Origin of the sequence: Burkholderia latens (genome assembly GCF_001718795.1) — a bacterium.
In the GTDB taxonomy this organism is placed as follows: domain Bacteria; phylum Pseudomonadota; class Gammaproteobacteria; order Burkholderiales; family Burkholderiaceae; genus Burkholderia; species Burkholderia latens_A.
In genome coordinates this window covers 284,323-341,993 of the sequence record NZ_CP013435.1, presented here as the reverse complement: position 1 = coordinate 341,993, position 57,671 = coordinate 284,323, and the positions used below count along the sequence as shown (strand labels likewise).

Annotated in this window: 53 protein-coding genes and 1 pseudogene (2 of these 54 only partly in view); 40 read left to right on the top strand and 14 right to left on the bottom strand. The window is 64.9% G+C overall.

What is annotated here, in order from left to right:
* From WK25_RS01645 to WK25_RS29750, 7 genes are all read left to right on the top strand, one after another.
* Positions 1–1,663 carry the 3' portion of a T6SS effector BTH_I2691 family protein gene (locus tag WK25_RS01645; RefSeq protein WP_156788993.1) on the top strand. The gene continues 1,199 nt to the left of window position 1, outside the view, so the window shows 1,663 of its 2,862 coding nt (coding positions 1,200–2,862); its start codon lies beyond the left edge, outside the window; its stop codon occupies positions 1,661–1,663.
* Between the two features lie 2 nt (positions 1,664–1,665).
* Entirely contained in the window at positions 1,666–2,409 is a 744-nt protein-coding gene (locus tag WK25_RS01640) for a putative type VI secretion system effector (RefSeq protein ID WP_069240866.1), read from the top strand.
* A gap of 50 nt (positions 2,410–2,459) precedes the next feature.
* Positions 2,460–3,203, top strand: a complete 744-nt coding sequence (locus tag WK25_RS01635) for a putative type VI secretion system effector (RefSeq protein WP_069240865.1) — start codon at positions 2,460–2,462, stop codon at positions 3,201–3,203.
* A 50-nt stretch (positions 3,204–3,253) separates the two neighbouring features.
* A complete protein-coding gene (locus tag WK25_RS01630) occupies positions 3,254–3,991 on the top strand; it encodes a putative type VI secretion system effector (protein ID WP_069241907.1) in 738 nt (245 codons plus the stop codon).
* A gap of 50 nt (positions 3,992–4,041) precedes the next feature.
* Positions 4,042–4,779 carry a putative type VI secretion system effector gene (locus WK25_RS01625; protein WP_069240864.1) on the top strand — a complete coding sequence of 246 codons (738 nt, stop codon included), beginning with the start codon at positions 4,042–4,044 and terminating at the stop codon, positions 4,777–4,779.
* A 50-nt stretch (positions 4,780–4,829) separates the two neighbouring features.
* Entirely contained in the window at positions 4,830–5,573 is a 744-nt protein-coding gene (locus WK25_RS29755) for a putative type VI secretion system effector (protein ID WP_083252943.1), read from the top strand.
* Positions 5,574–5,700: 127 nt separating this feature from the next.
* Positions 5,701–5,904: a PAAR domain-containing protein gene (locus WK25_RS29750; RefSeq protein ID WP_231748571.1), complete on the top strand. Its 204-nt coding sequence runs from the start codon at positions 5,701–5,703 to the stop codon at positions 5,902–5,904.
* 52 nt (positions 5,905–5,956) lie between these two features.
* Here WK25_RS29750 and WK25_RS01620 read toward each other — a convergent pair whose 3' ends face one another.
* Positions 5,957–6,484 carry a type VI secretion system baseplate subunit TssF gene (locus WK25_RS01620; RefSeq protein ID WP_069240863.1) on the bottom strand — a complete coding sequence of 176 codons (528 nt, stop codon included), beginning with the start codon at positions 6,482–6,484 and terminating at the stop codon, positions 5,957–5,959.
* Here WK25_RS01620 and WK25_RS01615 point away from each other — a divergent pair.
* The 3 genes from WK25_RS01615 to WK25_RS29745 are packed head-to-tail and all read left to right on the top strand — an operon-like array spanning position 6,443 to position 8,201.
* A complete protein-coding gene (locus WK25_RS01615; RefSeq protein ID WP_236857823.1) occupies positions 6,443–7,210 on the top strand; it encodes a hypothetical protein in 768 nt (255 codons plus the stop codon). The two genes, WK25_RS01620 and WK25_RS01615, sit on opposite strands and share 42 nt — an antisense overlap.
* Positions 7,207–7,938, top strand: a complete 732-nt coding sequence (locus tag WK25_RS01610) for a putative type VI secretion system effector (protein ID WP_069240861.1) — start codon at positions 7,207–7,209, stop codon at positions 7,936–7,938. Before WK25_RS01615 ends, WK25_RS01610 begins: the two co-directional genes overlap by 4 nt.
* An 11-nt stretch (positions 7,939–7,949) precedes the next feature.
* Entirely contained in the window at positions 7,950–8,201 is a 252-nt protein-coding gene (locus WK25_RS29745) for a PAAR domain-containing protein (RefSeq protein WP_083252942.1), read from the top strand.
* 51 nt (positions 8,202–8,252) lie between these two features.
* Here WK25_RS29745 and tssF read toward each other — a convergent pair whose 3' ends face one another.
* Positions 8,253–10,064, bottom strand: coding sequence for a type VI secretion system baseplate subunit TssF (gene tssF, locus WK25_RS01605; protein ID WP_069240860.1), 1,812 nt, complete (start codon positions 10,062–10,064; stop codon positions 8,253–8,255).
* Between the two features lie 241 nt (positions 10,065–10,305).
* On the opposite strand from tssF, the gene WK25_RS32000 reads away from it, so the two are divergent.
* Positions 10,306–10,557, top strand: coding sequence for a hypothetical protein (locus WK25_RS32000; protein WP_226209302.1), 252 nt, complete (start codon positions 10,306–10,308; stop codon positions 10,555–10,557).
* A 9-nt stretch (positions 10,558–10,566) separates the two neighbouring features.
* Positions 10,567–11,183: pseudogene (locus tag WK25_RS01600) on the top strand (IS256 family transposase); the annotation flags it as partial.
* A 13-nt stretch (positions 11,184–11,196) separates the two neighbouring features.
* Here WK25_RS01600 and WK25_RS01595 read toward each other — a convergent pair.
* Genes WK25_RS01595 through WK25_RS01570 form a run of 6 tightly spaced genes read right to left on the bottom strand, consistent with a single transcriptional unit; the run spans position 11,197 to position 18,820 of the window.
* The gene (locus tag WK25_RS01595) at positions 11,197–14,013 is read right to left on the bottom strand and encodes a glycosyltransferase family protein (protein WP_069240859.1); all 2,817 of its coding nucleotides are present in this window, start codon (positions 14,011–14,013) and stop codon (positions 11,197–11,199) included.
* On the bottom strand, positions 14,010–15,218 hold the full coding sequence (rffA, locus tag WK25_RS01590) for a dTDP-4-amino-4,6-dideoxygalactose transaminase (RefSeq protein WP_040142850.1): 1,209 nt from the start codon (positions 15,216–15,218) through the stop codon (positions 14,010–14,012). Before rffA ends, WK25_RS01595 begins: the two co-directional genes overlap by 4 nt.
* A 60-nt stretch (positions 15,219–15,278) precedes the next feature.
* Positions 15,279–15,929, bottom strand: coding sequence for a class I SAM-dependent methyltransferase (locus tag WK25_RS01585; protein ID WP_059548047.1), 651 nt, complete (start codon positions 15,927–15,929; stop codon positions 15,279–15,281).
* A 10-nt stretch (positions 15,930–15,939) separates the two neighbouring features.
* Positions 15,940–16,647 carry a WbqC family protein gene (locus WK25_RS01580; protein WP_069241906.1) on the bottom strand — a complete coding sequence of 236 codons (708 nt, stop codon included), beginning with the start codon at positions 16,645–16,647 and terminating at the stop codon, positions 15,940–15,942.
* A 5-nt stretch (positions 16,648–16,652) separates the two neighbouring features.
* Positions 16,653–18,038 (bottom strand): NAD(P)/FAD-dependent oxidoreductase, encoded by a 1,386-nt coding sequence (locus WK25_RS01575; RefSeq protein ID WP_069240858.1) that lies wholly within the window; start codon positions 18,036–18,038, stop codon positions 16,653–16,655.
* Positions 18,035–18,820 carry a class I SAM-dependent methyltransferase gene (locus tag WK25_RS01570; RefSeq protein WP_069240857.1) on the bottom strand — a complete coding sequence of 262 codons (786 nt, stop codon included), beginning with the start codon at positions 18,818–18,820 and terminating at the stop codon, positions 18,035–18,037. Before WK25_RS01570 ends, WK25_RS01575 begins: the two co-directional genes overlap by 4 nt.
* Positions 18,821–19,327: 507 nt before the next feature.
* Between WK25_RS01570 and WK25_RS01560 the strand changes: the two genes are divergently transcribed.
* From WK25_RS01560 to WK25_RS01535, 6 genes are read left to right on the top strand one after another with little or no spacing between them, the layout of a single operon-like run.
* A complete protein-coding gene (locus WK25_RS01560; RefSeq protein ID WP_069240855.1) occupies positions 19,328–21,124 on the top strand; it encodes a tetratricopeptide repeat protein in 1,797 nt (598 codons plus the stop codon).
* Positions 21,121–22,062 (top strand): UDP-glucuronic acid decarboxylase family protein, encoded by a 942-nt coding sequence (locus WK25_RS01555; protein ID WP_174554660.1) that lies wholly within the window; start codon positions 21,121–21,123, stop codon positions 22,060–22,062. Before WK25_RS01560 ends, WK25_RS01555 begins: the two co-directional genes overlap by 4 nt.
* Positions 22,059–23,264 (top strand): class I SAM-dependent methyltransferase, encoded by a 1,206-nt coding sequence (locus tag WK25_RS01550; RefSeq protein ID WP_069240854.1) that lies wholly within the window; start codon positions 22,059–22,061, stop codon positions 23,262–23,264. Before WK25_RS01555 ends, WK25_RS01550 begins: the two co-directional genes overlap by 4 nt.
* A 12-nt stretch (positions 23,265–23,276) precedes the next feature.
* On the top strand, positions 23,277–25,778 hold the full coding sequence (locus tag WK25_RS01545) for a tetratricopeptide repeat protein (RefSeq protein ID WP_069240853.1): 2,502 nt from the start codon (positions 23,277–23,279) through the stop codon (positions 25,776–25,778).
* Positions 25,775–28,261, top strand: coding sequence for a tetratricopeptide repeat protein (locus WK25_RS01540; RefSeq protein WP_059548039.1), 2,487 nt, complete (start codon positions 25,775–25,777; stop codon positions 28,259–28,261). The genes WK25_RS01545 and WK25_RS01540 overlap by 4 nt, the downstream gene beginning before the upstream one ends.
* Entirely contained in the window at positions 28,258–30,519 is a 2,262-nt protein-coding gene (locus tag WK25_RS01535) for a tetratricopeptide repeat protein (protein WP_069240852.1), read from the top strand. The genes WK25_RS01540 and WK25_RS01535 overlap by 4 nt, the downstream gene beginning before the upstream one ends.
* Before the next feature lie 187 nt (positions 30,520–30,706).
* Here the strand turns inward: WK25_RS01535 and WK25_RS01530 are convergent, their stop codons facing one another.
* From WK25_RS01530 to WK25_RS01520, 3 genes are all read right to left on the bottom strand, one after another.
* A complete protein-coding gene (locus WK25_RS01530) occupies positions 30,707–31,003 on the bottom strand; it encodes a flagellar protein FliT (protein WP_040142872.1) in 297 nt (98 codons plus the stop codon).
* Between the two features lie 35 nt (positions 31,004–31,038).
* Positions 31,039–32,466: a flagellar filament capping protein FliD gene (fliD, locus tag WK25_RS01525; protein WP_069240851.1), complete on the bottom strand. Its 1,428-nt coding sequence runs from the start codon at positions 32,464–32,466 to the stop codon at positions 31,039–31,041.
* A 187-nt stretch (positions 32,467–32,653) separates the two neighbouring features.
* Entirely contained in the window at positions 32,654–33,478 is an 825-nt protein-coding gene (locus WK25_RS01520) for a flagellin domain-containing protein (protein WP_040142876.1), read from the bottom strand.
* 541 nt (positions 33,479–34,019) lie between these two features.
* Between WK25_RS01520 and rpsU the strand changes: the two genes are divergently transcribed.
* Positions 34,020–34,232 (top strand): 30S ribosomal protein S21, encoded by a 213-nt coding sequence (gene rpsU / locus WK25_RS01515; protein ID WP_006401410.1) that lies wholly within the window; start codon positions 34,020–34,022, stop codon positions 34,230–34,232.
* A gap of 384 nt (positions 34,233–34,616) precedes the next feature.
* On the opposite strand, the gene WK25_RS01510 is transcribed toward rpsU, so the two are convergent.
* On the bottom strand, positions 34,617–35,219 hold the full coding sequence (locus tag WK25_RS01510) for a DNA-3-methyladenine glycosylase I (protein ID WP_040142878.1): 603 nt from the start codon (positions 35,217–35,219) through the stop codon (positions 34,617–34,619).
* 142 nt (positions 35,220–35,361) lie between these two features.
* On the opposite strand from WK25_RS01510, the gene WK25_RS01505 reads away from it, so the two are divergent.
* The gene (locus WK25_RS01505) at positions 35,362–36,243 is read left to right on the top strand and encodes a BadF/BadG/BcrA/BcrD ATPase family protein (protein WP_069240850.1); all 882 of its coding nucleotides are present in this window, start codon (positions 35,362–35,364) and stop codon (positions 36,241–36,243) included.
* Between the two features lie 93 nt (positions 36,244–36,336).
* Positions 36,337–37,170 carry a Cof-type HAD-IIB family hydrolase gene (locus WK25_RS01500; protein ID WP_069240849.1) on the top strand — a complete coding sequence of 278 codons (834 nt, stop codon included), beginning with the start codon at positions 36,337–36,339 and terminating at the stop codon, positions 37,168–37,170.
* 106 nt (positions 37,171–37,276) lie between these two features.
* Here WK25_RS01500 and aqpZ read toward each other — a convergent pair whose 3' ends face one another.
* Positions 37,277–38,014 carry an aquaporin Z gene (aqpZ, locus tag WK25_RS01495; RefSeq protein ID WP_069240848.1) on the bottom strand — a complete coding sequence of 246 codons (738 nt, stop codon included), beginning with the start codon at positions 38,012–38,014 and terminating at the stop codon, positions 37,277–37,279.
* A 299-nt stretch (positions 38,015–38,313) separates the two neighbouring features.
* Between aqpZ and WK25_RS01490 the strand changes: the two genes are divergently transcribed.
* On the top strand, positions 38,314–38,610 hold the full coding sequence (locus WK25_RS01490) for an H-NS histone family protein (RefSeq protein ID WP_040142885.1): 297 nt from the start codon (positions 38,314–38,316) through the stop codon (positions 38,608–38,610).
* Between the two features lie 99 nt (positions 38,611–38,709).
* On the opposite strand, the gene WK25_RS01485 is transcribed toward WK25_RS01490, so the two are convergent.
* Entirely contained in the window at positions 38,710–39,774 is a 1,065-nt protein-coding gene (locus tag WK25_RS01485) for a glycosyltransferase family 4 protein (protein WP_069240847.1), read from the bottom strand.
* A 661-nt stretch (positions 39,775–40,435) separates the two neighbouring features.
* Here WK25_RS01485 and flhD point away from each other — a divergent pair.
* From flhD to flhB, 18 genes are all read left to right on the top strand, one after another.
* Complete coding sequence (gene flhD, locus WK25_RS01480; protein WP_014895554.1) at positions 40,436–40,756, top strand: flagellar transcriptional regulator FlhD; 321 nt, start codon at positions 40,436–40,438, stop codon at positions 40,754–40,756.
* Positions 40,757–40,851: 95 nt separating this feature from the next.
* Entirely contained in the window at positions 40,852–41,406 is a 555-nt protein-coding gene (gene flhC, locus WK25_RS01475; RefSeq protein ID WP_034209584.1) for a flagellar transcriptional regulator FlhC, read from the top strand.
* Between the two features lie 192 nt (positions 41,407–41,598).
* On the top strand, positions 41,599–42,459 hold the full coding sequence (gene motA, locus WK25_RS01470) for a flagellar motor stator protein MotA (protein ID WP_040142890.1): 861 nt from the start codon (positions 41,599–41,601) through the stop codon (positions 42,457–42,459).
* A 13-nt stretch (positions 42,460–42,472) separates the two neighbouring features.
* Positions 42,473–43,492, top strand: coding sequence for a flagellar motor protein MotB (gene motB, locus WK25_RS01465; RefSeq protein ID WP_040142891.1), 1,020 nt, complete (start codon positions 42,473–42,475; stop codon positions 43,490–43,492).
* Positions 43,493–43,516: 24 nt separating this feature from the next.
* Positions 43,517–43,894, top strand: a complete 378-nt coding sequence (locus tag WK25_RS01460; protein ID WP_040142893.1) for a response regulator — start codon at positions 43,517–43,519, stop codon at positions 43,892–43,894.
* 33 nt (positions 43,895–43,927) lie between these two features.
* Positions 43,928–46,204: a chemotaxis protein CheA gene (cheA, locus tag WK25_RS01455; protein ID WP_069240846.1), complete on the top strand. Its 2,277-nt coding sequence runs from the start codon at positions 43,928–43,930 to the stop codon at positions 46,202–46,204.
* 48 nt (positions 46,205–46,252) lie between these two features.
* The gene (cheW, locus tag WK25_RS01450) at positions 46,253–46,768 is read left to right on the top strand and encodes a chemotaxis protein CheW (protein WP_035971390.1); all 516 of its coding nucleotides are present in this window, start codon (positions 46,253–46,255) and stop codon (positions 46,766–46,768) included.
* Between the two features lie 37 nt (positions 46,769–46,805).
* Entirely contained in the window at positions 46,806–48,758 is a 1,953-nt protein-coding gene (locus WK25_RS01445; RefSeq protein ID WP_069240845.1) for a methyl-accepting chemotaxis protein, read from the top strand.
* A gap of 3 nt (positions 48,759–48,761) precedes the next feature.
* Positions 48,762–49,748 carry a CheR family methyltransferase gene (locus WK25_RS01440; protein WP_040142898.1) on the top strand — a complete coding sequence of 329 codons (987 nt, stop codon included), beginning with the start codon at positions 48,762–48,764 and terminating at the stop codon, positions 49,746–49,748.
* Positions 49,745–50,491 (top strand): chemoreceptor glutamine deamidase CheD, encoded by a 747-nt coding sequence (gene cheD, locus WK25_RS01435; RefSeq protein WP_059548028.1) that lies wholly within the window; start codon positions 49,745–49,747, stop codon positions 50,489–50,491. Before WK25_RS01440 ends, cheD begins: the two co-directional genes overlap by 4 nt.
* Positions 50,488–51,579 (top strand): protein-glutamate methylesterase/protein-glutamine glutaminase, encoded by a 1,092-nt coding sequence (locus WK25_RS01430; protein WP_040142900.1) that lies wholly within the window; start codon positions 50,488–50,490, stop codon positions 51,577–51,579. The genes cheD and WK25_RS01430 overlap by 4 nt, the downstream gene beginning before the upstream one ends.
* Positions 51,580–51,646: 67 nt before the next feature.
* Entirely contained in the window at positions 51,647–52,042 is a 396-nt protein-coding gene (gene cheY / locus WK25_RS01425) for a chemotaxis response regulator CheY (RefSeq protein WP_006754880.1), read from the top strand.
* A 2-nt stretch (positions 52,043–52,044) separates the two neighbouring features.
* Positions 52,045–52,779 (top strand): protein phosphatase CheZ, encoded by a 735-nt coding sequence (gene cheZ, locus WK25_RS01420; RefSeq protein WP_059548026.1) that lies wholly within the window; start codon positions 52,045–52,047, stop codon positions 52,777–52,779.
* 274 nt (positions 52,780–53,053) lie between these two features.
* The gene (locus WK25_RS01415; RefSeq protein WP_040144856.1) at positions 53,054–53,557 is read left to right on the top strand and encodes a DUF2844 domain-containing protein; all 504 of its coding nucleotides are present in this window, start codon (positions 53,054–53,056) and stop codon (positions 53,555–53,557) included.
* A 16-nt stretch (positions 53,558–53,573) separates the two neighbouring features.
* On the top strand, positions 53,574–54,845 hold the full coding sequence (locus WK25_RS01410; RefSeq protein ID WP_069240844.1) for a DUF3443 family protein: 1,272 nt from the start codon (positions 53,574–53,576) through the stop codon (positions 54,843–54,845).
* A gap of 184 nt (positions 54,846–55,029) precedes the next feature.
* Positions 55,030–55,527: a VOC family protein gene (locus tag WK25_RS01405; protein ID WP_069240843.1), complete on the top strand. Its 498-nt coding sequence runs from the start codon at positions 55,030–55,032 to the stop codon at positions 55,525–55,527.
* Between the two features lie 378 nt (positions 55,528–55,905).
* On the top strand, positions 55,906–56,286 hold the full coding sequence (locus WK25_RS01400; RefSeq protein ID WP_040142906.1) for a DUF805 domain-containing protein: 381 nt from the start codon (positions 55,906–55,908) through the stop codon (positions 56,284–56,286).
* Between the two features lie 318 nt (positions 56,287–56,604).
* Positions 56,605–57,671: the 5' portion of a flagellar biosynthesis protein FlhB gene (gene flhB, locus WK25_RS01395; protein ID WP_069240842.1), read on the top strand. Its footprint extends 133 nt past the window's final position; only the first 1,067 of its 1,200 coding nucleotides appear in the window; the start codon lies at positions 56,605–56,607; its stop codon lies off the right edge, out of view.

Below are 57,671 nucleotides of genomic sequence, written 5' to 3'. Positions count from 1 at the left end.
CACCAGCAAGTGCGAGGAGTTGCAGAAGCAGCGCGTACCCGACCGCGATGCTTGGCTCGCTGCAGATACGTTTCGGCATGCACTCAACGACTATCATCCGGATGACCCGGCTGATGGCATGGCGTTTCACGGTGTGATCGATGAGGCGTATGCCGGATTGTCTGCGACGAGCACGGGGCTGCGTATTGTCGAAAAACTCATCAACAACATGGACCCCACCGATGAGCGCAGCTACTTCTGGAGGGCGTTTGCCTATAACCAGACGGATATTCGCGATGAACTGAAAACGTTCCTGATCAGGGTGCAGGCCACCAAGAGCGAATCGATCGTGGATCAGGCAGTGTCGTGGTACGAGCTGAAACAGGCGTCGATCGCCGCCGATCTTGGCTATCTGAAGTCGTTTGTGAAGTTTTACGAAAAGGTCGAAGACATCTTCAAGCATGAGCGCGCGGGGTCGGCGACCGAGCGACCGCTCAAGGCTCTGGGGATCGAGCGATTGACGCTGTGGTCGGGACGTGCGCTGATAAATGTCTTCGGGCCAATTTCTCGTTCCGTTGGCGGCATCCTGATCAAGGGAGCGCTGATGGTTCGTGGGGGGCTCGTACTGGAAGACGCGAAGCGAATCGTGGTGAAGCTGGCTGCTTGGGAGGGCCAAATGGATGCCGCGATGAGCAAGACGATATGGGAAATCAAGGCGAAGAATCCGAGCTTGAATCCCATGCAGATTCGGGCACAAGCATATGCAACGTTGGCGAATGATGATCGTGGCGCGCTCGTTCGCAAGCTGTATGCGGAGGCGCGGTTTACACCGAACGCCGCGCGAGACAAGGCCGCTGCGTCGGTCAAAATCTCTGGGGCGTTGTTCATCATCGAGATGATGAATTACTTCCTGCTCTGGACAAAGCCGAACAAGACGGCTACTGACGAATTGGCTATTGCCAGCGGAACCTTATCCCTGATTGGTGCAGGACTTAATACTTATAACAAATGGCTCAGCGGGTTCGGGAAGTCGGCGGCCACTGCGACACTGGCCAGCATGAAAGTTGCGGCGAGCTGTTTGGGGGGGATTTCATCGTTTATATCAGTGACGACCGATGGGATGAAAGTGAGCTCTGGATTGTCGTCCGGTAATTATAAGCAGGCGGCATTTTATTTTATTAAAGGAGGAATTGATCTTGGATCGGGTATTGCTACCGTTCTAACGGCTATCAGTTCCTCTGCGCCATTGCTTATGCGATCGACCAGCCTCTCTCCTGGAAAAATGCGGTTCCTTGGGCGGCTGTCGGCCGGCATGGCAGGTGCTCAGGCCCGCATCGAGGGCAAGGCTGCCGGTCTTGCTGCCGAAAAGCTGGAAGGATTTGTGAAGAGCACGGTGCTCAAAGGCGCTAGGACATATGCTGGCGAGACAGTTGCACTCGGACTTGCGACTGAAGTATCCGCAGGCGGATGGCTCATGCTCAGCGGACGTTTGATCCTGATCGCAACGGGCTGGGAAGTGGCGGTAATCTTGACGGTAATTACGCTGATCTACAATTACTTTACGCCGGACGATCTTGAAAACTGGCTGTCGAGTTCCCCTTTCGGAACCGCACCAGATAAAGCACTCACATTGGAAAAGCAGCAGGCCAGTTTTGAAGCGGCGCTTGCTGTAACGGGGAATTAACGATGGACAGTAAGCAGGCTAGTGCCCCGATGCTTCTGCGCGGAACCATTACGGAACTGACGAAACGTCGTGCAGCCTACGAGGCAGTTTTTACGGAAGCGGACAAGCAAGCGATGGAGCGAACCGCGGTCGTTGCGGCGCTGGCGGGCCTGAACGATATTGCGCTCAACCTCAGTACGTCCACCGAGTTCACGGATACGGTGGGGGATCTAGTGACGTTCAGACTGAACGGTGAGGAAGTCCGCGCATGGATCTGGCTATCTGTCTTTGAAAATGGCGATGAAGTCGAAGTCGTTGCGGAGCGGGCAGAATCTGGATGGATTGGATATGCGATCCGGCGGTGTAGTGATGGCATTTTGTCCGTTCACCCTCATTGTGAACGTGGCAGTCGAGCGCTGTTTAAATATTTCCTTAAATTGTCGACGCTATTCTGGGGAGGGTGTGCGTTGGCGATGATGTTGCTTGTAACGGCAATGACAATGCGTGATAGCTCCTTTGATAATTGGGAGTTGATGCTGGAGGTCTATCTGACTGGCGGGGTGGTGCTGGAGGGAATTGCTGTATTCGTGGCATTCAGAATATGGTTAAGATTTAAAAGGCAGTTGCCAATGGCAAACAAGATATTTGCGACATTTGGCTGGAAGGATCCGCCAAATGTTAACTTGTCGAAAACTTCGAAGAAGCTACGGCAGCCTGGAGATACCTGGCAGATGGGTAAGCTGATTTTCCGCTATGCCGAGTCCTGATTTTTCTTTGAATGAAGACGTAGGAGTGTCGGCTCCAACAGGATACACAGATGGACAGTAAGCAGGCTACTGCCGCGGTGCTTCTGCGTGGAACCATTATGGGACTCGAGAAACGTCGTGCAGCCTACGAGTCGGTTTTCACGGAACCGGACAAGCAAGCAATGGAGCGAACCGCGGTCGTGGCGGCGCTGGCGGGCTTGAACGATATTGCGCTCAACCTCAGTACGTCCACGGAGTTCACGGATACGGTGGGGGATCTAGTGACGTTCAGACTGAACGGTGAGGAAGTCCGCGCATGGATCTGGCTATCTGTCTTTGAAAACGGCGATGAAGTCGAAGTCGTTGCGGAGCGGGCAGAGTCTGGGTGGATTGGATATGCAATCAGGCGGTGTAGTGACGGCATTTTGTCCGTTCATCCTCATTGCGAGCGTGGGAGTAGGGCGCTATTTAAATTTTTCCTGAAATTTTCGGTGCTATTCTGGAGCGGGTGTGCATTGGCTGTGACGCTGCTGGTGGCGTCACTTATGCTTTACGGCGGCGTGCATAATCGATGGATATTTTTTATTAAAACTTTTATTGTTTCATGGGGTGTTATTGAGGCGATGGCGGTCTTTATTGCCTATAATGTTAGTCGAAGATTTAAGAGGCAATTGCCCATGGCAAACAAGATATTTGCGACATTTGGCTGGAAGGATCCGCCTAATGTTAACTTGCCGAAAACTTCGAAGAAGCTACGGCAACCTGGAGATACCTGGCAGATGGGTAAGCTGATTTTCCGCTATGCCGAGTTCTGATTTTTCGTTGAATGAAGACGCAGGAGTGTTGGCTCCAACAGGATACACAGATGGACAGTAAGCAGGCTACCGCCCCGGTGCTTCTGCGTGGAACCATTACAGGACTGACGAAGCGTCGTGCAGCCTACGAGGCTGTTTTCACCGAAGCGGACAAGCAAGCAATGGAGCGAACCGCGGTCGTGGCGGCGCTGGCGGGCCTGAACGATATCGCGCTCAACCTCAGTACGTCCACGGAGTTCACGGATACGGTGGGGGATCTGGTGACGTTCAGACTGAACGGTGAGGAAGTCCGTGCATGGATCTGGCTGTCTGTCTTTGAAAATGGTGATGAAGTCGAGGTCGTTGCGGAGCGGGCAGAGTCTGGATGGGTTGGATATGCAATCAGGCGGCGTAGTGATGGAATTTTGTCCGTTCATCCTCATTGTGAGCGTGGTAGCCGAGCGCTTTTCAGGAATATTCTAAAATGGTCGATGCTATTTTGGGGTGCGTGCGCGTCGATCATAACGTTAATTCAAATCGTGATGTTGGTTAATGATAGCGACGGCTGGCAAATTTTATTGAAGGCAGGGCTTCTCGCATGGCTGGTGATTGAGGTCATGGCTGTCTTTATTGCGTATAGGGTTTGGGGGAGGTTCAAGAGCCAATTGCCGATGGCTAATCGGATATTTGCGACATTTGGCTGGAAAAATCCGCCCAACGTAGACTTGCCGAAAGCATCGAAGAAACTACGGCAACCTGGAGATACCTGGCATATGGGTAAGCTGATTTTTCGCTATGCCGAGTCCTGATTTTTGCTTGAATGAATACGTAGGAGTGTTGGCTCCAACAGGATACATAGATGGACAGTAAGCAGGCTACTGCCCCGGTGCTTCTGCGTGGAACTATTACGGGACTAACGATACGCCGTGCAGCCTACGAGGCTGTTTTCACCGAAGCGGACAAGCAAGCAATGGAGCGAACCGCGGTCGTGGCGGCGCTGGCGGGCCTGAACGATATCGCGCTCAACCTCAGTACGTCCACGGAGTTCACGGATACGGTGGGGGATCTGGTGACGTTCAGACTGAACGGTGAGGAAGTCCGCGCATGGATCTGGCTGTCTGTCTTTGACAATGGTGATGAAGTCGAAGTCGTTGCGGAGCGGGCAGAGTCTGGATGGGTTGGATATGCAATCAGGCGGTGCAGTGATGGCATTTTGTCCGTTCATCCTCATTGTGAGCGTGGTAGTCGAGCGCTTACCAAATTTTTCATAAAATGGTCGGTGCTATTTTGGAGTGTGTGTGCATTGGTTTCGACATTTTTTTTAATGCAAACGCTGCCTCAGGACCGAGATCAATGGTTCTTTGTGGCGAAATCCCTGTTTGGTATCTGGCTGGCGGTGGAGATTTTGGCAGTTTTTGTTGCATTTAGAATTGGCCATAGATTCAAGAGGCAATTGCCGATGGCAAATAGGATTTTTTCGACATTTGGCTGGAAAAATCCGCCCAACGTAGACTTGCCGAAAGCATCGAAGAAACTACGGCAACCTGAAGATACCTGGCAGATGGGTAAGCTGATTTTTCGCTATGCCGAGTCCTGATTTTTGGTTGAATGAAGACGTAGGAGTGTTGGCTCCAACAGGATACATAGATGGACAGTAAGCAGGCTACTGCCCCGGTGCTTCTGCGTGGAACTATTACGGGACTAACGATACGCCGTGCAGCCTACGAGGCGGTTTTCACGGAATCGGACAAGCAAGCGATAGAGCGAACCGCGGTCGTGGCGGCGCTGGCGGGCCTGAACGATATTGCGCTCAACCTCAGCACGTCCACAGAGTTCACGGATACAGTGGGGGATCTAGTGACGTTCAGACTAAACGGTGAGGAAGTCCGCGCATGGATCTGGCTATCTGTCTTTGAAAACGGCGATGAAGTCGAAGTCGTTGCGGAGCGGGCAGAGTCTGGGTGGATTGGATATGCAATCAGGCGGTGTAGTGATGGCATTTTGTCCGTTCATCCTCATTGCGAGCGTGGGAGTAGGGCGGTTTTAAAATTTTTCCTTAAATGGTCTATATTGTTTTGGACTGGCTGTGGGTTGGTAGTTACACTACTCGTCGTAGTGTTCGCTATGTCTAACGGCATGCCGAATGGTTGGGGTGGGAGTGTCGGGGTGTTTGCCTCTGCATGGACGGTATGGGAAGTCACGGCTGTCTTGATTGCTTATAGAGTCAGCCGTAGATTTAAAAGGCAGTTGCCAATGGCAAACAAGATATTTGCGACATTTGGCTGGAAGGATCCGCCTAATGTTGACTTGCCGAAAGCATCGAAGAAGCTACGGCAACCTGAAGACACCTGGCAGATGGGTAAGCTGATTTTTCGTTATGCCGAGTCTTGAGTCCTCATCGATCGGTATCGAACTGCTACCGCCAGTCAATTGACGAGAGAGTATTGTGAGCAAGGCATTGGTATGTGATGGCGATTTGACTACGACAGGCGGCCACGTTATCGCGACCGCTTCGAGTATGTATGATGGCGACAGACGTATCGCCCTGGATCACGAAATGGCAACGTGCACCAAATGTCCTGGCGAGCATCCGATCCAAGGTAGCGGTACCGATATGCAAGAGGACGGTCGGTCATGCGTCTTGGATGGCGATCTGGTTCTGTGCCCGTGCGGAACGAACCACGTTAAGGCAGGCAGTGGATCGGGATGTTCGACGGTCTGAAGAAGAAATGCGCTCTATGCTGACAAGGCATGCGCCTATCTGTTTTTGCGGACTATGCCATAGCCTGCCAAGCGAGCGGAATTGTGCCAGGTCGCGGTGCACAGCGTCTAATTTCTCCACCAGTGTTGGCCGACATCACGACGAGTTGAACAAAGCTGATCGTCGGCGCGTGCACCGTGAAGCAGTGATCCATCACGCTGATGAACGCGTTCAAACTGACGGCGGCAAACGCTTGTTCGTCGACCGTCAACGTCACTTCCAAGCTCCAAACGAAACTCGGCATTGGTTTTCCTGGAAGCCAGAGCTGTTTGGCTCGATGGCTCAGGTTCGTCAGTCCGTCAACCCGTTTCGTGTGTACTTCGGAGTAAGCGGTGAACTGGCGGAACGGGCGGTTCACCTCCGCAAGCCCGGTGCGGGTCAATTCGATCGAGTGCGGGGAAAACTGTGTGATGAGTCGCCAAGCTGCGTCGCCTTCGCACGACAATCGCACGACTTCTGTTGGCGCATCCAGCATCACGATGCGAGAAACCATCGTTCCTTGCTCGTTGACCAGATCGCCATCCTCGGCGCCTGCTCGCATCGTTCTAGGGAAATTGCCATTCGAGCAGATGACGTCTGCAGTTTGATTGCTGCGCCATGTGGGTTGGTGAATTCCTGGCATCGGATGTCGGAAGCCAAGGACGAAGATACCAACGCCAAGTTGATCAAGTCTGGCGCATCACTCAGTGCGTCGATCATCACAATTACGATGACTCCGTATTACGGGACGCTGAAGAAGGCTGTTCGGACGATGAGTTGGAAGATGGTAGGTGGCTTTTTGTCGGGGGCTGGGGCATTTGCGGCGGCGTGGTTAGATGCTGGGGCAGGGAGTAAGAAGGAAAAGGCCGGCCAATATGATGTGATGGCAGTGTTATTCGTGAAGGCTGGGTTAGGGGTGGCCAGCGGCACAGCGTTCGTGATCGATGCCATTAGTACTGCAGCGCCACTGTTTAAGAAACTGGCAGCCCGTACTGGAAGCCGCGTCGTTATTATGGCGGTCGAGACAGTGGCGCCGCGAGTGGTAATGATTGCATCACTGCGAGCGGTGAGCATGCTAATCACGTGGGAAGCGACGATTGGATTGTTTGCATTGCAGGTACTTGCCGATACCCTAACCCCCGATGAGTTGGAGTCCTGGTGTTCTCGGTGTGCATTTGGTACCGGTAAAGAGGCTATCCTTCGAGTGAAAGATCATGGCGTCGAGAAATACACAGATATGGAGCAACAGGAAAAAGACTTTGATAAGGCAATGACGGAGATGGCATGAGTTCCGAGCGAGAATATGCAGTTCAGGTGCTGCGAGGCACGATCAGTAACCTTAAGTGCCGGCGTCGCCAGCAGGATTTCGTTTTAAGTGAAGCGCAGCATGCCTACATACAAGCGACGGCTGCTGGGGCAGCGTTGGCGGGCATGGGTGCATCTGCAATTGGGTTAATTCAATCTTCCGCGAATTCGGAGGAAGAAGCGGACTGGGTGGAATTTGAACTCGACGGCAAGCAGATCGAGGGATGGCTCTGGAAAATGCCGATGAAAGACGGTGATGAGGTCGAGATCGTTGCCGAACCGAGGCCGCGTGATCGGTACTTTACCTATTCAATCCGGAGAGTTCAGGACGATATGGTGGCGGTGTATCCACATGCGACGAGAGGGCGATCGGCACTTTATCGCTGGCTTATGAAATTCATGTTAATCGCCTGGGGGTTTTGCAGTGGTATTGTAACGGTCTTTATGTTCCGGAACCATGAGGGGATTGATTTAAGTACGCATATTCTGGTAATGACCGGTGCTTGGGGTTTTTCATTGATTGTTTTTTGGATATTATTCCACCGTGCTTATCTGAAGATGAAGCACTTCGCTAGATTGGCCGAGGTCGTTTTCTCGTGCTACGGCTGGAGTGACGTACGTAGGATTAATCTCGTACGTTCGTCGAAGCAGATGAGGCCGGAGAATCGAGATCTCGAATATGGTATTCACTATTTTCGCTATCGTTCGTAAGGTATTCTGCGATGATGAATCTCATCCGTGTCGGCGATGATACAGACCACGGCGGCAAAGTGATCACGGGTTCGTCGACGATGCGTTTCGACGGTCGTTTCGTTGCTCGCAAGAGGGATGAGGTAACTTGCCCCCAACACCCGGACGTCAAACCGAATTTTATCGAAGAGGGCGATGAATCGATGACAGATAACGGTGTTCCGATTGCCCGGCACGGTCACCGGGCGACCTGCGGTTGTCATCTGATTTCGAGCCTTACCTGATCGGCATGGGCTACAGAGTGACTTGATCTTCGCGGTTTAGAGGCAGGAAAATCAGGCGAGCATGGTTGTGCCAGGTCGTGGCGCGCAACGTCGAATTTCCGCGCCGGAGTTGGCCGACATCACGACAAGTTGGACAAAGCTGGTCGTCGGCGCGTGCACGGTGAAGAAGTGCTCCATCACGCTAATGAAAGAGTTCAAACTGACGGCGGCAAACGCTTGTTCGTCGACCGTCAACGTCACTTCCAAACCCCGAACGAAACTCGGCATTGGTTTTCCTGGAAGCCAGAGCTGTTTGGCTCGATGGCTCAGATTGGTCAGTCCGTCGAGGAGTTTCGCGTGTCCAGCGGATTGAGCGATGAACTGGCGGAACAGGCGTTTCAGCTCCGCAAGCCCGGTGCGGGTCAATTCGATCGAGTGCGGGGCAAACTGCGTGATGAGCCGCCAAGCTGCGTCGCCATCACCTGACAATCGCGCCACTTCTGTCGGCGCGTCCAGCATCACGATGCGAGAAACCATCGGTCCCTGCTCGTTTACCAGATCACCATCCTCGGCGCCGGCCCGCATCGTGCGAGGGAAATTGCCATTCGAGCAGGTGACATCTGCCGTTATCTGCTCGATTCCGGTGTCGGTCGCCGGTCGGCCGTCGAGTTCGACCAAGCTGAGCGCGGTTTCCTTCTTTCCCGATGGCAAGGCCGCGTTATGGTGCATGAGGACCCAATAGGGGCCCGCTGGTTTGCCGGAATCGCCGTGCATGAGCGACGTGAACGGATGAATGATATTCGCTCTTGAACTGCCTTTCGTGGCGCGGACCGACTCGACAGACCAAACTTCGACACCCGCAACACCCGTATTCTGGGATTGCACGGGATACGTGTTCGTGATCGGACTCCGCTTGAGTGGCAGCGACGTAAGCCGGAACAGGTTGACGATTGGCGTGCAAAAAAACCTCAGATTGTCCGCCGATAGATTCTTTAGTCGCTGTGCCGTCCACGAATCTGGATGAACGTCGCAAATGGCGAGATGCAAGGTGAGTTGCCGGCTGGAGCCCGCCGTATGTGCGAGCGCGGCGAGGTCGACGTCAACGAAATCGAATTTCTTCGGAAACGCAAAATATTCGCTGAGTAGCCGCAGGGCCGGCGGCCCGTCGTCTTCGTCGAGCAGCTTCTCGGCTTCATCGTAGCCGGCGGCGGCAAGCGGCGGCGTGGTCAGCGTTGACCAGCGATGTTCGGCGTTTTCGACGAAGGCGGCGGCCGTGTGCATTGTCATCGTATCCATTGCCGCGCCGACGACTTCGCGAGGGCCGTCGACATGGATGCGCAACGGACGGGGAACGGCGTCGATGCGAAAGTCGGGGCGGGCAACCTCAAAGGTGATGGAAAGCAGACCGGTTGTGCCGGCGGGCAGGACGACGTCGGCGGGAACGGCAGTTGTCGGAGCGTAGCGTGCAGTCGAAATCCGCACGGGAGCTAACGTTACGTCATATACGGTTCGGAAAAGGCAGTCTTCCGTTTTGCTCGCCAGTTCCGTGCCGAGGGCAACGAGCGAGGGCTCAGTCAGCTTTTCGAACATGTCTGAGACATCGAACTGCGCGATTGCACACGCAGGAACCGTTCGGAGATACTGGGGATACAGCATGCCAAGGAGGGCCTCGGCGAATTCCGGATAGTTGTCGTCGAGCCGGCTTCCTATATCCGCAGCAAGGAGAGCGAACGACTGCAGCATCCGTTCGACGTGGGGATCTTCGGAGCGGTCGCCGGAAATCCCGAGACGAACGGCAATTTTGGGATAGCGTGTCGCAAAGATCGCAACTGACCGGCGCAGCAGTGAAAGTTCTCTTTCGTAGTGCGGAAGCAGATGATCCATTGCGTGAAATAATGAACCGGCCGGACAGTAAAATGCCGAGTCTTCCTCTGGCGCGGTTGCGCTGAATGTGTCGGGCACGCCAACGTTTGACGTTGCTATGATAACCGCTTAGCCTGACGGGTCTGCACGTCAATCGTCGCGGAGGCCCGCTGGATTCCGCGATCAGCGGGAACGGAACGCCACGAGCCTGTCGGATTTTTAGTGTGCCGAGGTCATGAGACGATAACGGAGCTAACGTCCTATGACAGATGCAACAGTGAGCAAAAAGAGCAAGAATCCGAAGGCACCAAATCTGTTTCCCGATGAGCTGATCGGTCAGTTGCTTGCCCAGGTTCAGGGCAAGGATGCCGAGTCGATCCTGGGCGAATCGGGACTGGCCGGTCAGCTCAAGAAGCAACTGGCCGAGCGCATGCTCGCGGCCGAGTTGAGCCACCATCTGGACGCCGAGACCGAGCAAGGCAGGGGTAACCACCGCAACGGCACCAAGCCGTAAGACGGTCCTGACGCCCAACGGCCCGACGTCGAACAGTGGCAGCAGCGCCCGCTCGAGGCCATGTATCCGATCTTCGACGCGCTGCGGCTGAAGATCCGCGACGAAGGCACGGTCAAAACAAGGCGGTCTATTTGGCGCTGGGCATCGGCGCCGACGGCCGCAAGGAAGTACTGGGTTTGTGGATCGAGCAAACCGAAGGCGCCAAGTTCTGGCTGAAGGTCTTCAACGAGCTGAAGAACCGCGGCTTGCACGACATCCTGATCGCGGTGGTCGATGGGTTGCGCGGCTTCCCCGAAGCGATCGAGGCGGTCTATCCGGCCGCCCAAATCCAGACCTGCATCGTGCATCTGATCCGAAATTCGCTGAACCTGGCTAGCTGGAAGGACCGCAAGCCGCTGGCTGCCGGGATCAAGCCGATCTACATGGCCGCCACGGCCGAGGCGGAGGCGGCAGCGCTCGACGCCTTTGCGCAAAGCGAGTGGGGCCGCGAATTCCCGACCGTCGCGGCCATGTGGCAGCGCCAATGGGAACAGGTGATTCCCTTGTTTGCCTATCCGCCCGAGGTGCGTCGAATCGTATATACGACGGATGAAATGCACGAGTCCCGCACCGCGAACCTGCACCGACCCGCGCACAGCGTCAGTCGATCACCGCGTCCGCAGCCACCGCTTCCAGCGAAGCGTTACCCACCTCGATATCCGCCACATCGACGATCGCAACCCAGTCGAACGCCGGCATCGCCGCGAGCTGATCCGCGGTGGCCGGGTATTCCTGCGTCGACGTGCTCACGTAACGCAGCCGCTCGGTCCACTCGGGCAGCGCTCCGGCCGCCGTCGTCAGCACCACGCTCAGCAGATCCCGTTCCGCCCGCGTCGCGACGACGCGCAGCGCGGCCTCCACGCGTTCGGCGTCGCCCTCCGCGTCAAGAATCAGCACACCGGGAATTGGCGCATCGCGCGGCGGCAACGGCACGGCCGTACCCTTGCGTTCGACGCACCGCCGGTAGGTCTCGCGAATGATCGGCACGCGCGCTTGCAGCGCACCGTGCTTGCGCACACGAGCCTGAGCGGTACGCGCGATCCGCCTGCGCAGCGCGGGCTGCGTGACCACGCGATCGAGCGCGTCGTCCCATGCGTGCGCGGCATCGCCGGCAAGCAGTACGTCGTCGCCGTCGTCCAGTTCGGCGCGCAGCGCCGGCCGGTCGCTTGCGACGAGCGCAATACCGGCGGCGGCGAACTCCTGCCGCTGGATCGCGCTCGCCGCCCCGTCGTCGGTATCGGCAAGCGGCATCAACGCTACGTCCCATTCCAGCGTGCGCAGTTGCTGCGCATACGCGCGGTATCCCTCCGGCGCGTGCACGAATTCGCTCGCCGGATGCTGCTCCCAGCCGGCCGGCACGTGCGCGCCGAAGAATTGCACGGCGATGCGGCCCGGATGGCGCGCATACGCGGCGCGCAGCGCGGCATCGACCAGCGCGAAGTTATCCGGCAGCAGCGCCGCGCCGGCGACGCCAATCGTCACGCGCGCGTCATTGCAGGCCCGCACCGGGCGCAAAAACAGTTCGAGATCGACACTGTCGGGCAGCACGAACACGTTCGGATTCCAGGGCCGGTACTGGCGCGCGAGATCCGGTGTCGGCACGACGATCGCGTGCGCGTTGCCGATTGTGAACGCAATGCCGGCGAGCGCCGGGTCGGCCGCCATCGGTTGCGCGGGCGGCTGAATATCGGTTGCGTAGATCACCGGCTTGTCGAATTCGAAGATTGCGCTCAGCGCCGTCAGCGGCAGCAGGCCCGGCGTGTGGCGATCGAGCAGCACGGCGTCGGCGGTGGCGATCGCAGCGGCGTCGGCCAGGCCGCTGACGAGCGTCCACTCGTCAGCGAGCCGCGCGAACGGCAACACGAGACGGCGCTGCATGGATGCACCATCGACGGGGTCGACAGCGTACGCGACGAGCCGCTTCGCCGATCGCGTCTGCGGTGCGGGCGAGCCACCCGGCGCCGGTGCCGCTGCAGCGGCTCGCCGCCCGTGTTCGGACAGTCGCGCATACAGCGCGCCATGGCGCGCCGGCTCCGCATCGACCGGCAGCACGTGTACCGCCGCGTTGACGTGCCGGTACGTGGCAGCGATCGCGTCCGAGCGCACCACCAGTGCGTCGGCACGACGGATCGCGTCGCGCATGGCGGCGCGTCGGCGAGCGCTTCCCGCGATGTCCGGATCGGCGAGCACGATCGCGTCGAACGGTCGGTCCAGGTCGCACACCACCGGCTTGCCGAGCGCGAACAGTTGCTCGAGCGCGGCGCCGGACAGCAGCGCCGCGGTCGCGTCATGCAGCACGATCACGTCGGCGCGCTGTAGCGCGTCGAGATCGATGCCGGTGTCGCCGACAGGAAATTCGACGTTCCATTCGCGCGCAAGCGCATGAAATGGCGCGGCGAACCGCGCGGCGATGTGCGGATCGGTTACCGGCGCGGCGCACACGACGGCCATGCTCCGCGCCGCGGAGCCGGCGGCCGGCCGTGCAGTGGTCACGGTCCCCGCGCCGGCCGCGCACTGCGCCGCCGGCAGCACGTCGAGCTCGTCGGCGCGCGCCTGCGTCTTCTCGACGAACGCCCGCAGTTGCCGCCAAAACAGTGCTTCTTCTTCGCGATATACGTCGCGCGCTTCGTGCACGGTCGCTTTCGCGTGCGCGATCTCGCGCGGATCCAGCCCCCACGCGATCCCCTTGCCGTTCATGACCCACCGCTCGGCCTTCGGCATCGACGCGTCGTTCAGGATGCACACGACCGGGCAGCCGCTCATCAGCGCCTCGAATACCGCCGTCGACCATTCGTACAGGTACAGGCATTCGACACGGCGAAACAGCTCGGCGAGTTCGTGCGCGGAGCGCTCAACCACCCGACGCGAGATCTCGATCGACTCGGCCGTCGCGGAATGGAGCGCACCGCCGCGGCGCAGATGGCGATTCAGGAACACGGCCGTGCCGTGGCGCGTCGTGTCGTCGACGCCGTCGCAATGAAAGATGCGCGTGTCGACGAGAGGCACCCTGAGCAGATCGGCGTGCCAGCCGTCGGGCACGATCGACGGCCCGAACGAGAACACGAGATCGGTCGGCGCGAGATCGATCGGCTTCCCGTTGATGCGCCCGGGCTCCGCGAGCAGGTAGCGTGCGACGCAGCGTGCGTTGAACGGATTGCCTTCGACGATCTCCGGATAGACGGCGACCGGGCTACGGCCCGCGACGAAATGCGCGCGCGCGATCTCCTCGGTCAGCAACGGCGTGCGGAGATCGGGATGCACGTTATCCGTGTTGATGTAGGCCTCGCAGCCGAGCAGGTTCAGCGCGTGGCACAGGTAGTGCATTGCGCGCACACCGCCGGACGTCTGCAGGTACGGCGGCGCGGACACGTAGTACGGATGGCCGAGCGGCGCGAAGATGCGGGGCGAGTCGTTCATGGGAGGGACGGCGCGAGGCTCGGTGAAGGGCGGCGGGCAACCGGTCGTGCGGCCGTCCGGTAGAAGTCGGATACCACCTGCAGCACGCGCTCCTGTTCCGCGTCGCTCATCGCGTGGTACAGCGGCAGGCGCACGAGGCGGTCGGCAACGTCGTCGGTCACGTGCATGCCCGAGCCGCAACGGCCGTAGCGGCGGCCGGCCGGCGAACTGTGCAGCGGCACGTAATGGAACACGGCAAACACGCCCGCGTCGCGGATTCGCTCGAGCAGCGCCGTGCGCTCCGCGAGGTCGCGCGCGAGGAAATAAAACAGGTGGCCGTTGCCCGCTTCGCTCAGCGGCACGGCGGGCAATGTCAGGCGGCCGGCATCGTGGAGCGGCCGCAACGCATCCTCGTAGCGCTTCACGGTCGCGCGCCGTTGCTCGGTGATCACGTCCGCGTGCTCGAACTGCGCGTACAGGAACGCGGCGATCAATTCGCCGGGCAAGTAGGACGAGCCCACGTCGACCCACGTGTACTTGTCGACCTGGCCGCGAAAGAACTGGCTGCGGTTCGTGCCTTTCTCGCGGATGATCTCCGCGCGCTCGACGAGCCGCTCGTCGTTGACGAGCAGTGCGCCCCCTTCACCGGCGATCACGTTCTTGGTCTCGTGGAAGCTCAGGCACGCGAGATGCCCGAGGCTGCCGAGCGGCTTGCCGTTCCAGGTGGACTGGATCGCCTGCGCGGCATCCTCGACGACCCATAAGCGGTAGTCGTCGGCGAGCTGCATGATCGCATCCATGTCGCACGCGACGCCTGCATAGTGGACGGGGACGATCGCACGCGTGCGCTCGGTGATCGCGGCGGCCACCAGCTTCTCGTCCAGGTTCAGCGTATCGGGACGGATGTCGACGAACACGGGCGTCGCGCCGCGCAGCGCGAACGCGTTGGCGGTCGACACGAACGTGTAGGACGGCATGATGACTTCGTCGCCGGGACCGACGTCGGTGAGGATCGCGGCCATCTCCAGCGCGGCCGTGCACGAGTGAGTGAGCAGCGCGCGATGACAGCCGATCCGCGCTTCGAGCCACTGGTGACACAGCTTCGTGAATGCCTGGTCGCCGGCAAGGCCGCCCTGTTCGACAGCCTTCGCGATGTAGTACAGCTCCTTGCCGACGATGAACGGCCGGCCGAACGGAATGCGGTCGAGATTGGGTGGAGCGAACATGACGGAACTCCGCGAAGGCGTGAACAAGGGCATCGGGGCCGGCGGCATGCGCGTGCGCGCTTAGCCGTCCTTCCGGACGAGGATCGTGAATTCATACAGCCCGTAGTCGTGCAGCAGCGCGACGTGGCGCGAGTAGCGGCGCTTGCAGCGGTCGAACAGCGCGCATGGATCGGCGTAGTACAGCCGCTCCGGACGCATGTGCGGCGGGTCCGAATATGACGTCAGGCAGTTGAACGCGAAGCCGGCGCGGCTCGTTTCGTGCAGCGTGTCGAGCGTCGCATGGATGTAGTCGAGCCACGCGTCGTCGTCGTGGCCGCGGTGCACGTTGAAGATGCCCGACGCGATCCCGTAGTCGGCAGCCGACCGTGGCGCGTCGTCGACGTGGAACGTCACGTCGGCGCGATCGCGATAGCGCTCGCGAGCCGCGTCGATCATCGCCGCCGACACGTCATTGCCCGCGTAAGTGTGACTGCGCCCTGCTGCGTGCTCGTCGAGAAAATCGACGAGCGCGCCGTAGCCGCAGCCGAGATCGTTGACCGAGAAGCCGCCGGCCCCGGGCGCGACGATCTTCGTCAGCTGTGCAAACCGCAGCCGCTGGCTGTCCTCGCCGTTCCAGTCCACGCCGCGCGCGGTCTGGCCGTGCTCGGCGAGGCGCGCGCTGTAATACGCGGCGACGTCTGCCAGCAGGCTCGAGTGTCGGGAATCGTGCATCGCATCGTCCTCAGGGTCGGCCGGTCACGACATGCCGGCGCGCATCGGGGCCGCAATGGAACAGCACGTCGAGCACCGTCACGCCGTGGACGAACTCGCCCCACAGCTGCGGGTACGCCGGGTAGGCCGGATAGTCGAACCAGCGCACCGCGACGCGTTCGGCCGCGAAGCGGCTCTCGTCGAGGTAGTCGCGCGCGGCGGGGCCCGACAGGTACTCGGTCGCGCCAGCCTGCAGGCACAGGTTCAGCAGCTTGTCGGTGCGATCGCCTTCCAGCGTGTAGTCGGACGACGACGAAATGCGCGTGTCGATGCCGAGCTGCCGGTTGATCCACGTCAGCATCGCGAGGTTCAGCGCGCTCAATGTGCGGTGATTGCCGTTCAGATACAGCGCCTCGAGCTCGCCCGCGTAATGCGCGAAATGCGGCGCGCGCGCATAGTTCTGGCGCAGCCGCGTCCAGTGCTGTTCGGCCCAGTCGGCGCCGTCGATCTCGGTGTCGCGAATGCTCTGGTAATAACGCCCCTTCACCTTGACCGGCACGGTCAGCCACTGCACGCCCTGCGGCGTCTTGATCTGGTTGCGATTCCGCCAGTCGCGCCGCGTGTACTGCGCGTCGTCGTACAGGATGAACTCGTCGGTTGCGGCGATCAGGTCGAAGTAACCCTTCCACGGGATGTAGTTCGACTGGACGATCGCGATGCGTTTCGGCTGCACGGTCATGTCGGTCACGCGGGAATGTGACCGTACCGGTACATGTCGACGAGTTCGGGCGGAATACCCCAGTCGGTCGCGCCGAGCCGGTCGTGAAGCGCTTCGAGATCGGCGCGGATCGCGCGTTCGAGCTGCTCGACCATCCGGTTGCGTGCGGGCACGAAATCGTGCTGGTAAGCGGCGTTGATCTGGTGTCGGACCGTCTTCGCGATCGCCGCTTCGCGCGACAGATTGCGAATCAGCGGCCGCTCCGGCGCGAGTTCCGCATAGCGCGGATCGATCGGCTGGCCGCGCATCGCTGCGACGAGATCGCGGCACAGCACCGGCGACAGGTGGAAGCCGTCGCGCTTGGTGCCGCCGAGAATCCACAGGTCGCGCACGCTGGTCTCGCCGAACAGCGGATACAGGTCGGACGTGGTCGGCCGCCAGCCGACGTTCACGTTGACGAAATTCGCACGCGAGAAGCGCGAGTTGATCTGGTCCATCGCGGATTTCAGCAGCGTGTACGCACTGCCCGCGTGCCCGTGCTCGTGCGGCACCGGGCTGATGTAGTTGCTTGCGCCGACGAGCGTGCGATCCGGCCCGTACGGCGCCGAATACACGCCGCATGCGAGGCCTCGATTGGTCGTGCGCACGCAGTGCGTATGCACGTTCTCGCTGCTCTGCAGTTCGATCGACATGCCGATCCCGTAGAACAGCCGCTGCACGGGCAGATCCGGCACGCTTGCCTGCAGCACCTTCGTCAGGTTCGCGCCGTTGCAGAGCACGAACCGGTCGGCGTCGAGCGTCGTGCCGTCGCTCAGCCGCGCACCGGACACACGTCCGCCGGCGACGTCGAGCCGCTCGACCTCGGCCGACACGAACGTGACGTTGCCGGCCGCGGCGACGCATGCCTGCAGCGCATCGAGAAACTGTTTCGGGTTCGCCCAGCCTTCGCGCTTCAGATACACGGCGTTCAGCGCGCGGAACTGCGGCTGCGGATGATAGTTCGGAATGCCGGCCGGATCGACCGCCTCGCACGGTTCCTCGAACTCGCGGCAAAAGCGCCGCATCGCCGCGAAGTTCTCGTCGTCGAGTGCGTCGGTCGCGGCGTTGTTCAGCACATAGGTGCCGAAGCCATGCGCGACCGCGCGATCCGGCGTGCAGACCTGCGCGAACACTTCAGGCCAGGCGGCGGTCGCCGCTCGGCTCAGTTCGAACTTGAAGCGGTCGATCGGCGTGCCGAGCGAATCGCCTTCCAGTTCGGTGAACGAGTTGAGCATCGCGGCGGCCGCGCGCGTCGCGGAGCCGGGACGCTGCGCAGGGCCGACGACGACCAGCTCGACGTCCGGGGCGGCGCGCTGCCACGCGCGGGCCGTCATCAGCCCGAGGATGCCGTTGCCGAGGATCGCGATCTTCATGTGCGCACCCCGCCGCCTTCAGGGAACGTCAGATAGCACAGCGACGGATACGACCTCGCCTTGTGCACGCGGTGCGGGTATTTCCCGAGCAGCTCGCGCACGTAGTGGATGCCTTCGGCCGGTGTCTGGCCGCCGCGCGTGAGCTGCCAGAACGCGACCACGCCGCCCGGCACGAGTCGCCTCATTACCGTTTCGAATGCGTGACGGGTCGGGCCCGGCACGTTCAGGTCGAACCACGCGAGCGCGACCGGTTCGCCCGGATGCGCTTCCTCGTACGCGGCCAGCGTGTCCCGGCAGTCGCCTTCCCACACGTGGTGCTTGCCGTTCACGTGGCCCATCGCGTTGTTGCGCTCGTGCAGCGACAGCAGGTTGCGCAGCAGGTCCGCATAGTCGCCGGCGAGCGAGTACGTGCCGTCGGAGAACAGTTTGCGGTCGCGCGAATCGCTGTCGGAGAAGCCCGCGTAGCCGGTGAACGTATCGAACGCGTGAATGCGGCGCTGGAAGTTCAGCGGCTCGAGGATCGCGCGGAAGTTCTCGCACAGCACGGCCGTCTGGCCGCGCCAGGTGCCGAGATCGAGGATCGAGCCCGGCAGCGGCACGATCTGTTCGTAGACCTCGAACGTCGCGAGTATCCGCGCCAGCAGCGAACCGCGCACGAACAGGCCGAGCGAGCGCTCGAGTTCCTCCTGCGTCGCCGGATAGGTCTGCATCAGATCGAAGAGTTCGCGTCGTGCGGCGAGCTGGTCGTCGTTCGAGTTGGAGATGATTGAGGACTCGTGCATACACATGGCTCCAGGCGCTGAGAGGGGAATCGGGGCACCCCGGCCGCGTCGGGCAAGCGGCTTGCGCCCTGCGCGATCGTCCGCGCGGTGGACGCCTCCAAGTCTGTGCCCGAGTCTATCGACCCGCGCCCGGGATCAAATGGCGGATTAGCGGGTCGTTTTCCCCCGCATTTCCGTGAATGCCCGCGTGCGCGGCTGCCAGCCGGCGGCCGGGTCCGCGCACGCGGGCGGTCGCCGGCCATTGACGGGCAAGGCTTCGCGCGATGGCGCGGCGAATGGCCGGCGCGCCGCGCGGGCCGCCGTGCGCGCGAACCGCGACGTTGATCGCCGTCAAGGCGACAGCCGCGCCGTCACATGAAAAGCGACCAAATCCCCCACCTGCTCCGCCGATTGGAACGCCATGCGCACGCCGAGAATGCTGGCATGTCGAGGGCCGTCCGTGCGTGCGCGGCGGCGGCCTCCGCGCGTGTCGCGCGCTCCGTATCGAACCCACGCTGGCTTACCACGATGACTGATCTCACGCTGTCCGACTCCCCCGTCGCCACGATCGAAGCGGCGCTGGCACTCCACCAGGCCGACCGCCTGGAAGAAGCCGAGACGCTGTACCGCCGCATCCTCGACGCCGAGCCGCGGCACGCGGACGCGCTGCATCTGCTCGGCCTGATCGGTCACCAGTACGGGCGCTATCACGAGGCGTCCGAGCTGATCATGGCCGCGATCGAGATCAAGCCCGACGCGATCTACTACTACAACCTCGGCAACGTGATGCAGGCGAACAATCGGCCGGCCGCCGCCGCCGAGTGCTTCCGTCTCGCGATCGAGCTGCGGCCCGGCTACGTCGACGCTTACAACAACCTCGGCAACGCGCAGCGGCTCGCGGGCAACGCACGCGCGGCCGTCGACGCGTTCTGTCAGGTAATCGCACTGCAACCCGACCACGGCCAGGCATACAACAACCTCGGCAATGCGCTGCTCGACCTGAACGAGATTCCAGCCGCGCTCGAGGCGTACCAGCACGCGGTGGCGCTGCGTCCGGAACTGCCGGAGCCGCGCAGCAACCTGCTGTTCGCGTACCACTACAGCGATGCGTTCGATCCGCGCGCGTATCTCGACGAAGCGATGCGGTTCGACGCGCTGGTCACGCAGCGCGCGCAGCCGTACACGACGTGGCGGGTCGACCTTGCGCCGCGCATCGGCCGGCCGCTGCGCGTCGGCATCGTGTCGGGCGACCTGAAGGCGCACCCGGTCGGCTATTTCATCGAAGGGATGCTCGCGCATCTGAAGCGCGAGCGCGTCGAGCTGCACGCGTATGCGACGCGCGACGTCGAGGACGACGTCACCGCGCGCATCAAACCGCGCTTCGCGTCGTGGACCTCGCTTGCCAGCCTCGACGATGCGGCCGCGGCCGCCCGCATTCGCGACGACGGCATCGACGTGCTGATCGATGCGTCCGGCCACACGATCCATAACCGGCTGCCGCTGTTCGCATGGACGCCCGCGCCGCTGCAGGTGAGCTGGCCCGGCTACTTCGCGAGCACCGGGATGCGCGCGATCGACTACGTGATCGGCGACCGCTACGTGATGCCGGACGACGAGGCCGCGCATTTCGTCGAACGCGCGTGGCACCTGCCCGACAGCTATCTGTGCTTTACGCCGCCCGCGATCGAGCTCGACGGCGGCCCGCTGCCGATGCTCGCGAACGGTTATCCGACCTTCGGCTATTTCGGCAAGCTCGCGAAGCTTACCGATCATGTGATCGACGTATGGTCGCGCGTGCTGCGCGACGTGCCGGATGCGCGATTGTTCGTGAAGGCGCCGCATCTGGACGATGCGCGCGAGCAGCACGCGCTTGCGGCCCGCTTCGCCGCGCACGGCATCGATGCGGCGCGACTGCAGTTCGAAGGCCGTTCGCCGCGCGACGAATATCTGGCGGCCTACCGGCGCGTCGACCTGATGCTGAGTCCGTTCCCGTACCCGGGCGGCACGACGACGGCCGAAGCACTGTGGATGGGCGTGCCGGTGCTCGGCCGCCGCGGCGCGCGCTTCCTGTCGCATATCTGCGAAAGCCTGCTGCAGGCGGCGCGCTTGCCCGAATGGATCGCCCACGACGACGACGCATACGTCGCGAAGGCCGTCGCGTTCGCGCGCAATCCGGCCGAGCTTGCGGTGTTGCGCACGACGCTGCGCGAGCAGGTGCTCGCCGCCCCGTTGTGCGATGCGCCGCGCTTCGCGCGCCATTTCGAAGACGCGCTGCACGCGATGTGGGCGCGCCGCGTCGATGCCGCGCCGAGGGCCGCATCGTGACCGGCCAGTCCGTCCTCATCACCGGCGGCGCGGGTTTTCTCGGCTCGCATCTGTGCGAGCGGCTCGTGCGTGCCGGCTACGACGTGATGTGCGTCGACAACTTTCACACCGGCAGCAAGCGCAACATCGAGCACCTGCTCGGCCAGGTCAATTTCGAGCTGATCCGCCATGACGTGTGGCTGCCGCTCTACGTCGAAGCCGACCGCGTGTTCAACATGGCGTGCCCGGCGAGCCCCGTGCACTATCAGAGCGACCCGGTGTCGACGGTGAAGACGGCCGTGCTCGGCGCGATCAACATGCTCGGCCTCGCGAAGCGCTGCGGCGCGCGCATTCTGCAGGCATCGACGAGCGAAGTGTACGGCGACGCGCAGCAGCATCCCCAGCAGGAGACCTACTGGGGCAACGTGAATCCGAACGGGCTGCGCGCGTGTTACGACGAGGGCAAGCGCTGCGCCGAGACGCTGTTCTTCGACTATCACCGCCAGCACGGCGTCGATATCCGCGTGGTGCGGATCTTCAACACGTACGGCCCGCGCATGCGCGCGGACGATGGCCGCGTCGTGTCCAACTTCATCATGCAGGCGCTGCGCGGCGAGCCGATCACGCTGTACGGAGACGGCAGCCAGACGCGTTCGTTCTGCTACGTCGACGATCTCGTCGAAGGGTTGATGCGGATGATGGACCAGGACGACGAAACCGGCCCGATCAATCTCGGCAACCCGAGCGAGATCACGATCCGCGAGCTCGCCGAATGCGTGCTGCGCCTCACCGGCTCGAAAAGCCGCATCGAATATCGGCCGCTGCCGGCCGACGATCCGCTGCAGCGCCGCCCCGACATCGGCCGCGCGCGCCGGCATCTCGACTGGCAGCCGGGCGTCGCGCTCGAGGACGGCCTGAAGGAGACGATCGCCCATTTCCGCAAACAGGTGAACGCATGAGTCCCGACCTGATCGACGCTACCTGCCCCGTCTGCGCACACACGGTGGCCGCGCCGTTCTTCGCGGCAGGCGAGCGCACGCTCGCGACGCTTGCATGGCCGGCGTCCGCCGAAGCTGCGCGCGCGCTGCCGCGCCACGCGCTCGACTTCGTCCAGTGCCCGCAGTGTTCGCACGTGTGGAATCACCGCTTCAGCTACGACGCGATTCCGTACCAGAGCAACCCGAACCGGATGTTCAACAGCGGCGGGATCTGGAAAGGCCATCTGGCGGCGACGCGCGACCTGCTGCTCGGCGCGCTGCCGGCCAATCCGACGGTCGTCGAGATCGGCTGCGGCGAAGGCCATTTCGTACGCGGTCTCGCGCAGGCGAGCGGCGGCGGCCGTTTCGCCGGCTTCGATCCGAACGCGTGCGCGGGTACCGGCAACGGCATCGAATTCCACGCGCGCTTGTTCGCGCCGCTGGCCGACATGCCCGAATTCCGCCCCGATGCGATCGTGATCCGGCACGTGCTCGAACACCTGACCGAACCGGCGAAGCTCGTCGAGCAGCTCGCGTGGGGCGCATCGCGCCAGCCGAACGCGAGCTGGCTGTTCGCGGAAGTACCGTGCATCGATCGCGTGTTCGAAACCGATCGCCTCGCCGATTTCTTCTACGAACACGTGTCGCAGTTCACCACCGAGTCGTTCCGCACGCTGATGGCGCGCGCCGGCGAGATCGTGACGCTCGCGCACGGTTACGACGGCGAGGTCGTCTATGCGCTGGTCCGGCTCGGCGTGCCCGCGCATGCGCGCACGCGCGCGGACGCGTCGCTGCGGTTCGCGGCGCGCACGGTCGAGAACCGTGCGGCGATCGCCGAACAGCTCGCGGCGCTGGCCGAATCGGGCCGCCGCATCGCGATTTGGGGCGGCACGGGCAAGGCCGCCGCGTTCATCCATCACTTCGATGCCGATGCCGCGCGCTTCCCGCTCGTCGTCGATTCCGATCCGGACAAGGTCGGCACCTACGTGCCGGGCACCGGCCAGAAAATCGAATTCCGCGACGCGCTGAAGGCGGCGCCGGCCGACGTGATCATCATCCCGACGCAATGGCGCGCGCGCGACATCGTCGCCGAGATGTCGCGCGAAGGGATCGCGGCGGCAGCCGTGATGATCGAGCACGACGGCCGACTGATCGATTTCGGGCGCGAACCGCATCCGTATTGAGCGCCGCGCGCAATGGAGCCGATTGAACTGCAGTTGCGCGACGCGCTCGCGCATCATCAGGCGGGCCGTCTCGCGCAGGCGAAGACGCTGTACGACGCGATCCTGCATGCGCAGCCCGGGCAGCCGGACGCGATGCATTTCCTCGGGCTGCTCGCTTGCCAGCTGAAGCAGTACGACGCGGGCCTCGCGCTGATGGAGCGCTCGCTGGCCGCGCGGCCCGACGCGTCGTACTTCAACAACCTCGGCAACATGCTGCGCGAATGCGGTCGGCTCGACGATGCGATCGCGCATTATCGCCGCGCGGTCGCGCTGCGCCCGGACTATCCGGAAGCGCACAACAATCTCGGCAACGCGCTGCGCGACGCACGCGAGCCGGCCGCCGCGATGCAGAGCTGCGCGTGCGCGATCGAGCTGCGCCCCGGTTACGCGGAGGCGTACAACAATCTCGGCAACGCGCTGCAGGATCTTGGCGAACTCGATGCCGCCGCCGCGAGCTATGGCAAGGCGATCGCGTTTCAGCCGTCTTATGCGGACGCGCACAGCAACCTCGGCAACGTGCTGCGCGCGCAACAGCGCCACGCGGACGCGATCGCGCATTACCGCCGCGCGCTCGAACTGAATCCCGCGTTGGCTGCCGCATCTCACGGTCTCGGCTTGTCGTTGTGGGCACTCGGCGAACTGGCGCAAGCCGCGAGCGTGCTGCGTGCCGCCGCGGCGGAATCCGGCGACGCGGCGCTGCATAACAACTATGCCGGCGTGCTCCGCGACGCGGGCGACCTCGACGGGGCCGCCGAGCATTACGCACGCGCGATCGCGCTCGATGCATCGATGGCCGCCGCACATGCGAACCTGAGCGGCGTGCGCCGCCGTCAGGCGCGCTATGCGGAAGCGCTCGCGCACGCGCTCGACGCGATCCGGATCGCGCCCGGCCTGGCCGACGCACACAACCAGGCGGGCAATGCCTACCACGGGCTCGGCGATCTCGCGGCTGCGCAAGCGTGCTACCGCACCGCGCTCGAACTGAACCCCGCCGACAGCGGCGCCTGTCACAACCTGTCGGTCGTGCTGCTCAAGCGCGAGCAACTCGACGAAGCACTCGCGTATTGCCGGCAAGCGCTCGCGGCCGGCCGCCCGACCGTGTCGATGTACGTGAATCTCGGCGACATCCTGCGCGCGCAGGGCAACGTCGACGCCGCAGTGCCCGCCTATCGCGACGCGCTGGCGCTCGTGCTCGACGACGCGAGCGACGAAGCGGCCGACGTGCTCGGCCGCCTGCTGTTCGCCGCGGCCGCATCGGCGAGCGTATCGCCTGCGGCCTACCTGAACGACGCCCGCCGCTACGGACGCCACATTGCCGCCCGTTCGACGCGCTACCCGCACGATCCGCGGGAACGCGCGGCGCGGGCGCGGCACCGCCCGCTACGGGTGGGCTTCGTGTCGGGCGATTTGCGGCAGCATCCGGTCGGCATCTTTCTCGAGAGCGTGTTCGCGCATCTCGATCGCACGCGCATTGCGCCGTACGTGTACGTGACGTCGGAGGAGGAGGACGCAATCACCGCGCGGCTGAAACCGCACGCGGCTGCCTGGCGTTCGATCGCGGCGTGCACCGCGGCCGCTGCCGCGCGCACGATCCACGACGACGGCGTCGACGTGCTCGTCGATCTCGCCGGTCATACGCAGGCGAGCGGCCTCGCCGTGTTCGGCTGGAAGCCGGCGCCGGTGCAGGCAAGCTGGCTCGGTTTCTTCGCGTCGACGGGCAGCGACGCAATCGACTATTTCATCGGCGACGCGAAGACGTTGCCGGCCGACGAAGCCGATCACTTCGTCGAGCGGCCGTGGCGCCTGCCGGACAGCTACCTGTGTTTCACGCCGCCCGCATATGACGTCGCGATCGGCCCGCTGCCGATGACCGCGAACGGCCACGTGACGTTCGGCTGCTTCGGCAAGCTCGTGAAGCTGGGCGACGACGTCGTGCGCGTGTGGTCGCGGGTGCTGCACGCGCTGCCCGGTGCGCGGCTGTTGCTGAAGGCGCGGGAACTGGAGCAGGCGGCGGTGCGCGATGCGACTGTCGCGCGTTTCGCGCGGCACGGGATCGACGCGAGCCGGCTGCTGTTCGACGGCGCATCGCCGCGCGCCGAGTATTTTGGCGCATACAACCGGATCGACGTCGCGCTGAGCCCGTTCCCGTATCCGGGCGGCACGACCACGGCCGAAGCGCTGTGGATGGGCGTGCCGGTGCTCGGGATGAAGGGCGGACGGTTCGTCACGCACATCTGCGAGAGCCTGCTGCACGCGGCGGGGATGCCCGACTGGATCGCAGGCAATGAGGACGACTATGTCGAGAAGGCGGTCGCGGCCGCGCAGGACGGCGTGCGTCTTGCCGCGCTGCGCGCGACGTTGCGCACGCGCATGCTCGCATCGCCGCTGTGCGATGCCGCGCGCTTCGCACGCAATCTCGAAGATGCCTTCGTCGGCATGTGGACACGCTATACGGAAACGGCACAGACAGCATGAACGATATCCAACGCGCGTTGCAGCAGGCGCTTGAACACCACCAGGCGGGCCGTCTCGCGCAGGCGAAGACGCTGTACGACGCGATCCTGCATGCGCAGCCCGGGCAGCCGGACGCGATGCATTTCCTCGGGCTGCTCGCTTGCCAGCTGAAGCAGTACGACGCGGGGCTCGCGCTGATGGAGCGCTCGCTGGCCGCGCGGCCCGACGCGTCGTACTTCAACAACCTCGGCAACATGCTGCGCGAATGCGGTCGGCTCGACGACGCAATCGCGCATTATCGCCACGCGGTCGCGCTGCGCCCGGACTATCCGGAAGCGCACAACAATCTCGGCAACGCGCTGCGCGACGCACGCGAGCCGGCCGCCGCGATGCAGAGCTGCTCGCGCGCGATCGAACTGCGCCCCGGTTACGCGGAGGCGTACAACAATCTCGGCAACGTGCTGCAGGACCTTGGCGAACTCGATGCCGCCGCCGCGAGCTACGGCAAGGCGATCGCGTTTCAACCGTCCTATGCGGACGCGCACAGCAACCTCGGCAACGTGCTGCGCGCGCAACAGCGCCACGCGGACGCGATCGCGCATTACCGCCGCGCGCTCGAACTGAATCCCGCGCTGCGCGTCGCGCATCGCGGGCTGGCCGCCGCGTTGCGCGCCACCGACGATTTCGACGGCGCGCTCGAGCATGCGCGCGAGGGGCTCGAGCCGGACGATGCGGAGGGCCATTGCGCGCTCGGCCGATCGCTGCGCAGCATGAACGATTTCGATGGCGCGGCGCGGCTGTTCCAGCGCGCATGCGAGATCGATCCCGGCTACGCGCCCGCATGGTGCCGGCTCGGCGAGCTGCGTTGCCAGCAGGGCGAGTACGAGGAATCGATGCGACTGTGCCGCCACGCGATCGAACTCGATCCCGCGCTCGCGGACGCATACAACTTCCTCGGCCTCGCGTATCACAACCTGGACCGCATGGCGGCCGCCGAGCTCAGCCATCGCCACGCGATCGACCTGAACCCGGATGACGCCGACGCGCACCACAATCTCGCGGCGGCGCTGTTTCGCCTCGACCGCCTCGATGAAGCGATGAGCGAATACCGGATCGCACAAGAGCTCGGCGTCGATCCGGCGAAAATCCAGCTGACGCTCGGCGACATCCTGTGGGCGAAGCGCGATTACGCCGGGGCGGTCGACGCGTTTCGCGACGCCATCCAGCACGATCCCCATCGCGCTTATGCGCGGCTGCTGTTCAACATGTCGAGCTCGCCTGCGTTCGCGCCCGAGGAGTGGGTTGCCGACGCGCAGCGCTACGGCGACTATCTCGCGCGCGACGCGCGGCAGCTGCCGCACGATCGCGAGCAGCGCGCGCGGCAGGCGCGCGGCCGGCCGTTGCGGGTCGGCTTCGTGTCCGGCGACTTGCGTCAGCATCCGGTCGGGATCTTCCTCGAAAGCGTGCTCGCGCATCTCGATCGCACGCGCATCGAGCCGCACGCGTACGTGACGTTCGTCGTCGAGGACGACGTCACCGCGCGATTGAAGACGGGTTTCGCGAGCTGGAAGAAGCTCACGTGCCTGAATCGCGAGCAGGCCGCGCAGATGATTCACGACGACCAGATCGACGTGCTCGTCGATCTCGCCGGCCACACGAACTGGAGCGGGCTGCCCGTGTTCGCGCACCGGCCGGCCCCCGTTCAGGCGAGCTGGCTCGGCTTTTTCGCGACGACGGGCTGCCGTGCGATCGACTACTTCATCGGCGACCCGCACACGTTGCCGGCCGAAGAGGCCCATCACTTCGTCGAACGGCCGTGGCATTTGCCGGATAGTTACCTGTGCTTCACGCCGCCCGCGTACGACGTCGCGGTCGGCCCGCTGCCGATGGAACGCAACGGCGGCGTGACGTTCGGCTGTTTCGGCAAGCTCACCAAGATCAGCGACGACGTGATCGCGCTGTGGTCGCGGCTGCTGCACGCACTGCCCGATGCGCGGCTGATGCTGAAGGCGCACGAGCTCGGCGCGAGCGACCTGAGCCGCGCGACGCTCGAGCGTTTCGCGCGGCATGGTATCGGCGCGCACCGTCTGATCCTCGAAGGCGGTTCGCCGCGCGCGGAGTATTTCGACGCGTACAACCGGATCGACATCGCGCTGAGCCCGTTCCCGTATCCCGGCGGCACGACGACGGCCGAAGCGCTGTGGATGGGCGTGCCGGTGATCGGGATGAAGGGCGGCCGCTTTGTCACGCACATCTGTGAAAGCCTGCTGCATGCGGCCGGAATGGGCGACTGGATCGCTGCAGACGAGGACGCATACCTCGCGAAGGCGATCGCGTTCGCAAGCGACCGCGACGCGCTCGCGGCGCTGCGCGCGACGTTGCGGGAACGCACGCTCGCATCGCCGCTGTGCGATGCGGCGCGCTTCGCCCGCAATCTCGAGGATGCGTTCGACGGGATGTGGGCACGCTACGTGGCCGGCGACACGGACGGAACACGCGCATGAGCGGCGCCGTCGCGGAGCGACTGAACGCGGCGCTCGTGCATCACGAGGCCGGGCGTTTCGACGACGCGCGCGCGTTGTACGAGGCCATCCGTCGCGACGAGCCCGATCAGCCGGATGCGACGCATTTCCTCGGGCTGCTCGCGTGTCAGCTGGGCCAGTTTTCGGCCGGTCTCGCGCTGATGGAGCGCGCGATCGCGCTGCGCGCCGATCCCGTGTACCTGAACAACCTCGGCAACATGCTGCGGGCGCACGGCCGCCTCGACGACGCGACGGCCGCATACCGGCGCGCGGTCGCGCTCGCGCCCGACTACGCGGAGGCGCACAGCAACCTCGGCAACGCGCTGCGCGACGCGGGCGATGCCGATGCGGCGATGCTGAGCTGCGCGCACGCGCTCGCGCTGCGCCCCGACTATGCGCCGGCCTTCAACAATCTCGGCAACGCGCTGCAGGACAAGGGCGAACTCGACGCCGCGGCGCGTGCGTACGAGAAGGCGATCGCACTCGATCCCGGCTATGCGCAGGCGTGCTTCAACCGTGGCAACGTGCTGCGCGCGCAACGCCGGCTCGACGACGCGATCGCGTGTTACCGGCGTGCGATCGCGCTGCAACCGACGCTGAACGCCGCGCATCATGCGCTCGGCATACTGCTGTTCGAGCGCGGCGAACTCGACGCGTCGATCGCAAGCCTTGCCCGCGCGGCGGAATCGGGTGAAGTCGATTGCCTGCTCCACCTCGCGGCGGCGCTCGAACGCGCGGGCGATCTCGACGGCACGGCTGCGAGCCTGCAGCGCGCGCTGGCCGCCGCACCCGATCGGGCCGATCTGCATCTCCACCTTGCGCAGACGCTGGTGCAGCAAGGCAAGCGGCGCGACGCGCTCGACCGTTGCCGGATCGCGCTGTCTCTGCCGAATCCGACCGCGCAGATGCATGCGATCGAGGGCGACCTGCTGTGCGCGATGTGGCAGCTCGATGCGGGCCTCGCGAGCTATGATCGCGCGCTCGACGTCGATCCCGCGTTTCGCAACGCGCACTCGGGCAGCATGTTTCACGCGGCCGGCAGCGACCGGCTGTCGCCCGCGCAGCTGCTGGAGCGCGCGCGTGCGTTCGGCACGCAAATGGCCGCGCAGGCATCGCCGCGTACGCATGCGCCGCGGCCGGCCGCCGGGCGCGTGCTGCGCGTCGGATTCGTGTCCGGCGACCTGAAGTCGCATCCGGTCGCGGTGTTTCTGTCGAGCGTCGTAGCGGCGCTCGATCCGTCGCGCGTCGAAGCGCTCGCCTATGCGACGCAGTCGGTGCAGGACGACACGACCGCCATGCTCAAACGCCACTTCGCGGTATGGCGCGACATCACCGCGCTTGACGATCGTGCGGCCGCGGACCTGATCGCGAACGACCGCGTCGATGTGCTGGTCGACCTGAGCGGCCATACCGCGTCGAACCGGCTGCCGCTGTTCGCATGGAAGCCGGCGCCGGTGCAGGCGACCTGGCTCGGCTATTTCGCGACGACGGGTATCGCCGCGATCGACTATGTGATCGGGGATCGACACGTATTGCCCGAAAACGAGGCGCACCACTTCGTCGAGCGGCCGTGGCGGCTGCCGGACAGCTATCTGTGCTTCACACCGCCGGACCTCCCGCTCGACGTCGGCCCGCTGCCGGCCGGTCGCGAACGTGTCGTCACGTTCGGCTGCCTGAACAACGCGAACAAGATCGGCGATGCGGTCGTCGCGCTGTGGTCGCGCGTGCTGGATGCGGTTCCCGGTTCGCGGCTGCTGCTGAAATCGGCGCAACTCGACGAGGCCGCGCTGCGCGCGAGCGTCGCCGCGCGCTTCGCGGCGCACGGGATCGCCGCCGGGCGGCTGGTGCTGCGCGGCGGATCGACGCGGCTCGAGCACCTCGGCACGTTCAACGACATCGACATCGTGCTCGATCCGTTCCCGTACCCGGGCGGGACGACGAGCGTGGAAGGACTGTGGATGGGCGCACCGTTCATCACGCGGCGCGGCGACCGCTTCCTGTCGCATATCGGCGAAAGCATCCTGCACACGCTCGGGATGCCCGAATGGATTGCCGACAACGACGACGACTATGTCGCGAAGGCGGCCGCGTTCGCCCGGGATTTGCCGCACGTCGCCGAGGTGCGGGCGGGGCTGCGCGAGCGGCTGCTGCGCTCGCCGCTATGCGATGCGCAGCGGTTTGCGCGCAATCTCGAAGCGGCGTTCGCGCAAATGGTCGATGCGGCCGCCGCTGCGCGGTAGCGTTCGCGCCATCGCAGCCTCGCGCTGCCCGGCCGGCATGATGCGCGCGCAGCTCGGCGGTGACGCGGATTGCGCGCTCCCCCATTCCCACATCTTTTCGTCCACGTAAAAAAATGGCCGCCCGAAGGCGGCCAGACATCGCGACGTCGGCGCACGCTCGATCGCGTGCGCGTTGTTGTTCGAACGCTTACAGCATGCCGGTCGCCTGATAGAGGCCGGCCGCGCGGATCCGGTCGCGCGATTCGGTGAACTGCTGCGCGAGGCGGTCGCGATCGGACTGCGCGTCGTGTGCGATCGACGCGTCGATATCCATGATCCGGCGGATCGTGTCGAGCGCTTCCGGCGTTTGCTCGGGCGACAGGCCCATCAACAGCGGCGAGCGCGCGTCGGCGAGCGCCGCGACGCGTTCCCAGTCGCGCAGCGCGGTGGCCGTCTGCATCGCCTCGGTCAGGTGGAGCGCCTGGTTCAGCGTATCGGTCGTCATGGTCGTCGTCCGGATCCGTCGTATGAAAATGCGGCTTACTTGTTGGTTGCGAGCGCACCGGCGCTGTTCGAACCGCCGAACAACTGCGTCAGGTATTTCGTGTTGTTCGCCATCGTCGCCATCAGGTTGTTCAGCGCGGTGAACTGCGCGTTGTATTGCGCGGTCAGCTGGTCCGAGTAGTTCTTCAGCTGCGTTGCCTGATCCGACAGGTTCTTCAGGTCCGCGTTGATCGCCGTCGTACGCTGGTCGATCAGGCCGTTCGTCTGCGTGTACGTGTTGACCAGAGTGTTGAGGGTCTTGCCGACGCCGTTCGTCGTGTTGAACAGCGCGGCCACGGCCGGGCTGTTCGACGTCAGTGCGGTATTCAGTGCGGTCGAGTCGACCTGCAGCGTGCCGTCGGACTGCAGGTTGATGCCGATCGCCGCGAGCGAATAGGTCTTGCTCGGGCTGCCCGTCGTGACGCCGCCGCTGATTGCAGTGGCGAGGCCGTTCGAAATCGTGTTCAGCATCGAGTCGCCGAGCAGCGGGCCGGCCGTCGACGTGTTCGGATCGTACGAAGACAGCGACTGCGACGTCGTCACGTAGCTGTTGTACGCGTTGACGAACGCGTTGATCGCGTTCGTCGTGGCGGTCGTGTCCGGCGACAGCGTAACCGTCTGGGTCGTGTTCACCGCAGCGGCCGTCAGGTTCAGCGTGACGCCCGTCAGCACGCCCGACACGCTGTTGGATGCGCTGCTGACCGGCGTGCCGTCGACCGTCAGTTTGGCGTCGGCGGCCGGCGTCACGGTCGTGTAACCCGACGTCAGTTTGGCATTTACGCCGGTGCCGCTCACCGATACCTGGTTGGCCGCGCCCGTGTTGTTCGACTGGATCACGAGGTGCTGGCCGTCGGAGCCGGTGATGACCGACGCGGTGACCCCCGGGTTGCCGGCCGTCGTATTGATCGACGTCGCGATGTCGGACAGCGATGCGCCGGCCGCGACGTTGACGTTGAATGCTGCGTTGGTGCCGAGCGTGATGCTCAGCGAACCGCCCGCGATCGCGTCGGTCGACGTGAGCCCCGCCGACGACAGCTTGTTCGCGGTCGCGAGCTGCGTGACGTTGACCGAGTACGAACCGGCCACCGAACCGCCGCCGCTCTTGACCGATGCGGTAATGCCGTTGCCGCTGGCGGTCGCCGCGAGACCGCTCAGCGTGGTGCCGTTCGCGAGACCGGCGATCGCGGTCTGCAGCGCGGACAGCGCCGATTTCAGTTTGCCGACCGCCGACAGCTCGGTGTTGTCCGCTGCCTGCTTGGTCGTGAGTGTTTGTGTCTGACCGGCCGTCTTCGCGGTGACCAGTGCCGACACGAGCGAATTGACGTCGAGCGTCGAATTGGTCGCGCCGCTGATGATCGATTGCCCGGCCTGCGCCAGAAGGCTGCCGATATCCGTCGTGCTTGTGCTCGTGCTCGTCGTGGTCATGCGGGTGCTCCAGTCGTTTGCGCGGTGGCGCGCGTTCCGGCGGGTCGCCGTGCTTCGGATTCAATGCAAGCAGGGAGGCGAGCCTCCCTGACGTATCGGGTTCGACGAATCGAACCGGCGTCGTCGCGCGCCGCAACGCGGACGACGCCTCGTGCGCGGGCGATGCGCCCGGCGCCGGTGTACCCGATTACTGCAGGAGCTTCAGCACTTGCTGCGGCAGCGAGTTCGCTTGCGCGAGCACCGAGATGCCGGCTTGCTGCAGCACTTGCGCCTTGCTCAGGTTCGCCGTTTCCGTCGCGAAGTCCGCGTCGGTGATCTGCGAACGCGCTGCGCTCATGTTGGTTGCCTGCGTTTGCGTCGTCGTGATTGCAGCCTGGAACGTGTTCTGTGCTGCACCCAGCGTTGCCTGGAACGTGTTGACGTTCTTCAGTGCTGCGTCGATCGCCGTGATTGCCGACTGTGCGCTCGTCTGGTCGCTGACCGTCAGGCCGCTCAGGCTCAGGCCTGCGCCCGTGCTCGTCCACACGGTTGCGCCGAAGTTGACGGCAACGGTCTGGTTCGCCGATGCGCCGACCTGGAACGTGACGTTGCCGGCGTTGCTCAGGATGGTCTGGCCGTTGAACGTCGTTTGCGTTGCGACGCGGTCGATTTCGCCCAGACGCGTCGTAACTTCAGCTTGCAGGTTTGCACGTGCGTTCGAGTCCAGCGAGCCGTCGCCAGCTTCGACTGCCAGCGTACGGATACGCTGCAGGTTGTCGACGGTCGACTGCAGCGCGCCGGCGGCGGTCTGGATCATCGAGATACCGTTGTTCGCGTTCGCAACGCCTTGCGTCAGCGCGTTGATCGCCGCCGTTTGCGTCGTCGAGATCGCGAGACCTGCTGCGTCGTCGGCTGCGGTGTTGACGCGCTTGCCCGACGAGAGGCGGTTGATCGCTTGCGACAGTGCGTTTTGCGAGCCCGACAGGTTCGTCTGCGTCGTCAGCGAAAGGATGTTGGTGTTGATGTTCAGCATTTGCTTCCTCGTTTTGGAAAATGCCTGAGTACAGACAGGGGTCGTTTTCGGCGTTGCGCTTTATCGCGAGTGGCGCTGCCCGCCTTTCCTGGTTGACGGCGGCACCCGGCGAAAACTTTAGAGGGATGTTCGATGAAATTCGGGACGGAAGAGGCCGATGGCTGCGAAATCCACGCCCGACGCGGGTTGCAGCGATTTCGGCGGCCCGAGCGAACGTGTTCGCTGCCGGTCTGAACGGCGGCGGGCGGTGCGGCGACGCGCGTAGATCGACAAAAGGATGGTTTTGTCTGTGATTTCCTGATATGATGGCGGGCTGAATTGAGATTTTCTGTCACGCCTATGCCGTTGCGGCATTCCTGCTGGCAGTCAAACGCGGCGCTGCACGCGGCTTGTGAAGCGTACTCGCGGTGCTTTCCGCCTCTCTTTTCCGGCCTCCGAGGCCGTATTTCCGCTCGTTTCGCCTGTTGTGGGGACGCCCGGATGGCCGGTGCGTGGCGCTTGGCCGCTACGTTTTTGACCGTTTAAGCAATTTAGGAACGACATGACGACGATTCTTCTGAAAGAAAACGAGCCGTTCGAAGTGGCGATTCGCCGCTTTCGCCGTGCTATCGAAAAAAATGGCCTGATCGCTGAACTGCGCGAACGCCAGTCCTACGAAAAGCCGACCGCAGTCCGCAAGCGCAAGAAGGCAGCAGCCGTCAAGCGCCTGCACAAGCGCCTGCGCAGCCAGATGCTGCCGAAGAAGCTCCACTAAGAGCGTCTGACGGTTCGCCGCGAAACGGCGGAGCGTGCTTCGAAAGAAGCCGCTCCGCCGTTTTGCTTTTCCGGGCCGGGAAACGCGCTTTCGGCGTTGGCGTGTCGGCGCTCGGCCAGCCGTGTAGCGCGCGCGAGCGTGGTCGTACGGGCGGGCGGCGGCTGACGGTGTATCGGAGCGTCACGCGTGGCGCGCGAATGTGAAGATGTGCTGCGTGTCGACGCGTCCGTGCAGGCAGGGGCGGCGCGAAGGCTCGGCAGCACGCCGGCCTCGGTCTTCCGGCGCCGCGGACCTTGGACTGCGTGCGGCACTGCGACACTGCGGCATGGAAGCGCGCAGGTGTACGGCTCCCGGCACGAGCAGCCGCCCGCCGCCGCGTTGCCCTCAGCCCGCCTTGCGGTGCCGTGCCGTTTGCTTGCCGCCGAGTGCCGCGCATTTCGCGTGACACGGGCAGCCGACCTCGTGGTCGTTGACCATTCCGGTTGCCTGCATCAGCGCATAGCAGATCGTCGAGCCCACGAATTTGCAGCCATATACCTTCAGCGCTTTGCTGAGCGCGTCCGACTGAGCGGTCGACGCGGGCGCGTCGCGGTACGACGTCCACGCATTCTGAACCGGCGCGTAATCGACGAACGACCACAGGAATTCCGCGAGCGAGCCGTGGTCCTCGCGAATGCGCTGGACGGCCCGCGCATTGGTCACTGCGGATTCGACCTTCGCGCGATTGCGCACGATGCCCGGATTCTCGAGCAGTTTCTCGATGCGCTTGGGCGTGAAGCGCGCGACGATGTCGACGTCGAAGCCGGCGAACGCGTCGCGATACCCGTCGCGCTTGTTCAGGATCGTCGACCACGACAGCCCCGCCTGCGCACCTTCGAGGATCAGCATTTCGAACAAGTGGCGATCGTCATGCGACGGCACGCCCCACTCGGTATCGTGATAGTGAGCGTCCGCTTCCGTCTTGACCCAATTGCACCGCTGCGACATCGTCAGCCTCGTTCCAGTGTCGATTTCGATCGTGCCAGCATAACGGAACGCCCATTCGCGGGGTGGCCGGCCGAACGGCAGATGGGCGCGCGGCGCCGATGCGGTTAAGCTTGGCGCCTATTCGAATCAGCAGGATCTACGCATGACGGCATTACTTTTTGCGCTCGGCATCGACGGCGGCGGCACCGGCACGCGCGCGGTGCTGGCAGACCGCCACGGGCACGAGCTCGCGCAGGGGCGCGGCGGCCCGTCGGGGCTCGGTCTGGGCATCGAGCGCGCATGGGCGTCGATCGGCGCGGCGTGCGCCGACGCATTCACGCGGGCCGGGCTCGCGTTCGACTGGTCGCAATGCGCGCTCGGCTGCGGGCTCGCGGGCGTCAACAATGCCGCTTGGCTCGCCGCGTTCCGCGCGCAGGCGCCGCTCGGTGCGCTCGCGATCGAAAGCGATGCATATACGACGGTCGTCGGTGCTCACGGCGGCGCGCCGGGGCTCATCGTTGCGCTCGGCACCGGCAGCATCGCGGCGGCGCTCGACGCGGCTGGCGACTGCCGCATCGCCGGCGGCTTCGGCTTCCCGTCCGGCGACGAGGCGAGCGGCGCGTGGCTCGGTATGCGCGCGCTCGCGTATGCACAGCAGGCGCTCGACGGCCGCGTGCCGCGCGACGCGCTCGCCGATGCGCTGCTCGCGGAAACCGGCGCGGGCGACCGCGACGCGCTCGTCCAGTGGTCGTGCGACGCCAACCAGACGGCCTACGCGCGCCTCGCGCCGATCGTGATCGCGCACCGCGACCATCCGTATGCGGCCGGGCTCGTCGCGCAGGCCGGCGACGAGATCGGCAAGATGATCGACGCGCTCGATCCGGCCCAGGTTCTGCCGGTCGCGCTGTGCGGCGGCCTGGCCGACGCGCTTGCGCCGGCCGTGCCGGTCCGTCACGCGGCCCGGCTGCGCGCGCCGCTCGACGATTCCGCACATGGCGCGCTGCGGCTCGCGCTGCGGGCATTGGCAGCGGCCGACGCGGGCTGACGGCGTCAGCCGCTCGAACCGCCCGGCGCGCGTGCGGCCGCGACGTTAAAATGGCTGTCCCGCAGCATCCTGCGTTGCCCGCGCCCCTTCGTCATGTACAAAGTCATCGCCACCGATCTCGACGGCACCTTGCTGAACAGCGACCACCAGCTCGATCCGTACACGATCGAGACCGTCCGCCGGCTCGACCGCGACGGCGTGCAGTTCGTGATCGCGACGGGGCGCCACTACGCGGATGTCGCCGGCATTCGCGACGTGCTCGGCATCCGGCCGTACCTGATCACGTCGAACGGCGCGCGCGTGCATGCACCGGACGATACGGCGATCCACGCGCAGGACATCGATCCCGCGATCGTCCGCGGGCTCGTCCAGCCAGGCGTGACGGGCGCGCACGGGCGCGTGATCGTCAATCTGTTCACCGACCGCGGCTGGCTGATCGACCGCGAAGCGCCGCACCTGCTCGAATTCCACCAGGATTCCGGCTTCCGGTACGAAGTGATCGACATGTTGGCGCACGATGGCGCGGACATCGCGAAGGTGCTGTACATCGGCGAGCCGGCCGACCTGGCCGTGGTTGCCGAACAGATGCGCGCGCAATTTGGCGATGCGTTGTACGTCACGTACTCGTTACCCGATTGCCTCGAAGTGATGACCGCGAACGTGTCGAAGGGGCGCGCGCTGCGCACGGTGCTCGCGCGGCTGGGTGTGGACGCCGGCCACTGCGTCGCGTTCGGCGACAACATGAACGACATCGACCTGCTCGAAACGGCCGGCCATGCATTCATGATGAACAACGCGAATCCCGACCTGATCGCGCAATTGCCGCATATCCCGCGGATCGGCAACAACTTCGACGCAGGCGTCGCCCGCCACCTGCGCACGCTGTTCGCACTCGAGGACACGCTCGACGGCGTCGCCACGTCCTGAACGGACATGAAAAACGGGCGCCAGCGGCGCCCGTTCAAATTACCTGCCTCGATGTTGTTCGACAGCGTGAGGCTCGCTGTTCTGCTCGCGTGACCCCGTAGCGTATTTATTCGATGGTGCGAGCGGATGCGGGGAGCGCGACGGCATCGTCGCGCCCGGCGACCAGTGGGTAGACGATCCCGGCGATCGCCGCGCCGATGATCGGCGCGATCCAGAACAGCCACAGCTGGCCGATCGCATCGCCGCCGACGAACAGCGCGGGGCCGGTCGAGCGGGCCGGGTTCACCGACGTGTTCGTGACGGGAATCGAGATCAGGTGGATCAGCGTCAAGCACAGGCCGATCGCGATCGGCGCGAAGCCCGCCGGCGCGCGCTTGTCGGTGGCGCCGAGAATCACGAACAGGAAGAAGCCGGTCATCACCACCTCGCAGATGAACGCCGCGCCGAGCGAGTAATGGCCGGGCGAGCGCTCGCCGAAGCCGTTCGTCGCAAAGCCGCTGCCGACGACGTCGAAGCCCGGCTTGCCGGTCGCGATCAGATACAACACGAACGCGCCGAGCGTCGCGCCGACGACTTGCGCGACGATGTACGGCGCGAGATCGCGTGCCGGAAAGCGGCCGGCGACGGTCAGGCCCACGCTCACGGCCGGATTCAGATGGCAGCCCGAAATGTGTCCGATCGCGAATGCCATCGTCAGTACGGTCAGGCCGAATGCGAGCGCAACGCCGGCAAAGCCGATGCCGAGGCCCGGAAACGCGGCGGCCAGCACCGCGCTTCCGCATCCGCCCAGCACCAGCCAGAACGTGCCGAATGCCTCTGCAGCCAGGCGCTGAGAAAGATTCATGTAGGACCTCGTCCAAGTGTGTTGAAGACGACCGGGCGGCTCGCTGATTTAATCCGACGCCCGGAATTGGTCTGGATTATAGGAAATGAATCGGGTACGCGAGGGTCAACGATTGTTAAATTTGAATGGGCGGCGAATGGTCTTTATTAGAATAAGTCCGCATTCTCGATATAGCCGAACTGGTTAAAGATGACGGCATTAATTACGAAGAGCAGGGCGGCAGTGCGCATGACGTAACGGGGTGTTGGCGTTCCGGCAGGCTCGCCGGAGCCGCATCATGGAAAAGAGGGAGTCGAAAAATGTCTCAATACGCGAAACTCAAGGCGCAGATCGCCGATCTGCAGGCCCAGGCGGACGAGGTGCGCCGTCAGGAAGTGGCGGCGGTAATTGCCGACGTGCAGCGAATGATTGCCGAATATGGGCTGACGGCCCAGGATCTGGGCTTTGCCGAGCGAGCCCGGCGCGGGCGTCCGCCGAAAAAGGCGCCGCTGCCCCCGAAATACCGTGACCCGAAGTCGGGCGCGACCTGGAGCGGCCGCGGCAAGCCGCCGAATTGGATCGTCGGAAAAAACCGCGATCGTTTCCTGATCGAATGACCGCGCAAAAAGAAAGAGCCGCATCGTCGATGCGGCTCTTTGGTTTTTGCGACGATTTCGACGCGGATTTTCCCGGATATTTGCTGACGAATTTCGGCGTCAGGCGCCGGCGACTTGACGCAAGGTCGGCTGTTTTGCACCCGCGCAAAGCGTTTCGTAAGTTTCGACGTAGCGCCGCGCCATCGCCTTCGAACTGAAACGCGTTTCGAAGCGTGCGCGGATCGCTTCGCGCGACAGGCTGTCGATCCGGTGCAGCGCGCCGACCGCGCCCTGGACGTCCTCGACGATGAAGCCGCTCACGCCGTCCTCGATCACTTCCGGCACCGAGCCGCGGTTGAACGCGACGACCGGCGTGCCGCAGGCCATCGCTTCGATCATGACCAGCCCGAACGGCTCCGGCCAGTCGATCGGGAACAGCAGCGCCTTTGCGCCCGACAGAAACGCCGGCTTCTGCGCCTCGTTGATTTCGCCGATGAATTCGACGTGCGCCTCGCCGAGCAGCGGCTCGATCACTTCCTTGAAGTAATCGGCGTCGGCCTTGTCGACCTTCGCCGCGATCTTCAGCGGCAGCCCGCTTTGCGCGGCTATCCGGATCGCGGTGTCGACGCGCTTTTCCGGGCAGATCCGGCCGAGAAACGCGAGATATTCGGGCTTCACGTCCGGCTGGGGCGTCAGCAGCGTGTCCGGCAGCCCGTGATAGACGGTGCCGGCCCACGCGGCCTGCGGCAGCGGCTTGCGCTGCGAGTTCGAGATCGACACGACCGGTGCGTTCGCGAACGCATCGAACACCGGCTGCAGCTCGGGCAGGTCGAGACGGCCGTGCAGTGTCGTCAGGTACGGCGTATCGAGCCGAGACATCAGCGGGAACGGCAGGTAGTCAAGGTGAAAGTGAAGCACGTCGAATTCGTGCGCGACCCGGGCGACCTGCTCGATCAGGCGCATATGGGGCGCCATCGAGTCCCGGATCGACGGGTCGAGCCGCAATGCGCGCGGCCACGCCGCCTCGAGGCGGGCGGACGTGACGGAATCGCCGCTCGCGAACAGCGTCACGTCGTGGCCGAGCTCGACGAGCGCCTCGGTCAGGTACGACACGACGCGCTCGGTGCCGCCGTAGAGTTTCGGCGGGACGGCTTCGTAAAGCGGCGCGATCTGGGCAATACGCATGGCGTTCTCCGGTGTCGACCAGCGGAGCGCTCCAGTGCGCATGCTGGCCGGATACAGGTTGCGGAACTCGCCGACACACGCTTTCTGCGGTACGTGAGCGGGCCCGTGGCGGGATGCGCGGGCGCCGGGCGGCAAGCTGCGGGGCGGGGCGGCGCGGCTGACGCCGCCGCCCATTGGAGTCCATTATCGATATCGCCTTCAGGGGTTCGAGTGTTTTTTCAAACACTTAAGGCTTGTTACACGCTGAAATACGCAAAAACCCCGAGAAAAAGGGCGCGCAAACAAGAAGCGAGATGGCCACAACTATTGTTGCGCTATTGTGAAAAACCACTATAATTTTTACCGATTCGATCTCCGGCAGCCTTGCCGGACGGCCTTCCTCAGAATTCGTCGCATGTGGCACCACATTGCTTGCGAATTCGCGCATCGCCCCCCGCCGTTTGCGCCCTTTTCAATGCATCTTGTCGGAAAAATTCCTACACGGTTTACAGACAAATCCTGCATGGCATACGCCACTTCGCTGATACCGGCATAAATCCCGTTTAGCCAAAATTCGCCCTGTAAGACTGATAAACGTGCCGACGCGGCGATATTGAGCGCCTGATCGAGCAAACGTTTTCATAACATGAAAGGCCAAAGCAAAGCTCTTAACGGGGGAATCATGAGCGCCACCAGCGAAATGCTCAGTGAGATCAAAGAGGTCAACCTGTCGTACCTCCTCCTCGCGCAGCGCCTGCTGCGGGAAGACAAAGCGATGGGCATGTTCCGCATGGGCGTGTCCCAGGAACTGGCCGACGTGCTCGCGAACCTCACGCTCGCCCAGACCGTGAAGCTCGCCGCGTCGAATCAGATGCTGTGCCGTTTTCGCTTCGACGATCATGCGTTGCTGTCGTCGCTCGCCGACAAAGGCCGCAGCGACGTCGTCACGCACGCGCACTCGGCCATCCTGATGGCAGGCCAGCCGGTCGAAAGCGTCCGCTGATTCTTTCCCGCCGTTGCGTTCGTCCCGGTGCGCCGCGCCGGCGGGCGGCGTATCGGTCATTCATCCGTACCACGTCAAGCGGACGATTTTTCACCATGGCAAGCAAAAGCGTCGTGATCGAGGTGAAGGAAATCACCCTCGCCATCGAACTGATCGAACTGGGCGCCCGGCTGCAGCTGCTGGAGGCGGAGACGAGCCTGTCGCGCGACCGCCTGATCAAGCTGTACAAGGAACTGAAGGGCGTGTCGCCGCCGAAGGGCATGCTGCCGTTCTCGACCGACTGGTTCATGACGTGGCAGCCGAACATCCACTCGTCGCTGTTCTACAACATCTACCGGTTCATGCAGGACCACGGCCGCTGCGAGCCGATCCAGTCGATCGTGAAGGCGTACCGGCTCTATCTGGAGCACGTGAACCTGTCCGGCGACGAGGCGGCGCTGAGCCTCACGCGCGCATGGACGCTCGTGCGCTTCTTCGACTCGGGGATGCTGCAGATGACCCCGTGCACGCGCTGCGGCGGCCACTTCGTCGCGCATGCGCATGATCCACATCAAGGTTTCGTGTGCGGCCTCTGCCAGCCGCCGTCGCGCGCGGGCAAGACCCGCAAGGCAGCCGCCGCGCGCGCCGAACTGGCCGCCGCAGCGGCCTGAGCGCCCCGCCGGGCCGGCCCGGGCCCGCCGCGTGCCCGCATCCGGGCGCCGTGCGCGCGCTGCGCGAACCGGCCGCCGCTTGCTGGTAAACACCGCCGTGCCGCCGCCGCGCGGCCGCGAAAGTTTTCCTGCCGACTGCCGTAAACCTGATTAACGGCGGTCTCCCCGCCGGTCATTCGTGAGGGACAGGCAGTGCTGATTATCGTGGGAACACTCGTGACGCTCTTGTCCGTCTTCGGCGGTTACGCGCTGGCAGGCGGGCATCTGGGCGCATTGGTCCAGCCGCTCGAGATCCTGATGATCGTCGGCGCAGGCGTCGGCGCGTTCATCCTCGGCAACGGCATGAAGACCATCAAGGCGACGCTGCGCGTGCTGCCGACGCTCTTCAAGGGCTCGAAGTACACGAAGGACGTCTATATGGAACTGATGGCGCTTCTGTACGTGCTGCTCGCGAAGGCGCGCAAGGAAGGCACGCTGACGCTCGAGGCCGACATCGACGATCCGGACAAGAGCCCGATCTTCACGCAATACCCGAAAATCCTCGCCGATCGCCACATCGTCGAGTTCCTGACCGACTACCTCCGGTTGATGGTGGGCGGCAACATGAACGCGTTCGAGATCGAAAGCCTGATGGACGAGGAGATCGAGACGCATCACACCGAAGGCGAAGGGCCCGCGCACGCGCTGATGCGCGTCGGCGACGCGATGCCGGCGTTCGGGATCGTCGCGGCCGTGATGGGCGTGGTGCACACGATGGCGTCGGCTGACAAGCCGCCCGCGGTGCTCGGCGCGATGATCGCGCAGGCGCTGGTCGGCACGTTCCTCGGGATCCTGCTGTCGTACGGGCTGATCGGGCCGCTCGCGAGCCTCGCGGAGCAGCGCGTCGCCGAATCGACCAAGATGTTCCAGTGCATCAAGGTGACGATTCTCGCGAGCCTGAACGGCTACGCGCCGGCGATCGCGGTCGAGTTCGGCCGCAAGGTGCTGTTCTCGACCGAGCGCCCGTCGTTCACGGAGCTCGAAGAGCACGTGCGCCGCGTGAAGGCGAAGTGACGCGGAGCGGGCAATGAGCAAGAGCAAGGATCACGCGATCGTCGTCAAACGGGTGGCCCCGCAGAAGAAGGGTCATCACGGCGGCGCATGGAAGCTCGCGTATGCGGACTTCATGACCGCGATGATGGCGTTCTTCCTGCTGATGTGGCTGCTGAGCTCGGTCACGCCGGTGCAGCTGAAGGGGATCGCCGAATACTTCAACACGCCGCTGAAGGCCGCGCTGTTCGGCAGCGGCGATCGCAGCTCGCAGGACTCGAGCATCATCAACGGCGGTGGCCGCGACCTGTCGAGTGCCGACGCCGGCACGCTGCGCCGCACCGACGGCTCGACCAACCTCGCCGACCGCATCGCGAAGGCTGGCGACGACAAGACGCGCTCGCAGGCGCAGGGCGCTCAGGACCGCCTCGAGCAGATGCGCCTGCACGACCTCCAGATCAAGCTGATGGCGGCGATCGAGGCGAATCCGACGCTGCGCCAGTTCAAGCAGCAGATCCGCATCGACTCGACGCTGATGGGGCTGCGCATCGAAATCGTCGATTCCCAGAAGCGGCCGATGTTCGCGATGTCGAGCGATCACGTGGAGCCGTACATGCGCGACATCCTGCGCGAGATCGGCAAGACGCTGAACGACGTGCCGAACCGGATCATCGTCCAGGGCCATACCGACGCGGTGCCGTATGCGGGCGGCGAGGGCGGCTACAGCAACTGGGAGCTGTCGGCCGACCGCGCGAACGCGTCGCGCCGCGAGCTGATCGCGGGCGGCATGGACGAGTCGAAGGTGCTGCGCGTGCTCGGCCTCGCGTCGACGCAGAACCTGAACAAGGCCGATCCGCTCGATCCGGAAAACCGCCGGATCAGCGTGATCGTGCTGAACCGCAAATCCGAAGACGCGCTGATGCGCGACGACGCGACGACCACGACGCTGTCGGCCGATGCCGCGGGCTCGAAGCTGCTCGCGCAGCAGCTCGGCGGCGCGGCGCCGGCGGCGCGACCGGCGCTCGCGAGCGCCGTCGCGGTCGCGCCGAAACCCTGACGTTTCCAAGATTCCGAGACAGACATGATCCGAACCATTCTCGCCATCGACGATTCCGCGACCATGCGTGCACTGCTGCAGGCGACGCTTGCGCAGGCCGGCTACGACGTGACCGTGGCGCCGGACGGCGAAGCCGGCTTCGACATGGCGGCCACCATGCCGTACGACCTGGTGCTGACCGACCAGAACATGCCGCGCAAGAGCGGGCTCGAGGTGATCGCGGCGCTGCGCCAGCTCACCGCGTATGCGGACACGCCGATCCTCGTGCTGACGACCGAAGGCAGCGACGCCTTCAAGGACGCCGCGCGCGACGCGGGCGCGACCGGCTGGATCGAAAAGCCGATCGACCCGGCGGTGCTGATCGACCTGGTCGCGACGCTCTCCGAGCAGACCGCCTCCTGACATGAACGCGACGAATCCAACCGGTGACCGGGCATGACTCTCGATATCACGCAGTTCTACCAGACCTTTTTCGACGAAGCGGACGAGCTCCTCGCACAGATGGAGCAGCTGCTGCTGAACCTCGACGTCGGTTCGCCCGACCCCGAGGATCTCGCCGCGATCTTCCGCGCCGCGCATTCGATCAAGGGCGGCGCGGCGACGTTCGGCTTCTCCGCGCTGACCGAAACGACCCACATTCTCGAGTCGCTGCTCGACCGCGCGCGCAACCATGAGCTGACGCTGACCAAGGAGATGGTCGACGCGTTCCTCGAGACCAAGGACGTGCTGTCCGACCAACTGGTCGACTACCGTGCGAGCGCGGAACCGGACGCGGCAGCCGCCGCGGCGATCTGCGCGAAGCTCGAGCGGCTGAAGGCGGAAAGCGGTGCGGGCGCGCCCGCGGACGCGGCGCCTGCCGCGCCGGTCGTGGCCGCCGCACCGGCGCCCGCGCCCGCCGCCGGCGCTGGCGGCGCACCCGATCACGTGGTCGAACAGGCCGTCGCGGCCGCGCATCCGGCGGCCGACGCCGACGCCGACGCCGGCGCGGACGGCCCGCACCTGAAGATCACGCTGATCGGCGTGGACGCGAAGGACCAGGCGCTGCTGACCGAGGAACTCGGCAATCTCGGTCGCATCGTCGGCCGCGAGGAAGCGGGCGCGGACTTGACGCTGTGGCTCGAATCGGAAGTGCCGTCCGACGACATCATCGCCGTGTGCTGCTTCGTGATCGACGACAGCCAGATCCGCATTGGACGCGGCACCGCGGCGGCCGCTCCGGCGGCGCCCGCTGCCGCGCCGGCCGCCGCCGAACCGGCCGCCGCGCAGCCGGCCGCGCGCGTCGAAGTATTCGCGGACGCGGCGGGTGCCGCGCCGGGCGCCGCCGCATCGCAAGCGCAGGCGCAGGTACAAACCCCGGCAGCATCGGCCGCACCGGCGCAGCCGCGCGCTGCCGCACAACCGGCGCCGCAGCCGCATGCCGAACCCGCCGCGCAGCCGGCGCAGTCGGCGCCGGCGGCCGCGCATCACGACGACAAGCGCCCGCGCCCGGCCGCCGCCGCATCGGGCGCCGAAGGCAGCTCGATCCGCGTCGGCGTCGAGAAGGTCGACCAGTTGATCAATCTCGTCGGCGAACTCGTGATCACGCAGGCGATGCTCGCCGAAACCGCGAGCGCGTTCGACCCGGCGCTGCACGATCGGCTGTTCAACGGGATGGCGCAGCTCGAGCGCAACGCGCGCGATCTGCAGGAAGCGGTGATGTCGATCCGGATGATGCCGATGGATTACGTGTTCAGCCGCTTCCCGCGGCTCGTGCGCGACCTCGCCGGCAAGCTCGGCAAGCAGGTCGAGCTCGTCACGTTCGGCCAGGCGACCGAACTCGACAAGAGCCTGATCGAGCGAATCATCGATCCGCTCACGCACCTCGTGCGCAACAGCCTCGACCACGGGATCGAAACGGTCGACAAGCGCGTCGCCGCCGGCAAGGACGGCGTCGGCCAGCTTGTGCTGTCGGCCGCGCACCATGGCGGCAACATCGTGATCGAAGTGAGCGACGACGGCGCGGGCCTGAACCGCGAACGGATCCTTGCGAAGGCCGCGAAACAGGGCATGCAGATTTCCGAGAACATCAGCGACGACGAAGTCTGGCAGCTGATCTTCGCGCCGGGCTTCTCGACCGCCGAGACGGTGACCGACGTGTCGGGCCGCGGCGTCGGGATGGACGTCGTGAAGCGCAACATCCAGTCGATGGGCGGTCACGTCGAGATCTCGTCGCAGGCCGGCCGCGGCACGACCACGCGGATCGTGCTGCCGCTCACGCTCGCGATCCTCGACGGGATGTCGGTGAAAGTCGGCAGCGAGATCTTCATCCTGCCGCTGAACTTCGTGATGGAGTCGCTGCAGCCGTCGATCGACGACATCTACACGGTCGGCAACGGCGAGCGCGTGGTGCGCGTGCGCGGCGAATACCTGCCGCTCGTCGCGCTGCACGAAGTGTTCTCCGTGGACGACGCGCGCACCGATCCGACGCAAGGGATCGTCACGATCATGGAAACCGAGGGGCGCCGCTTCGCGATGCTGATCGACGAACTGGTCGGCCAGCAGCAGGTGGTCGTGAAGAACCTCGAAACGAATTACCGCAAGGTGCACGGCATCTCGGCGGCGACCATCCTGGGCGACGGCAGCGTCGCGCTGATCGTCGACGTCGCGGCGCTGAACCGCGAAACCCGTGCGACGCACGGCGCCCGAGCCGGCGCCGAGCTCGCGATCTTCTGACTCTCGCCATTCAACCGATTGGGGGCAAACGTGTCTGCTGAAGTCCAAATGATCAATCCGGCCGCGGCGAACGCGGCTACCAGCCGCCGCGACGCCGAACACGGCGATGCGACGGGCCAGGAGTTCCTCGTCTTCACGCTCGGTGACGAGGAGTACGGGATCGACATCCTGAAGGTGCAGGAAATCCGCGGCTACGACAGCGTCACGCGCATCGCGAACGCGCCTGACTTCATCAAGGGCGTGATCAACCTGCGCGGCATCATCGTGCCGATCGTCGACATGCGGATCAAATTCCATCTCGGCCGCGTCGAGTACGACCACCAGACGGTCGTGATCATCCTGAACGTGTCGAACCGCGTGGTCGGGATGGTGGTCGACGGCGTGTCCGACGTGCTGACGCTGCAGACCGACCAGATCATGCCGGCGCCGGAGTTCGGCGCGACGCTGACGACCGAGTACCTGACGGGGCTCGGCACCGTCGACGGCCGCATGCTGATCCTGATGGACATCGAAAAGCTGATGTCGAGCCGGGAAATGGCGCTGATCGAGACGCTCGGCGCGTAAGCGCGCCGCGTGCGCACGAATTTCGGGAGAATCCGCAATGTTGCACAACTGGTCGATCCGCACGACGCTGACCGCGGTCGGACTCATCCTCGTGTGCCTGGCCGCCGCGGTCGGCGGGCTCGGCCTCTACGCGCTCAATCACGCGAGCCGCTCGCTCGACGAGATCGCGCACGTCGACCTGCCGGCGATTCACACGCTCGACGACACGGCCGCGCACCTGCTGCGTGCGCGCGTCGCGCTCGATCGCTTCCGTACGCTGACCGAAGCCGGCAATGCGGCCGACGCGACGAAGGTGCTCGACCGCGCGCAGGAGCTGTTCGCGAAGTCGAACCAGAACTGGCAGACGTTCCAGTCGTTGCCGAAGCTCGGCGTCGAGCAGGCGCTCGTCGACGAGCTCACCGCACGCTACACGACGATCGTGAAGGAAGGCGTCGAGCCGGAATTCGCGGCGGCGCGCGCGGGCGACATGGCCGCGTACCACGCGATTGCCGACACGAAGATCAGCCCGATGTTCGTCGCATTCGACCAGACGTCCGCGGCCGTGATCGCATCGCTGCAAAAGCGCGCGGAAGATCGCCAGGCCGCGACGCAGTCGCAGATTTCGATGATGATCGGCCTGATCGCGGCCGGCATCGCGATCGCGTTCGTGGTCGTGATCGCGATTCGCTTCGTGCTGCGCGGCCTGATCGTGAAGCCGCTCGAGGATGCGATCGCGCACTTCGAGCGCATTGCCGGCGGCGACCTCACGCAGCCGGTGAGCGTGTTCAGCACCAACGAGATCGGCCGCCTGTTCGGCGGAATCAAGCGGATGCAGGACGCGGTGACGACGATGGTGCAGGCGGTGCATCGCGGCACCGAGTCGATCGACGTCGGCGCGCGCGAGATCTCGACCGGCAACACCGACCTGTCGCAGCGCACCGAGGAACAGGCCGCGTCGCTGCAGGAAACCGCGTCGAGCATGGAGCAACTGACCGGCACCGTGCGCCAGAACGCAGAGAACGCGCGGCAGGCGAGCCAGCTCGCGGTGAACGCGTCGGACATCGCGACGCAGGGCGGCGAAGTGGTCGGCCAGGTCGTGGCGACGATGCAGGACATCGCGGCCAGCTCGGGCAAGATCGTCGACATCATCGGCACGATCGAAGGCATCGCGTTCCAGACCAACATCCTCGCGCTGAACGCGGCGGTCGAAGCCGCGCGGGCCGGCGAGCAGGGCCGCGGCTTCGCGGTGGTGGCCGGCGAAGTGCGCTCGCTCGCGCAGCGCAGCGCGAGCGCCGCGAAGGAAATCAAGCAGCTGATCGGCGATTCGGCCGAGAAGGTCGACAGCGGGTCGGCGCTCGTTGCGCGCGCGGGTTCGACGATGGACGAAATCGTGCAGGCCGTGCGCCGCGTGACCGACATCATGGGCGAGATCAGCGCCGCGTCGGACGAGCAGTCGACCGGCATCGAACAGGTCAATCGCGCGGTCGGCCAGATGGATTCCGTCACGCAGCAGAACGCGGCGCTCGTCGAGCAGGCAGCGGCAGCGGCCGCGTCGCTCGAGGAGCAGACGCGCCAGATGAAGGCGATCGTGTCGGAATGGCGCGTCGCGGGCGGCATCGCGCTCGCGCCGGCGCGCGGCGCCGCGCGCCCGGCCGCGCATGCTGCGGCCGCGGCACCGGCATTGCCGTCGGACAACCGCCACGACGGCGCCCCGGCTGCGCTGCCGGCGCCGCACGCGGCGGCCCAGCCCGCGGCACGCCGTGCCGCCAGCGCCCCGCATGCCGCCGCCCCGGCGTCGGGCAACGATGCGAAGCGCACGGCCGAGCCCGCCGCCCGCGCGCAGAAGGAAGCGCCGGCCGCCGGCGGCTACGGCCCGCGCCTCGCGAAGGCGTCGGCTGCGCCGGCCGGCAAGCCGACGGAGAAGCCCGCACTGGTGCGTCCGGCGCTGAACGGCGAGAAGCCGGCGGTCGCCGCGGCCGGCGGATCCGACGACGACTGGGAGACCTTCTAAGCCATGCCGTCCGCGCGCGCACCGTTTCGATCCGATGCCCCGGAAGCCTCGCCCCGCGCGGGCGAGCCCGGGCGCGACTTCGCGTTCACCGGCGCGGATTTCGCACGCATTCGCGCGCTGATTCATCAACGCGCCGGGATCTCGCTGTCCGAGCACAAGCGCGACATGGCGTACAGCCGGCTTGCTCGCCGGCTGCGCGCCCGCGGCCTCGACACGTTCCGCGATTATCTGGACCTGCTCGAGCAGGAGGACGATCCGCTCGAGTGGGAAGCGTTCACCAACGCGCTGACGACGAACCTGACCGCGTTCTTCCGCGAGTCGCACCATTTCCCGATCCTCGCCGAGTTCGTGAAGACGCGGCCGGCGCCGGTCTCGGTGTGGTGCTCGGCGGCGTCGACCGGCGAGGAGCCGTACTCGATCGCGATCACGCTGATCGAGGCGCTCGGCGAATCGGCCGCGCGCGGCGCGTCGATCCTCGCGACCGACCTCGACACGCAGGTGCTCGCGAAGGCCGACGCCGGCATCTACACGTACGACCAGGTCAAGCACCTGAGCCCCGAGCGGCTCAAGCGCTTCTTCCTGAAAGGCACCGGCGCGCAGGCCGGCCGCGTGAAGGTGCGCCCCGAACTGCGCGCGATGATCCGCTTCGAGCAACTGAACCTGACCGATGCCGACTACGGAATCGGCAAGCCGTTCGACGCGATCTTCTGCCGCAACGTGATGATCTATTTCGACAAGCCGACGCAGGGGCAGGTGCTGTCGCGCTTCGAGCCGCTCGTGAAGCCGGGCGGGCTGCTGTTCGCCGGGCATTCGGAGAACTTCACGTACGTCACGCAGGCGTTCCGGCTGCGCGGGCAGACCGTATACGAACTGACGCGCGATGCCGCGCAGGGTGCGCGTGCGCGCGGCGCGGCCACGCCGGCCGCGGTGCCGCCGCGCATGGCCGCACGCGTCGCGGGTGGCGCGCCCGCTTACGGAGAACGCGGATGAGCGCCCTGCCGATCGCGACCAATCGCTACTTCGACAATCACTTCGAACGCCCGGGCGTGAAGCTGTTGCCGAACGAGTTCTACATGACGTCCGAGGACATGGTGCTGATGACCGTGCTCGGCTCGTGCGTCGCCGCATGCCTGCACGATCCGTTCGCGGGCATCGGCGGGATGAACCACTTCATGCTGCCCGACGACGGCGCGGATGCCGGCGCGGCCGCGTCCGACGCGATGCGCTACGGCGCGTACGCGATGGAAGTGCTGATCAACGAACTGATCAAGGCCGGCGGACGCCGCGAGCGCATCGAGGCGAAGGTGTTCGGCGGCGCGGCCGTGCTGGCCGGGATGACGACGATCAACATCGGCGACCGCAACGCGGATTTCGTGCGCCGCTATCTGGCGCTTGAACGCATCCGGATCACCGCCGAGGATCTGCAGGGCGTGCATCCGCGCAAGGTCGCGTTCATGCCGCGCTCCGGCCGCGCGATGGTGAAGAAGCTGCGGCTGCAGGTGCCGGGCGTGACCGAGCGCGAAGCCGCGCTCGCGCGCGAGGCCGAGCGCCTGCGCGCCGCACGGCCGCGCGCGCACGTCGAGCTGTTCGCGGCGAAGCGGCCGGCCGCGCCGCCGCCGGCCCGGCCGCGCATCGAGTTGTTCGGCGCGCGCGGCGGCGCAGCCGCGCCCGCGGCCGGCGTGAAGACAGGCAGCTCTTATGCGGCCAACCTTTCGAGAAAGCAGGAGGCATGACCGCAGTGCAGAAGATCAAAGTGTTGTGCGTCGACGATTCGGCGCTGATCCGCAGTCTGATGACGGAGATCATCAACAGCCAGCCCGACATGACGGTGTGCGCAACCGCGCCCGATCCGCTCGTCGCGCGCGAGCTCATCAAGCAGCACAACCCGGACGTGTTGACGCTGGACGTCGAAATGCCGCGCATGGACGGCCTCGACTTCCTCGAGAAGCTGATGCGCCTGCGGCCGATGCCGGTCGTGATGGTGTCGTCGCTGACCGAGCGCGGCTCGGAAATCACGCTGCGCGCGCTCGAACTCGGCGCGGTGGATTTCGTCACGAAGCCGCGGGTCGGCATTCGCGACGGCATGCTCGACTACGCGGAAAAGCTCGCGGACAAGATCCGTGCGGCGTCGCGCGCACGCGTGCGCCAGGCGCCGCAGCCGCAGGCCGCCGCGCGCACGGCCAGCGGCCAGCCGGCGGCGCCGATGGTCAACAACCCGCTCGTCAGTACCGAGAAGCTGATCATCATCGGCGCGTCGACGGGCGGCACCGAGGCAATTCGCGAGGTGCTGACGCCGCTGCCGCCGGATGCGCCGGCAGTGCTGATCGCGCAGCACATGCCGCCCGGCTTCACGAAATCGTTCGCGCAACGGCTCAACGGGCTGTGCCGGATCGCGGTGAAGGAAGCCGAGCACGGCGAGCGCGTGCTGCCGGGTCACGCATACATCGCGCCCGGCCATGCGCACTTGCTGCTCGCGAGGAGCGGCGCGAACTACATCGCGCAGCTGTCGGACGAGCCGCCGGTGAACCGCCACCGGCCGTCGGTCGACGTGCTGTTCCGCTCGGCGGCGCAGCACGCGGGCAAGAACGCGATCGGCGTGATCCTCACGGGGATGGGCCGCGACGGCGCGGCGGGCCTGCTGGACATGAAACGCGCGGGCGCGTATACGTTCGCGCAGGACGAGGCGAGCTGCATCGTGTTCGGGATGCCGCGCGAGGCAATCGCGCTCGGCGGCGCGGACGAGATCGTGCCGCTCGCCGAGATGAGCCGGCGCGTGATGGCGCGACTGGCGACGATGGGCGACCGCGTGCAGCGCGTCTGAATGAAATGTAACCGGGCACGTGCGATGCTGCGTGCCCGGACGGTAACGAATCTGCAAAGGAACGACGATGGACAAGAGCATGAAAATCCTGGTGGTGGACGACTTCCCGACGATGCGCCGGATCGTCCGCAACCTGCTGAAGGAGCTGGGCTACACGAACGTCGACGAAGCCGAGGACGGCGCGGCCGGCCTCGCACGGCTGCGTGGCGGCGGCTTCGACTTCGTGATCTCGGACTGGAACATGCCGAACCTCGACGGCCTCGCGATGCTCAAGGAAATCCGCGCTGACGCGACGCTCACGCACCTGCCGGTGCTGATGGTCACGGCCGAGTCGAAGAAGGAGAACATCATCGCGGCTGCGCAGGCGGGCGCGAGCGGCTACGTCGTGAAGCCGTTCACGGCCGCGACGCTCGACGAGAAGCTGAACAAGATCATCGACAAGATGGCCAAGGCCGGGAGCTGAACGTGAACGAGCCGATCCATGCGGCGCTTGCCGGCGCGGCAGTCAACGCCGACGGCCATGCCGAAGGCGCCGATTACGCGAGCGACCGGATCCTCGCCCGCATCGGCCACGTCACGCGCACGCTGCGCGATTCGATGCGTGAACTCGGGCTCGACAAGCACGTCGAGCGTGCGGCGGAAGCCGTGCCCGACGCGCGCGACCGGCTGCGCTACGTCGCGACGATGACCGAGCAGGCGGCCGAGCGCGTGCTGAACGCGATCGAGATCGCGAAGCCGATGCAGGAACGCATCCACAACGAGGCCGAGGCGCTCGACGCGCGCTGGGCGCAGTGGTACGCGGCGCCGATCGAGCACGCGGAAGTGCGCGAGCTGATGCACGACACGCGCACGTTCCTGCACGCACTGCCCGAAGCCGCATCGGCGACCAGCGCGCAACTGCTCGAGATCATGCTCGCGCAGGACTTTCAGGATCTGACCGGGCAGGTGATCAAGAAGATCATGGACATGGTCTACCTGATCGAGCAGCAGCTGCTGACCGTGCTCGTCGAGAACATCGCGCCCGAGCGGCGCGAGCAGTTCGCGGCGACCGCGGCCGCGCTCGCGGCCGAGCAGAAGATCAGCGCAACCGGCAGCCCCGAGTCGCTGTTGAACGGGCCGCAGATCGCGCCGGAAGGCAAGTCCGACGTCGTGCAGGATCAGGCGCAGGTCGACGACCTGCTCGCCAGCCTCGGTTTCTGATCCTGCGCGGTTGCATCCCGTGACATCGGCGCCGCTGCACAGCGGCCCGATGGGCAGCGCGTGCGCAGGGTTCCCCCCCTCCCGCGGCGTGCGTGCCGCAGGCGATGTTGCGTCGCGTCATACTGCGACCAATTGACACTCTGACACACTCCGCAGGCATACTACGCGTCAGCAGGCAACGAAGCGCCATTCTTGCGATTCTTATTTGTTGACTGGCGGCGCCGGATCTGATTGCGGCGCGTCGGGCAGCGAAACCAGTCCCTTGGGGGGGAACGTGAAGCTGAAACGCTTGGGCTGGGCCGTCGTGCACGCGACGGCTGCAACGGCTGTGCTGTGGTCGGTCCACGCACACGCCGAACTGGGCGGCGCGCCGATGTCGCCGCCGGCGGACGATCACGCCGCGACCGTGCGCGCGATGCAGCGCGCGATGCGCTCGGCCGACGGCGCGCAGGCGAACGCCGCCGCGTACACCGTCCGCGAGATCACGCTCGGATCGGGCACGATCATCCACGAATACACGACCGCCGGCGGCACCGTGTTCGGTCTCGCATGGCGCGGGCCGAGCATGCCCGACCTCGAATCGCTGCTCGGCAGCTATTTCCCGCAGTACACCGCCGGCGTGCAAGCCGCGCATGCGGCGCGCGGCTGGCGCGCGCCGGTGTCCGTCGATACGACCGGCCTCGTGATTCGCACCGGCGGCCACATGGGCGCGTTCGCGGGGCAGGCATGGCTGCCGAACGCGCTGCCTGCCGGGCTGACCGGCACCGACATCCAGTGACAGCGGGAGAGCGATCTTGACCATTCCTCGTACCTTCAAGCGCTGGCTGGGCCTGCTGAGCGTGGCGGCTGCCACGGCGATGCTCGTGAGCGCATGCGGCGGCGGCGACGACAACGGCGGCGGCAACAGCGGCGGCTCCAGCGTATCGGACGGCAATACGGCGAACACGGCCGTGATCACGGTCGGCACCGGCGTCGCGCGCGTGATCAACATCCCGACCGTCAACGTGAAGATCTGCGCGCCGGGCACGTCGAACTGCCAGGTGGTCAGCAACGTGCTCGTCGACACCGCGTCGTATGGGCTGCGGCTCGTCGGCAGCGCGTTGTCGTCGGGTGTATTGAACAATCTGCCGCAAACGACGAATGGCGGAGCGCCGGTCGTGGAGTGCGGGGCTTTCTTATCTAGCTATACATGGGGTACGGTGCGCACAGTCGACTTGTCGATTGGTAGTGAACAGGCGAATTCGCTGCAGGTGCAAATCATCGGGGACTTAGGCACGGCTAACGTGCCGGGCACATGCACAAACGGAGGTAAGTCAGCCAACACGGCTAGCGATCTCGGCGCGAACGGCATTCTCGGCATAGGACCGGCTCCGTACGACTGTGGTCCGAGTTGTACGACATCGACGTCGCCAAGTAGTAACAACTATTATGTTTGCCCCAACGGAAATGCCAGTTGCGTGGTGTCACCGGTTTCGCAATCTCAGATTGTTGCCAACCCGATCCATCATTTTGCGACCGACAACAACGGCGTGATCGTACAGATGCCGAACATCTCGAGCAGCGGGCAGGGGAGCGCGACGGGGCTGCTGACGTTTGGGATCGGAACGCGGAGCAATAATGCACTCAATGCGTCGACCATGCTGACTTCGACGACAGGTGGCGATGTCGACGCAACGTTCCAAGGCCGTCAGTTGTTGACCGCGAACGGCGGCGGCGCATTTTTCGATACGGGTTCCAACGCTTACTTCTTTGACTCTCAAGCCACACCTATCTGCAACCAGAATTCGGATTTCTATTGCCCGACGACGACAACGACCTATACAGCGACGTTGACCGGTAAAAACGGCACGGCCGGTACTGTTTCGATGGCGGTAGCAAATGCGGATTCGTTGTTTCAAAACAGTTCGACATTCGCGTTCAACGATATCGCTGGATGGCTGAGCGCGGATCAGTCGAGGCCGTCGTTGTGGCTCGATCTCGGCATGCCGCATTTCTACGGCAAGACGATCTACTTCGGGATGGACAAGACGTCGAGCGGCGGCGCGCAGCCTTACGTCGCGTTCTGAACGCGAGCGCGCGGCGGCTACCGGAGAGGGGGCGAGCAATCGCCCCCTTTTTTCGTTCGTCTCCGGATTCCGGATTCCGGGTTCCGGATTCCCGACTACGGGCCGGTCGGCCGCACCGTCCCGTTACAGCGTCTACGATATAAGACCGGCACCGGTGCCGCCACGACATCGAGGAGACAGCGCCATGAGCCAGCGTATTCAACGCATCACGCCGTTCCTGTGGTTCGACCGCGACGCCGAGGCGGCGGCGAACTTCTACGTCTCGGTGTTCGACGACGCGCGCATCCTGCACGTCGCGCGCTACGGCAAGGCCGGCGCGCAGGCGTCGGGGCAGGCCGAGGGCACGGTGATGACGGTGTCGTTCGAACTCGACGGACAGGCGTTTCTCGCGCTGAACGGCGGCCCGGCGTTTCCGCTCACGCCGGCCGTGTCGTTCGTCGTCAACTGCCGCGATCAGCCCGAGATCGACCGCTACTGGGCGGCGCTCGCCGAAGGCGGCGACGAGCGCGCGCAGCAGTGCGGCTGGCTGCGCGACCGCTTCGGCGTGTCGTGGCAGGTGGTGCCCGTGCAGATGGCCGAACTGATGGCCGGTGACCCGGCACGCGCCGAGCGCGTGATGGCGGAAGTGATGACGATGAAGAAGCTCGATCTCCGCGTGCTGGAGCGAGCGGCGGCCGGCTAGGGGAATGGCCGGCCGCTCCGGGGGCGGCTGGCGCGGCACGCGGCGGCAGGGGCAGGCCGGGCGATTCGCGCGTCTGTTCCCCGTCGTCCGGTAAATCGCGTACCGAACGACCGTTTTGATTATCGATCGCAGCGCGTTTCATTCGGCTGCAATCAACCGATGGATTATCGGTCTGTTAATTTTGTTCGGCACGAATCATTATTAAAATGACGTGACAAGCAAGGCGCCGCCGCGGCGTTCAGCCGTTGCAGCAGCCGTTGTGCGACGTTGACGGCGATGGGCGGCCGCTGCGAGAAAACAGATGCAGCACGCTGAAATTCAAATTTATAATGCCGCGTTGTTTCCGGGGTCGTCGATATAAAACATGAGGGCAATAACATGAATTTCACCGAAGCCATTCGTTCCGTATTCAACCAGTACGCGAAATTCGAAGGCCGCGCGCGCCGCGCCGAATACTGGTATTTCGCGCTGCTCACCGGCATCGTGTCGCTCGCGTGCCAGGTGCTCGCCGCCGTCGGCCGCGAGACGGGGGCGATTTCGCTGCTGCTGGCGCTCGTCGCACTGATCGTGTCGCTTGCGCTGGTGCTCCCGAGCCTCGCGGTCACCGTGCGCCGGCTGCACGATACCGGCCGCTCAGGCTGGTTCCTGCTGATCGCGTTGATTCCGATCGTCGGCGGGATCCTGCTGCTCGTGTGGATGTGCTCGCGCGGCACGAACGGCCCGAATCGCTACGGCGCCGATCCGATTCCGGCGATCTGAATGCCGGCCGCCCCGTGCGCGACGCCGTCGCGCCGGGGCCGGTCGTTCGCCGCCTGGCCTGGACCGGTTCGCTTCTCCCGCTCCCGCTTCGCGGCTTCCCGCTCCCGCATCCCGCTCCCCGCTTCGGCTGCCATCGATTCACCGGCCTCTCGCCTCACCCCCCGCGCTTCCTCGGCTTCGCCCCCGCCCCACCGCCCCGCCCGATTCCCCGAAATACCCCCCTTTCCCGGCTTTGCTCGACGGATCGGCGTTTGACGTGCGCATGAATAATCGGTGTCACTGGAAAACGGCATTTCGCCGTACCCGACTGGAGGCCCCGTGGCAGACGAGAGCGATCTCGACAGAACCGAAGCCGCCACTCCGAGGCGCCGCGAGAAGGCGCGCGAGGAGGGGCAGGTCGCGCGCTCGCGCGAACTCGCTTCGTTCGCGCTGCTCGCGGCCGGTTTCTACGGTGCGTGGCTGCTCGCGGGTCCGTCGGGCGCTCATTTGCAGGCGATGCTGCGCGGCGCGTTCGCGTTCGATCGCGCGACTGCGTTCGACACGCACCGGATGCTGTCGGCGGCGGGTGCCGCGAGCGTCGAAGGCCTTGCCGCGCTGCTGCCGCTTCTTGCGCTCACCGGTCTCGCCGCGCTGCTCGCGCCGATGGCCCTCGGCGGCTGGCTGATCTCGCAGAAGACCTTCGAGCTGAAATTCGACCGCCTGAACCCGATCGCCGGCCTCGGCCGGATGTTCTCGATCCAGGGGCCGATCCAGCTCGGGATGTCGCTCGCGAAGACGCTGGTCGTCGGCTGGATCGGCGGGATCGCGATCTGGCGCAGCAAGGACGAACTGCTCGGCCTCGCGACTCAGCCGCTCGGCTCGGCGCTCGCGGACGCGATGCATCTGGTGGCCGTGTGCTGCGGCACGACGGTCGCCGGGATGCTGGTGGTCGCCGCGCTCGACGTGCCTTACCAACTCTGGCAGTACAACAAGAAGTTGCGCATGACGAAGGAAGAAGTGAAGCGCGAGCATCGCGAGAACGAAGGCGATCCGCACGTGAAGGGCCGCATCCGCCAGCAGCAGCGCGCGATCGCGCGGCGCCGGATGATGGCCGCCGTGCCGAAGGCCGACGTGGTCGTCACGAACCCGACGCACTTCGCCGTCGCGCTGCAGTACACGGACGGCGAGATGCGCGCGCCGAAGGTCGTCGCGAAGGGCGTGAACCTCGTCGCCGCGCGCATCCGCGAACTCGCGGCCGAGCACAACGTGCCGCTGCTCGAGGCGCCGCCGCTCGCGCGGGCGCTGTATCACAACGTCGAAATCGAACGCGAGATTCCCGGCTCGCTGTACTCGGCCGTCGCCGAGGTGCTCGCGTGGGTCTATCAGCTGCGGCGGTTCCGCTCGGA

Bases quoted from the DNA above. Each gene is read 5' to 3' on its own strand.
- WK25_RS01640 (WP_069240866.1), top strand. From the start codon at position 1,666: ATGGACAGTAAGCAGGCTAGTGCCCCGATGCTTCTGCGCGGAACCATT.
- WK25_RS01635 (WP_069240865.1), top strand. From the start codon at position 2,460: ATGGACAGTAAGCAGGCTACTGCCGCGGTGCTTCTGCGTGGAACCATT.
- WK25_RS01630 (WP_069241907.1), top strand. From the start codon at position 3,254: ATGGACAGTAAGCAGGCTACCGCCCCGGTGCTTCTGCGTGGAACCATT.
- WK25_RS01625 (WP_069240864.1), top strand. From the start codon at position 4,042: ATGGACAGTAAGCAGGCTACTGCCCCGGTGCTTCTGCGTGGAACTATT.
- WK25_RS29755 (WP_083252943.1), top strand. From the start codon at position 4,830: ATGGACAGTAAGCAGGCTACTGCCCCGGTGCTTCTGCGTGGAACTATT.
- WK25_RS29750 (WP_231748571.1), top strand. From the start codon at position 5,701: ATGTATGATGGCGACAGACGTATCGCCCTGGATCACGAAATGGCAACG.
- WK25_RS01620 (WP_069240863.1), bottom strand. From the start codon at position 6,484: ATGCGAGCAGGCGCCGAGGATGGCGATCTGGTCAACGAGCAAGGAACG.
- WK25_RS01610 (WP_069240861.1), top strand. From the start codon at position 7,207: ATGAGTTCCGAGCGAGAATATGCAGTTCAGGTGCTGCGAGGCACGATC.
- WK25_RS29745 (WP_083252942.1), top strand. From the start codon at position 7,950: ATGATGAATCTCATCCGTGTCGGCGATGATACAGACCACGGCGGCAAA.
- tssF (WP_069240860.1), bottom strand. From the start codon at position 10,064: ATGGATCATCTGCTTCCGCACTACGAAAGAGAACTTTCACTGCTGCGC.
- WK25_RS32000 (WP_226209302.1), top strand. From the start codon at position 10,306: ATGACAGATGCAACAGTGAGCAAAAAGAGCAAGAATCCGAAGGCACCA.
- WK25_RS01595 (WP_069240859.1), bottom strand. From the start codon at position 14,013: ATGAACGACTCGCCCCGCATCTTCGCGCCGCTCGGCCATCCGTACTAC.
- rffA (WP_040142850.1), bottom strand. From the start codon at position 15,218: ATGTTCGCTCCACCCAATCTCGACCGCATTCCGTTCGGCCGGCCGTTC.
- WK25_RS01585 (WP_059548047.1), bottom strand. From the start codon at position 15,929: ATGCACGATTCCCGACACTCGAGCCTGCTGGCAGACGTCGCCGCGTAT.
- WK25_RS01580 (WP_069241906.1), bottom strand. From the start codon at position 16,647: ATGACCGTGCAGCCGAAACGCATCGCGATCGTCCAGTCGAACTACATC.
- WK25_RS01575 (WP_069240858.1), bottom strand. From the start codon at position 18,038: ATGAAGATCGCGATCCTCGGCAACGGCATCCTCGGGCTGATGACGGCC.
- WK25_RS01570 (WP_069240857.1), bottom strand. From the start codon at position 18,820: ATGCACGAGTCCTCAATCATCTCCAACTCGAACGACGACCAGCTCGCC.
- WK25_RS01560 (WP_069240855.1), top strand. From the start codon at position 19,328: ATGACTGATCTCACGCTGTCCGACTCCCCCGTCGCCACGATCGAAGCG.
- WK25_RS01550 (WP_069240854.1), top strand. From the start codon at position 22,059: ATGAGTCCCGACCTGATCGACGCTACCTGCCCCGTCTGCGCACACACG.
- WK25_RS01545 (WP_069240853.1), top strand. From the start codon at position 23,277: ATGGAGCCGATTGAACTGCAGTTGCGCGACGCGCTCGCGCATCATCAG.
- WK25_RS01540 (WP_059548039.1), top strand. From the start codon at position 25,775: ATGAACGATATCCAACGCGCGTTGCAGCAGGCGCTTGAACACCACCAG.
- WK25_RS01535 (WP_069240852.1), top strand. From the start codon at position 28,258: ATGAGCGGCGCCGTCGCGGAGCGACTGAACGCGGCGCTCGTGCATCAC.
- WK25_RS01530 (WP_040142872.1), bottom strand. From the start codon at position 31,003: ATGACGACCGATACGCTGAACCAGGCGCTCCACCTGACCGAGGCGATG.
- fliD (WP_069240851.1), bottom strand. From the start codon at position 32,466: ATGACCACGACGAGCACGAGCACAAGCACGACGGATATCGGCAGCCTT.
- WK25_RS01520 (WP_040142876.1), bottom strand. From the start codon at position 33,478: ATGCTGAACATCAACACCAACATCCTTTCGCTGACGACGCAGACGAAC.
- rpsU (WP_006401410.1), top strand. From the start codon at position 34,020: ATGACGACGATTCTTCTGAAAGAAAACGAGCCGTTCGAAGTGGCGATT.
- WK25_RS01510 (WP_040142878.1), bottom strand. From the start codon at position 35,219: ATGTCGCAGCGGTGCAATTGGGTCAAGACGGAAGCGGACGCTCACTAT.
- WK25_RS01505 (WP_069240850.1), top strand. From the start codon at position 35,362: ATGACGGCATTACTTTTTGCGCTCGGCATCGACGGCGGCGGCACCGGC.
- WK25_RS01500 (WP_069240849.1), top strand. From the start codon at position 36,337: ATGTACAAAGTCATCGCCACCGATCTCGACGGCACCTTGCTGAACAGC.
- aqpZ (WP_069240848.1), bottom strand. From the start codon at position 38,014: ATGAATCTTTCTCAGCGCCTGGCTGCAGAGGCATTCGGCACGTTCTGG.
- WK25_RS01490 (WP_040142885.1), top strand. From the start codon at position 38,314: ATGTCTCAATACGCGAAACTCAAGGCGCAGATCGCCGATCTGCAGGCC.
- WK25_RS01485 (WP_069240847.1), bottom strand. From the start codon at position 39,774: ATGCGTATTGCCCAGATCGCGCCGCTTTACGAAGCCGTCCCGCCGAAA.
- flhD (WP_014895554.1), top strand. From the start codon at position 40,436: ATGAGCGCCACCAGCGAAATGCTCAGTGAGATCAAAGAGGTCAACCTG.
- flhC (WP_034209584.1), top strand. From the start codon at position 40,852: ATGGCAAGCAAAAGCGTCGTGATCGAGGTGAAGGAAATCACCCTCGCC.
- motB (WP_040142891.1), top strand. From the start codon at position 42,473: ATGAGCAAGAGCAAGGATCACGCGATCGTCGTCAAACGGGTGGCCCCG.
- WK25_RS01460 (WP_040142893.1), top strand. From the start codon at position 43,517: ATGATCCGAACCATTCTCGCCATCGACGATTCCGCGACCATGCGTGCA.
- cheA (WP_069240846.1), top strand. From the start codon at position 43,928: ATGACTCTCGATATCACGCAGTTCTACCAGACCTTTTTCGACGAAGCG.
- cheW (WP_035971390.1), top strand. From the start codon at position 46,253: ATGATCAATCCGGCCGCGGCGAACGCGGCTACCAGCCGCCGCGACGCC.
- WK25_RS01445 (WP_069240845.1), top strand. From the start codon at position 46,806: ATGTTGCACAACTGGTCGATCCGCACGACGCTGACCGCGGTCGGACTC.
- WK25_RS01440 (WP_040142898.1), top strand. From the start codon at position 48,762: ATGCCGTCCGCGCGCGCACCGTTTCGATCCGATGCCCCGGAAGCCTCG.
- cheD (WP_059548028.1), top strand. From the start codon at position 49,745: ATGAGCGCCCTGCCGATCGCGACCAATCGCTACTTCGACAATCACTTC.
- WK25_RS01430 (WP_040142900.1), top strand. From the start codon at position 50,488: ATGACCGCAGTGCAGAAGATCAAAGTGTTGTGCGTCGACGATTCGGCG.
- cheY (WP_006754880.1), top strand. From the start codon at position 51,647: ATGGACAAGAGCATGAAAATCCTGGTGGTGGACGACTTCCCGACGATG.
- WK25_RS01405 (WP_069240843.1), top strand. From the start codon at position 55,030: ATGAGCCAGCGTATTCAACGCATCACGCCGTTCCTGTGGTTCGACCGC.
- WK25_RS01400 (WP_040142906.1), top strand. From the start codon at position 55,906: ATGAATTTCACCGAAGCCATTCGTTCCGTATTCAACCAGTACGCGAAA.